Source organism: Anaerovibrio lipolyticus DSM 3074 (assembly GCF_900141865.1).
Lineage (GTDB): Bacteria > Bacillota > Negativicutes > Selenomonadales > Selenomonadaceae > Anaerovibrio > Anaerovibrio lipolyticus.
In genome coordinates, this window is record NZ_FQYW01000005.1 from 115,343 (window position 1) to 173,013 (window position 57,671).

A 57,671-nucleotide genomic window follows, 5' to 3' on the forward strand; every position below is an offset into this window, starting at 1 on the left:
AACAGGCAAATCATCAGCTGGCGCATATCACCATTCTCCCTTCTATGAATAATCAAAATTCATCTAAGAATGACCATTCAGCCTCCAAGGTCATATCACCGTCTGTTACCTCATAACCAATGGCAATCATCTTGCCAGGATCACGGGGATCCTTAATCACCGGTTCAATTATGTCACCCAGCCGTCTGGTAAACATACCCCGGCTGATATTTAATTCAGTGCCATCAGCCAGCTTCCAGCCCACCTCGCCATTTTCAAAGGTATGCTTCTCCGCTCCCTCAGGCGCCAAAAATCTGATTTCTGCCAGACTATCCCGTTCACCATAAGGAATCATGCTGAAATACCCGGTTTCCCCCCCCTGAAAATTATAGCTGCCCATATAGCTGTTTTTTATGGACGGAGACGCCATATCAGGGAATTTTTCAATATCCAACTCCTTTACTACACGGGCTGGATTTCCTACTACCACACTATAATCCGGTACATCCCGGGTAACCACTGAACCAGCTCCCACAATAGCATACTTGCCAACCGTCACGCCTGGTAATATGGTAGCACCGGCTCCAATCCATGCTCTCTGCTTTATACGAACTGGCTTACAGGTCAAAAGCATCCGCTCATAAGGATCGTGATTATTTGAAAGTACAGAAACATTGCCTGCAATCTGCACATTATCCTCAATAGTTATGCCCCCACGGGCCATGGCCAGAAAATTGCTGTTAATATATACATTCTTTCCAATAACAATATTATGAGCACAAACCGCCGACAGAGGTGCAACTATATAACTGCCTTCACCAAACCGCTCACCAAAAATATCCTTGATAGCCGTCATGTATTCCTCGGTCCGAGGCATGGTATGATTCAGCTTAAATAGCTTTTTTTCCAGTTCAATTGCTTCATTTCTATCTTCATCACTAATTTTGCGTAAATCCACGACGATTTCTTTCATGATAATATCCCCAAACTCTCTTTTTAATTAAAATACTATGTAAATTTTACACCAAGATACAAAAAAATGTAAACCTCAAAGAAAAAACAAAGTCCCTGCTATCAGAAAATACAATCCAATAACAGGGACCTGAATTAATGCTTTAATTAATTAAATTATTTCACACCCAAAGTGATATTCTCACCATTGATATTCCATTCCTTGATGAAGCCATCGGTGGTGCCATAGGTGATACCATCACAGAGAACAATGCTCTTTACCATGTCCTCGTTGCGGGACAGGATATCGGTGAGCTTGTCGTTCCCAGCCGCAAACACTTTAATGCGATCAGTAACCTCAAAGCCATTCTCCTTACGCATGGTCTGGAGCTTGGAGATAATCTCGCGAACAAAGCCCTCCTCAACGAGCTCAGGAGTCAAGGTAGTTTCAAGGGCAATAGTAACCTTGCCATAGCGCTGGGTTGCAAAGCCTTCAGTCTGGGACATGGTAATATCAATATCCTCAGGAATTAGCTCTACCTCACCGCTCTTTAAGGACAGCTTCAGCTTGCCGGTCTTATCCAGCTCTTCCTTGGCAGCTGCACCATCCAAAGTTGCCAGAGCAGCCTTAACCTCGCCAATCTGCTTGCCTACCTTAGGGCCAAGTACCTTGAACTGTGGCTTCAGGGTATAGGAGAGATATTCCTCCATATCATCCTTGAACTCAACATGCTTCACATTCAGCTCACCAGCCACGATTTCCTTAAAGAAATCATCCAGCTGGCTATCAGCCTTAACAAAGATATTGCCAATAGGCTGACGATTCTTGATATTGGAAGCATTACGGGCAGCACGGCCAAGAACTACAACCTCCAGTACCAGCTCCATGTTCTTCTCCAGCTCAGCATCAATAAACGCCTCATTTGCCACTGGGAAGTCGGTAAGATGTACGGAAATAGGAGCTTTGTCGTCAACACTGCAAACCAAATTGCGGTAAATGCTCTCAGTAATAAATGGAACCATTGGAGCAGACAGCTTAATAACAGTAACCAATGCAGTGTACAGAGTCATATAAGCATTAATTTTATCCTGGTTCATTTCCTTGCCCCAGAAACGCTCACGACTGCGACGTACATACCAGTTGGACAGCTCATCCACAAATTCCTGCAGAGCCTTGGCAGTCTCTGTAACCTTATAATTAGCCAGATTGTTGTCTACGGTCTTGATAAGGGTATTGAGACGGGACAGAACCCACTTGTCCATTACGGACAGCTTGTCATAATCCAGCTCATGCTTGGTAGCATCAAAATTATCAATATTGGCATAAAGCACATAGAATGCATAGGTGTTCCACAGGGTACCCATGAACTTGCGCTGCCCCTCCTGCACTGCATCATCGTGGAAACGGTTTGGCAACCAAGGAGCACTGTTTTCGTAAAAGTACCAACGAATAGCATCAGCACCATGCTTATTAAGGGCATCCATAGGATCAACGGCATTGCCCTTGGACTTACTCATCTTCTTGCCGTCCTTGTCCTGAACGTGACCCAGAACGATTACGTTCTTATAAGATGAATTATCAAAGAGCAATGTGGAAATTGCCAGCAGAGAATAGAACCAGCCACGGGTCTGGTCTACTGCCTCAGAAATGAAGTCAGCTGGATAGCGTTCCTCAAAAAGTTCCTTGTTTTCAAATGGATAATGCCACTGGGCAAATGGCATAGAACCAGAATCGAACCAGCAGTCAATTACCTCTGGCACACGATGCATTTCCTTGCCGCAATCCGGACACTTAATAGTAACATCATCAATATATGGACGATGGAGCTCGATATCATCTGGGCAATTATCAGACATGGACTTCAGCTCCTCAATGGAACCGATGGAATGCTGACAGCCACAGGAGCACTCCCAAATATTCAGCGGAGTTCCCCAATAACGGTTACGGCTAATACCCCAATCCTGAAGGTGCTCCAGCCACTCACCAAAACGACCGGTACCGATAGTATCAGGCATCCAGTTAATAGTCTTATTGTTGGCGATGAGCTTTTCCTTCACGTCCGTCATCTTAATGAACCAGGATTCACGGGCATAGTAGATAAGTGGAGTATCGCAACGCCAGCAATGTGGATAGCTATGCTCGAACTTAGGAGCCTTAAAGAGGGCACCAGAAGCCTTCAAATCATCCAGAATTAATGGGTCTGCATCCTTAACGAATACGCCAGGCCACTTGGTATCTGCGGTCATACCACCCTTGGAATCAACGAACTGAACGAAGTCCATATCATACTTGCGGCAAACCCGGGCATCATCCTCACCAAAGGCTGGTGCAGTATGAACGATACCAGTACCATCAGAAGTGGTTACATAATCATCACACATTACATAGAAGCACTGCTTCTTGATCTTGCCCTCTGCAAAGTTGTAAAGAGGTTCATATTCTTTGCGCTCCAGGGTTTTGCCCTTGAAACGCTCAACGATTTCTACCTTGGCAGCTTCCTCTGGATTATCCTTGGACTTAACACCGGAGAATACGCTTTCTACCAAAGCCTCAGCCAAAATCAGGTACTCACCGTTGCACTTTACCTTTACATAATCCACATCTGCATTTACTACCAAGCCCAGGTTGGAAGGCAAGGTCCAAGGAGTGGTGGTCCAAGCCAGGAAAGAGGTATTTTCCTCACCCTTCACCTTAAAGCGAACAATGGCAGAACGCTCCTTGATATCCTTATAGCCCTGAGCTACCTCGTGAGAAGAAAGAGGGGTACCACAGCGAGGGCAATATGGAACTACCTTATGTCCCTTATAGAGAAGGCCCTTCTTCCAAATTTCATTAAGTGCCCACCAAACAGACTCAATGTAGTTATTTTCGTAAGTAATATACGGATCGTCCATATCTGCCCAGAAGCCAACGACATCGGAGAATTCTTCCCACATCCCCTTGTACTTCCATACAGACTCACGACATTCCTTGATAAATGGCTCAATGCCGTATTTTTCAATCTGCTCCTTACCGTCCAGGCCCAGCTTTTTCTCTACCTCCAGTTCTACTGGGAGGCCATGGGTATCCCAACCAGCCTTACGAAGAATCTTTTTGCCCTTCATTGACTGATAACGTGGCAGCATATCCTTGATTACACGGGTCAATACGTGACCGATATGAGGCTTGCCGTTGGCAGTTGGCGGACCATCATAGAATGTAAAGGTATCGCAGCCCTCACGGATATCAATACACTTCTTGGCAATGTCATTTTCCTTCCAAAACTTCAGAATTTCTCTTTCGCGCTGAACGAAATTCAGGTTTGTGTCAACCTTGTTGTACAAAATGATTACCTCCTGTTTTTGCTGTACTGGCAGCCATCATAATATAAAACTCCCGCCCAAAATAGGACGGGAGCTACAATGTAAAATAAAAGACTTCACCCCAAAACAGGATGAAGCCTAGCTTCACTATACCACCTATTTCGTATACCAGCATATACTATCTCTGTAACGGGAGATCCCGGCTCAGCCTACTCTGCAACAAGCATATCACATTTTGACCTGCTACTCCGAAGTGATTTTCATCTGTCGCTACTACTACAGGGCTTTCACCGCTTCCCTGCTCGCTAAGAGGTTCACCAACAGATTACTTTCTTCATCATTGTCTTTCATTTCTTAAACTGTTTGAAATTGTACCATATATTGTATTTTTCTGCAATAAAAATGTATGATTATCTATCCTCAGATGGCAAACTTCTTTACTACAGCAGGCTCCTCATTCAGTGAAAACAGCTCAGAGGAAGGATCAACAACATTAAGCTGTCTGTCCGCATTATCTCCACAAATCTTCTGTAAAATAAAATCAAACTGTCTTGCCACATCCATAAATGAAGCAATCTCCTGATCGCTGTCGTCCCAATTAATGTCATCGAAGAAAATAGTGATTGTCTTATCAGTTTCCTTGTATTCAGTCAAACGGGCCAACATATTTCTTACATTGGTAATAACCTTCTTTGGGTTAATTCCGTTCAAATAATCCTCAATGGAAAAAGTTATGGCTACATCACTGGTCTTGCTCATTTCTTGCTTCATACCCTTTCTTAAATATATGTAATGCCGTCTTTCTAGTAATAAAATGATTACTTATTCAGATGGAGTTTTAAACTCCACCTGAATTTAGTTGAATTTTACCCAGGGCTTTTATGGGTGCTTAACCCCTACCTTAAAGGAAGGAGTCTTACGCCCGTTAGCATCGGATAAATATACACATTAATATACTAAAAACACGGAGATATACTATCATAGATATACTAATTTGTAAATATTATCAATTAGTTAATTAGTACTATTAAAAGGAGAATAACGGCATACATCCCTTATTCATAATAAGCCCCAGCTGTTCATACACCTGCTGATTCATGCGGCAGTCATTTAAAGCCCTGTGGGCACCCTCGGTGGAAATACCATAATATTCTGCCAACAGGGTAAGGCTGTGCCGCTTTAGCTGAGGCAAATATTTTCTGGCCAATCTTAGAGTATCCACATAATTATTTCCAGGTATACCGCCGTAAAACTTTTCACTATCACGATAGATAAATTTTAAATCAAAGCTATGAATATTGTGACCTACCAAGGTCATGCCTTCGGTGAAATCAATAAACTTCATCAGTACATCGTTGAACAAAGGCGCATCCGCCACCATGGCATCCGTAATACCATTTACCCTGGAAACCTCATAAGGAATACTCCTATGGGGATTAACCAGACTGGAAAATTCATTCTCCACCCGTCCCCCAATAACCTTCACCGCAGAAATCTCCACCACACTATCCTTATAACAGTTAATTCCCGTGGTTTCCAAATCGAATACTACATAGTCCGGCACGTATTCCAATAACTGCTTCCCCTTGTTTTTTCCTAACTCACCTAACATAAATCCTCTTTCTACAAAAAGTACATCCAACCTGCCAAATAATAAATGTGTTTATTTTTCGATTTTTTTATTTCAGCTCCAACCCTACTGGGCAATGGTCGCTGCCGAAGATTTCGTTATAAATGGTAGCGGACTCAATTTTATCATCCAAGCGATTAGAAATCAGGAAGTAGTCAATGCGCCATCCGGCATTATTAGCTCTGGCCTTTCTAAGATAAGACCACCAGGTGTATGCCCCGGTTACATCTGGATACACCTTTCTAAAGGTATCAGTAAAACCAGCCTGCAAAAGCTCCGTAAATTTCTGGCGCTCATCGTCAGTAAAGCCGGCGTTCTTATGATTTGTCTTTGGATTTTTTAAGTCGATTTCCTTATGGGCAACATTAAGATCACCGCAGATAATAACCGGTTTCTTCTTATCCAGACCGCAAACATAATCCTTAAAGGCTTCTTCCCAGGTCATACGATAAGCCAGACGGGCCAGCTCCTTTTGGGAATTTGGGGTGTACACCGTCACCAGATAGTAGTCCTCAAACTCCATAGTGATGACACGGCCCTCATGGTCATGCTCCTCAATACCAATACCATAGGTTACATCTACAGGCTCCACCCTTGTGAAAATAGCAGTGCCGGAATATCCCTTCTTTTCCGCGCTGTTCCAGAACTGCTTGTAACCTGGCAAATCAAGGATAGCCTGTCCCTCCTGCATCTTGGTTTCCTGAAGGCAGAAAACATCCGCATCCATATCCCTGAAGGATTCCATGAATCCCTTTGTCAGACAGGCCCGAAGGCCATTAACATTCCATGATACAAAACGCATATTCTATCCCCCTATTATCCCTGAGTTGGGTCACCAACCATCAGGAGATACGCAATTACAATAATGCCCAGAACTATACGGTAGTAGCCAAATGGCTTGAAATCATTATTTTTAATATATCTGAGCAGGAACTTAATGGAAATAACAGATACAACGAAGGCAGTAGCCATACCGATCACCAGAATAAGCATTTCCGCACCAGAGAAATGTATACCAAACTTAACGATTTTCAAAAGGCTGGCACCAAACATAACCGGTATTGCCAAAAAGAAGGTAAACTCAGCTGCCACATAGCGGGAAGCACCGAAAAGGATACCGCCCAAAATCGTAGAGCCGGAACGGGAGGTGCCCGGAACCAAAGAAAGTACCTGGAAAAGGCCGATGATAAAAGCTGTCTTATAGCTCAGCTTGTTCAAATCAGTAACTGCCGGAGTGCGGTTCTTGTTATAATTCTCCACCACAATAAACATAATACCGTAGAAAATCAGGGTAAAGGCCACCACTGGAGCCGTCATGAAGTGCTCCTCCATGTACTTGTTGAACATAAGGCCAATAATCGCCGCCGGGAGGCAGGCAAATATTACCTTGTACCACAGCTGATAGGTTTCCTTCTTTTCAATGCTGGATTTGTGACTGGAAAATGGGTTCAGCCTATCAAAATTCAACACCACAACTGCCAGAATAGCTCCCAGCTGAATAACTACGAGGAACATATCCATAAATGATTTGGAAACATCCAGCTTGATAAACTCGTCCACCAAAATCATGTGGCCGGTGCTGCTGATAGGAAGCCACTCCGTAAGGCCCTCCACTATACCTAATATGACAGTCTTAACAAGTTCCATAAAGCTTAAATCCATATTTTATCTCTCTCCTAATCAAATTCAATCTAACTGCCATATTATACCCCTAATTATTATTTTTTTCCACAAGAAAAATATACAAAAAAACAAGCGGGACACGAGGCCGCATCCCGCAAAATTTGTTATTTATCTCTATAGCAGACTATACTAATAGCTGCCACTGCCACCGCCATTGCTGCTACTGCTTCCTCCGGAGCTGGAGCTGCTGTCATCACTCTTGGACCGTTTGGTTACAGTTCTGGTGGTATGCAGGAATGTATCAGACTGCTCAGTTATGTTGACTGAATTTCTGTCCAGATATTCATCCGCTTCACCAACAAAGCTAACGTTACTCATTTTACCACGCAAATATTCTTCAAAGAGATAACCTATCCCCACAGACAGTAACAGGGCTATTACAAATCCCCCTATGCTAAAAGCATTCGCTGGATCCCATGGCTCTCCCTCCTTCTCATAGTAGTTCAACAGCTCATCTACCTTGTCAGCATAATCATTGAAGGCACCTACATAATTATTATCCTTCAGATTATCCATAAAGCTGTCCCGAATTGCCGGATAACCGTTTTCATCAGTAATACGTTGACGCATATTGTTATCCGTGGTAACAGCCCATTTTCTCACGCTTGGACACACCACCATCATAATACAGCCATTATTGTGGGCCTCATCACGATAATACTTGTTCAATGTATCATCGGCAAAGGCCTTGATATCCTTGCCCTTTAAATCTGTCACCGTCATTACCACAACACGAACATTGTGCTTCTGTTCAATGCGGTTTAGCTTATCCAGCAACTTATCAGCTTCCTGATCGCTAATTATAAGATCTGCCATATCATATATGCTGAAGTCTGCAAGATTATTAGGCAAAGTCGCATTACTTTCCGGCTGTTTGGCCGTCTGGGTTACAGTATTTGTTACTTTTTTTACTTTAGTAGTCTCTGCCATAACTGGCATGGTAAAAGCCAACAGAAGCAACAGGGACATAAAAACTGTAAATATCCGTTTCATTTTTCTGCCCCCTGTCTCAATCTTCCATTATAAGCAGCCATAGCCACTTACAAATAAAATACATAATTGGCAGAACTATTACAGTGGCAGCAGCCCAATACATTTTGGCTTTGGTCTCATCCACCGGAAGCTCACCCACAAATTTTCCCGTCTGACCATTCATAATGAAGGTATATGGTTTGTCCTGATATTTAGTTGTCAAAATCCATACCGGAGCCATGGCATATTGCTGCTTCCCTGCAGTCTGCACCACATTCAGAGAATCCCTGCTGCAGGAATCATATCCTTCCACTGTACTCTGAAGTACCCCATCAGCTGACTGATATACCCGTTCCTCTGCATCAGGATAGGCCTTTTCAGCATCCACATCATATTTATCCGCCAAGAAGCCAGCCATATAGGTGGTGTTAAATGGTACCATCTGGGTATAATCAAATGGCTCTATACTTTCCATCCAGGCATCGTCCATCTTCTCACTGCCATCCACCGGCACATTGTAAAAGCTCATGGTGCCTGCACGGGTAACCCTGTAATGGTCTGTTTCCGTTACGTCATAATCTCCGTCTGTATAACAACGGGTTTTTGTAGCTGAAAACACTCCATGGGCCTCTATAGTCTCATCAAATAGCCAATAAGGCACATACATGCCCTGAATGGCTTCAATACGGGCGCTGTTGGCAAAATTGCTTGGAAGTAACCACTTTCCTTTATGATATTCTGCAAAAGCCCTTTTGGCATCTTCCTTGTTCTTCTGGAACGGTATCACCATGTCCGGGCGAAGCTGCTTTTCATAACGGCCCGGTACCATGGTAGTATTACCGCAATATACACATTCCGTGGCCATTGTATTGTTATCGCAGACTATTTCCGCCCCACAGGAGGAACAAGTCATAGCCTTTAAAATTGCAATTTCTTCTGCATCCCAGGCGCCACCTGCCGCCTCCATCTCAACCTGTTTTTTCTCTATTTTTTCATCCTTGGCTCTATTGGCCTGGGCAGCAGCAGCTTCCTGCTCTGCGTACAGCTTTTCCAGCTCCTCTACTGTATATTCCGCCTCGCAGTATTCGCATTTTATTTTGCTGCCACTGCCAGGAGTATACGCAAGAGGCGCACTACAGCTGGGACACTTATAGTTTACCGAGGTATCTGCCATATCCATCCCCCTCAATATGTTATTTCAACTAAACTTCATCAGCCATCCTTACTGGATGTCGTTTTCATCAAATGCATCACCACATTCAGGGCAGAATTTAGGTGGATTATGTGGATCCTCTGGCTGCCAGCCGCACTTATCACACTTGTAAAGAGGAGCATCTGCTGGCTTCTTGGCACCACAGTTAGGGCAGAACTTACCCTGATTTACACTGCCACAGCTGCAGGTCCAGCCTTGAGGCTCTGGCTTCTTTGCACCGCACTGAGTACAGAACTTGCCAGTATTTTCATTACCACAAGAGCACTTCCAGCTATTTCCAGCTGGAGCCGCTGCAGCTGGTGGTGGAGTCTGAGGTGGCTGAGGCTGTTGAGCCTGTTGTGCTTGCTGCTGTTGCATTGCTCCCATCTGCATCATCTGGGCAGCATTATTGCCCCCCATATTACCGGCCATACCCATGCCCATGAATGCCCCCATAGCGCCCATACCACCGGACTCGTTGGAGGCTGCCATCTTCATGCTGTCAGCAGTGGCACCAGCCATCTGAAGACCAGCCATGTGTGCATTGCCCATGCTGGCATAACGCTGGAAGTCCTTAATCTTTTCTTCGTCCTCATCACTGGCCTTTACGCTGCTCACACCGAAGGAAACGATTTCAATTCCTCGCAGATCACGCCATTTCTGGCTTAGGAGATCATTAAGAGTATCTGCCAGCTCATCCACATGACCTGGAATACTGGTATATTTAATTTCCTTCTCGGACAGCTTGGACAAAGCCGACTGCAGCTTAGTCATCAACTCAGATTTAAGCTGGCTGTCAATGGATTCTCTGGAATAAGAATCCGTTATATTGCCACTAAGATTAGTGTAAAACAGAACAGGATTGGTTATCCTGTAGCTGTATTCACCGAAGCACCTCAGTGAAACCGTCATACTGAGGCCACTACGAGGATCAAAGGTTTCAAATGGCACGGGGCTTGGAGTACCATATTTGTTGCCGATGATTTCCTTGGTATTAACAAAATATACCCGCTGATCCTTCCCCGGATCTCCGCCAAAGGTAAAGCGCTTGCCTATTTCACCAAAAATTGCCTTTACATTGTCTGCCAAACCGCCAGTAAATACAGATGGCTGGAGGGAAGTGTCATATCTGTACTCACCTGGCTCAGAGCAAATATCTACCACCTTGCCCTGCTCCACGATAATCATACACTGTCCCGTATTAACAGCCACCACAGACCCGTTGGAAATAACGTTATCCTCAGCACTGGTATTGGAGCTGCGTCCTTGACTGCTGGTTCTCTTTTGCCCCTTCACAATAAGCAAATCAGCCGGAATACTGTCACAATAAATAAATTCCTTCCACTGATCCGCCAAAGTACCGCCAACGGCTCCCATAGCTGCTTTAATAAGACCCATAGAATATACCTCCCATACAAAGAATTAAACCCTTAACAATCGTTATTCAAATCAACAATACTACAATTATTTATTCTATATTTATTATAAAAAACCTTTTATTATCCAAATAAATATGACTTTTGCTCCATAAGCGGAAAAAATAAATACTGCTTCTCATATAAAAAGAGACACCTTCCGTGTATTGCCTAAGCAATATCGTGAAAAGTGTCTCATACTTCTTTATACTCTATAAAATTTTATTTAAGCAACTCATCCATGCGGGAAAGTGGCTTGCTGACATCCATGTGTCCCTTCAGTGTCTCCACGTTACGGCCATCAATGGTTATCTGCACCTTCTTAATCTCCGGGAATTCCGTAAGTGTATTAACAACGGAACCTACCAAGAACTCCTCACCAGTAGATCCGCCATTGAAGTGCTTTATAAGCCCCTTGTCAAAATCCACCTTGGCTGTATCGCCGTTGACGGTTACCCCCAACAGCTTGGCCTGCTTTGGTATTACTGTAGTGAGTTTACTGTCGTCAGTGCCTTCCATAAGCGCATCCATAGCAGCCTTATACTTGGTGGTACCAGCAACCTTCACAGTCTTGTCAACAGCCACCAGCTTAGTGGCATCGCTATTTGGGAAGTACACCTTAATCTTGATTTTTTCTTCTGCTGGTTTTTCAGTCTTGTTCTCCACCACAGTATTGGTGCTCTTATTAGACTGCTGGTTATTATCCTTATCGCAGCCAGCCACCACGAGGGTCATAAGTACAAGCATCATTGCTGCAATAATCTTTGTTATTTTCATTATGGATAATCCTCCTTATTTTCCAATATTTTGGAAGTAATTGCTTATACCCTTGCAAATAGCCAAGGCCATGGTATGCTGAACCTCTGCACTGGCCAACATATTTTCCTCATAAGGATTTGATATAAATGCTGTTTCAACCAAGGTTGCCGGAATCCATGAATTTCTCAGCACGTAGAAATTTGCACTGTGAATCCCCCGGTCATGAAGTCCTGTTGCAGCAACCATTTCATCTTGAATGAGCTGAGCCAACAGGGAATCCCTGGAGCTGTGGCCATAATAATATGTGCCGGTACCATGGGCTGATGAATTGGTAAAGGCATTACAGTGAATGCTGACAAATATATCCGCCTCAGGATGACGACGACTCACGTTGACACGGGCCTGCAGCTCCTGTTTATCAGTAGCATCAGGTCCATATACATCCACATCGGTGGTACGGGTCATTACCACGTTGACACCATTGCTTTCCAGAATACGTGCCACATCCAAGGAAATATTAAGGGTTACATTTTTTTCTTTAACATAGCTTGGACCAATAGCACCCGAGTCACTACCGCCATGACCAGGGTCAATAACCACTGTACGTCCCTCTACACCATACAGCTTTTCATCGCCTATGGCCTTATTAGAGGACCCCTTATCTGCTGCAATCTCGACTACAAGGCGATAAGGCTTTTTGGCCTTTTTATCAGCTTCGGCGGTATAAACCTTGTATTCATGGTCCTCCAAAGAATCTGTCACCGCAATTGTGGCCACCATATCCCTATTTTCATTTTTCAAGGTCATATATCTGGCAATTTTGCGGTCAAGACCAATATTTTTCTTTACATCTCCCCGATTGGTGTTATTCATCTTTATAATCAGCTGAAATGGCTTATCGGGGTTCTGGCTAACCTCGTATTCAAGGTCACCCTTGTTCATGCCCATTTCGATGCGGACCCAGCTTCTTCCGTCATCGTCTTTAAAGTTATTGTATCGGAAATAATTTAATGTGTGATTTACAGCCGCCTGAGCTGTTAAACTGCCTGTCCCCATTATTCCCAGAACACAGCAAATCACAATGAGCAACCTACACCATATTTTCTTCAATGACATTCGCTCCTTATTAGTCTTCCATAAGCTCCATGGCTTCTTTCAAAGCCGCCTGGGTTGATTTTTTATCTTTTTTAATATCCAGCTTTATGTAATTACCTTCATTGATATCATCTGGTAACAGCTTACAGGGAATCTCAATCTGATACTCCTCATCCCCCAGCAGTATAATAGCCAAACCTTCTTCAATTCTGTCAACATATCCTGAAATCATTTTACCGCTCTCCTTTTACAGAATAGGTATTACCATCAGTTGTAACAGTTACTGTACCGTCCTTGTCAGTTTCCAAGACATTAATATTCAGCTTTTTAAAGGTCTGCATGGTTTCCTTGTGAGGATGCCCATATTTGTTATTAGAGCCACAGGAAATAATGGCGTATTCCGGCTGTACAGCCTTCACGTAATTAAAAGAGGAAGAAGTGTGGCTGCCATGATGCGGTGCCTTATACACCTTACACTTTAGGCTATTGCCATAAGCTGCCAGCAAATCCTTCTCCACTTCCTTTTCGGCATCACCGGTAAGAAGCATGGAAAAATCTCCTAAGGACAATATCCCCACTATAGATTCATTGTTAACATTGACCTTCTTGTCTGCCTGTAAATCCCGCGTATCATTTTCAATTATCTGAGATGTTGGATTTAACACCTTGAAGGAAACACCATTTCCAAAATCCAGTACATCCCCAGCCTTGACCTTTATCTGCTTTGTGCCCTGGGCCTTTGCCGCTTTTAAGGCATTGCGAAAAGCTCCGCTGGCAGACGGGATTCCATTATGAATTAATTCCGTAACCCCATACTGCTTTATTACCTTGGCCGCTTTACCAATGTGATCCGCATGGGCATGGGTCATAATCAGCTTGTCAATATGGGTAATGCCCTCCTTGTCCAGAGCTGCAAAAAGCTGATTGTTATCCTCATTCTTGCGATTATCCTCCCGATATTTGTCATCACCGGTATCTATGAGAATAACCTGTTCTCCGGTATTAATGAGAATTGCATCTCCCTGCCCCACATCAAGCACCTTTACTGTAAGCTGCCCCTTGGACTGTGTTTCCGCAGCAGCTGTAGTGCCAGTATTATCCGTAGCTCCATTATCAGAAACAGCCCCCTGTCCACAGCCTGATACCAGCATAGCCAAGGTAAAAACCATAACCACAAGATATCTATACATATTCTTTGTCATTTTAGCACCAACCTTATCGTTTATTGCGCACATTGACTACATAAAGTCTGATACCCAACATAATAAGCCATGCAACAACACTGACTATAAGCACATAATCAATGGTCTGCAGGTCATTAAAGTTGGTCAGAAACAGGACTACTACAATAAGCACCAGCATAAGCCAGTCAGACTTATTCATTCCTTCTATCTTCATGAGAACCTCCTCATTTTAAACGCTAATCCGGTACGAACTTACATACTGCTTTATTATACATCAGTTGTTCTTTTTTTCCATCGACAATAGATGAATTTCAGTAACTCCATAGCTACAGGCATACGCCACTAACAACTAAAAACGCCCCCACCTATGGCAGGAGCGTTCTTGCTATTAATTTGATTATGGTTTCACAGTAACCTGTTTATTTGTCTTGTCATCTACAACTGCGCTCTCCAAATCCATAATTCCATGAGCCTGCTGCAGCTGCATTTCCACCTGGCTATAGGAGGTTCCACCGTAGGAGTTACGATTCTTCACGCAGGTCTCCGGACTGATGGCATCGTAAATGTCTTCATCAAAGAGATCGGACAGGTCCTTAAACTCCGTCATGGACATATCGGCCAGCCACTTGTTTTCCTCAATGCAGTGATGAACTGCCTTTCCGGATACGGCATGGGCCTGTCTGAACGGCATGCCCTTCTTTACCAGATAATCCGCCAAATCCGTAGCATTGGAGAAATCCTCTGCCACAGCCCTGCGCATAACCTCTGGGCGAACCTTCATACCCCGCAAAATTCTGGCATACACTGCCAGACTGAATTTAATGGTATCAATGGTATCGAAGATACCCTCCTTATCCTCCTGAAGGTCCTTATTATATGCCAAAGGCAGCCCCTTTACAGTGCTGAGCATAGCCATAAGATGACCAACCACACGGCCAGTCTTACCGCGTACCAGCTCAGATACATCAGGATTCTTTTTCTGTGGCATCATGGATGAACCAGTACAATGGGCGTCATCCAGTTCTATAAAGAAGAACTCTCTGGAACACCAAAGGATCGTTTCCTCGCTGAGTCTTGACAGATGAACCATCAAAATTGAAGCAGCTGATAAAAATTCCATAATATAGTCTCGGTCAGAAACCGCATCCAGGCTATTGGAATAGATATTCTCAAAATTTAACTGTTCTGCTACATATTTCCTGTCAATAGGGAAGGTAGTACCAGCCAAAGCTCCGGCGCCCAGTGGCATAATATCACAGCGCTCATATACTCCTACAAAGCGATCAAAATCCCTTTTCAGCATGGAGAAATAAGCCATCATATGATGTGAGAACAGAACTGGCTGAGCCCGCTGGAGATGAGTATAACCCGGCATAATAACATCACTGTATTTTTCTGCCGTCTCCACCAGAGCCTTCTGCATATCCAAAAGCAGCTTCTGTACCTCCACCACCTGGCGACGAATGAACATGTGGGTATCCAAAGCCACCTGATCGTTGCGGCTGCGGGCGGTATGAAGTCTGCCACCAGCATCACCAATGGCATCAGTAAGGCGCTTTTCAATATTCATATGAATATCTTCCAAAGCCACCTCAAAGGAGAAGGTGCCTTCCTCTATTTTCTTATATATGTCCTTCAACCCAGCGATAATGGCATCCCGATCCGCCTCGGAAATAATACCAACCTTGGCCAGCATGGTGGCATGGGCAATAGAGCCAGCAATATCCTCGGCATACATCCGCTTATCAAAATCAATTGAAGCCTGAAAATCATTTATCATCTCGTCAGTGGACTTGGAAAAACGTCCGCCCCAGAGCTGTTCAGCCATATTATTTACCTGCCTTTTCCTGCATAAGTGCACGAACCTTTAATGGAAGACCGAAGAGGTTGATGAAGCCCTCAGCATCTGCCTGATTATATACATGATCCTCCTCGAAGGTTACGAATTCCTGATTATAGAGAGAATATGGAGACTTGGCGCCAGCACTCATAATATTACCCTTATAGAGCTTGAGCTTAACGGTACCAGTAACACTCTCCTGAGTGCTGTCTACGAATGCAGACAGTGCCTCACGAAGCTGACAGAACCACATACCATCATATACCAGCTCACCAAAGCGAATAGCCACGCCCTCCTTGAAGTGATAGGTCGCGCGATCAAGGCACAAATACTCCAGTTCACGATGGGCATAGTAGAGAATTGCTCCGCCTGGGTTCTCATAAACGCCACGGGACTTCATGCCAACGAGACGATTCTCACAAATATCCACGATACCTACGCCGTTGCGGGCACCGATTTCATTGAGCTTATTTAAGAGCTCCACAGCTCCCATGCGCTCACCATTTACAGCTACCGGAACACCCTTTTCGAAGCAAACAGTAAGCTCCTCCGGCTTATCCGGAGCATCCTCCGGTGCCTTGGAAACCAGGAACATCTCATTATTTGGAGCATTCCAAGGATCCTCCAAATCAGAGCCCTCATGGGAAAGATGCCAAATATTCTTATCCATGGAATACTTCTTGTTATCAGTTGGGATATCAATATTATGAGCCTTGGCATACTCAATCTCCTGGGTACGGGAAAGAAGCTCCCACTCACGCCATGGAGCAATAATAGCCATATTAGGAGCCAATGCCTTTACAGTCAGCTCAAAACGAACCTGGTCATTACCCTTACCAGTAGCACCGTGTGCAATGGCGTCAGCACCTTCCTGCTTGGCAATCTCCACCAGCTTCTTGGCAATCAAAGGACGGGCAAAGGAGGTACCAAGGAGATATTTTCCCTCATATACGGCACCAGCCTTAAGGGTAGGCCATACATAATCAGTAAGGAATTCCTCAGTGAGATCAGCGATGTAGCACTTGGAAGCACCAGAACGCAGTGCCTTGTCGTGAATAGCCTGCATATCGTCCCCCTGTCCGATATCAGCGCAGCATGCGATAACCTCGCAACCGCCATAGTTTTCCTTCAACCAAGGAATAATTACTGAGGTGTCCAAGCCACCGGAATATGCCAATACAACCTTCTTAAACTCTGCCATAATCATTATCTCCTTTATATATGTTCTTCATTCGACAGAAAATGTTTCCTGTCTAAAATTACAATAATACAATACTTAATCAGTCACCCATAAGAAGTGCCATAATAGCCTTCTGGGTGTGAAGTCTGTTTTCTGCCTCATCAAATATTACGTCGGCATAGGCCTCCATAATTTCATCGGTGATTTCCTCTCCCCGATACGCTGGTAAGCAATGCATTACGATAACACGCTTGTCTGCTTCCTTAAGGAGCTCGGCATTGACCTGATAATCCTTGAAGATTTTCTTGCGCTCATCGTGCTCTGCCTCTTGGCCCATGCTGGCCCAGGTGTCGGTAACCACAATGTCTGCCCCCTTGGCAGCCTCAAATGGATCTGTTACCAGTTTAATGGATGCGCCAGTTTCCTTGGCATCCTCAATGGCGTTTTTCATCACCTGCTCATCTGGCTCGAAGCCCTTTGGGGTAGCCGCCACGAATTCCATTCCCGCCTTGGCACAACCGTACATATATGAATTGGTCATGTTATTGCCATCACCAACATATGCCATTTTCAGCCCCTTAAGGTTTTTGCCCTTGTGCTCCTGAATGGTGAGAAGGTCAGTAAGAACCTGACATGGATGTAATAGATCAGTCAAGGCGTTAATAACCGGTACATCAGACCATTGAGCGAATTCCTCTACCCTGTCATGGCCGTAGGTACGAATCATAATGCCGTCCAGATAACGGGACATAACCCTTGCGGTATCCTTAATAGGCTCTCCCCGCCCAAGCTGCAAATCACGGTTAGACAGGAACAGGGCCTGACCGCCCAGCTGATATATACCAGTCTCAAAGGACAAACGGGTACGGGTCGAAGACTTCTCAAAAATCATACCCAAGGTCTTGCCTTTCAACAGGTGGTGTTCAATACCCGCCTTCTGTTTGGCCTTCAGCTCATGGCCCAAAGCCAATATTTCATTTACCTCATCCACGGACAAATCATGGATTGAGAGTAAATCCTTGCCTTTTAACATCTATCTAACCTCCCAACCGTTGAAATACTTTTGTACGCCAACGGTATATATTATACTACAGTTTTCGGATATTTTCATCTGATTATGTGGAATAGGACGGCGAATGATTACCTTGAAGTCGTCGTATTCTACTTCTATTAGCAGCATTTTGTATATTTGCATACTCTTAAGCTGGGAATGTTACCTTTCACGACGACTTCGTCGCTAAAACCATTTTTTTCGTTATTGGAATAGCAGGAAAAATCATAACTCGCTTCGCTCAAACAAATGATTTTTTCAGCTAATGCAGGTGTGAAAAAAATAGTTTCCTAACGCTCCTCAGTCTAAGTGTTCAAGGTAATCATTCCCAGCCTTTATCTATTCATTTAAAATCAGGCAAAACAGACTCTAATATATCGCATACCTCATCAATGTGTTCCTTGGTAACAATCAAAGGTGGCACAAATCTCAACACATTACCAGCGGTACAGTTAATGATAGCACCCTTTTCCAGACAGGAGTTTACAATATCCCTTCCTGGCTTGGTAAGCTCCATACCCAAAATAAGCCCCATGCCCCGCACCTCTTTTACAAGGTCTGGGAATTTGTTCTGGATTTTCTCCAGACGGGATTTCATATAATCACCCATAGCCTCTACGTTATCGAGGAACTTATCATCCCCTACCAAATCAAGCACCACATTGGCTGCAGCACAAGCTAGAGGATTGCCACCGAAGGTGGAACCGTGATCTCCTGCATGGAATACGGCTGCCACCTTATCAGAGGCAATAAAGGCACCAATTGGTACCCCGCCGGCCAATCCCTTGGCCAAGGTTACAATATCCGGCTTAACGCCAAATTTATCATAAGTGAAGAATTTACCGCTGCGACCGATACCTGTCTGGATTTCATCAAATATCAGCAGGGCGTTGTGCTTATTGCAAAGCTCACGGACCTTGGTTAAATAAGCACCATCTGGAACATGCACGCCGCCTTCGCCTTGAATAGGCTCCAGCATAACTGCTGCGGTTTTATCACTCATTATCTTTTCCAGGGCTTCTATATCATTATATGGAACATAATCAAAGCCCTCAGGAAGTGGGCCGAAGCCCTCCTGATACTTTGGCTGACCAGTTGCCGTCAAAGTGGCAATGGTGCGGCCATGGAAGCTGTGAACAGCTGTGATAATCTGGGATTTATCTGCATCAATGCTATGGGCATACTTACGGGCCAATTTAATGGCTCCCTCATTGGCCTCCGCTCCGGAATTTCCAAAGAACACCTTATTAAGTCCGCTTAATTTGGTGAGCTTTTCCGCCGCATCAGCCTGTACTTGTGTGTAATAGAGATTGGAACAGTGAATCATTTTCCCCGCCTGTTCGGCCACTGCCTTTACCAGCTGAGGATGATTGTGCCCCAAGACATTTACAGCAATGCCTCCCAGAAAATCGATGTATTTCTTCCCATGGGTGTCATAAACATAGACCCCGTCGCCATGGTCCAATACGATTTTGTATCGGGCAAAGACCGGAAGATAGTCTCTGGCGTCCTTTTCATAAATCTGTTCATCAGTCATATATGTACACCCTTTCATTATCAATCATTTAATAACCTGAGTACCAATACCACTGGAGGTCAGCAACTCCAATATTATGGAATGGGGCTGGCGACCATCTATAATGTGAACCTTGTTGGTACCACTTTCAATGGATTTAAGACAGGCTTCGATTTTTGGAATCATGCCTCCGTAAATTATTCCAGTTTTAATATAGTCCTTGGCCTCCGCCACTGTAAGAGTAGAGATAAAGGTATCCTTGTCCTCAAAATCCTTATAAACTCCTTCAGTATCTGTAAGCAACAGCAGTTTTTCTGCCTTTAGGGCGCCAGCTATTTCCGCTGCCACATAATCAGCATTGATATTGTAGCTTTCGCCGTCATCGCCTACACCGATGGGGGCGATAACTGGAATATAGCCGTTATCCAACAGAGTATCCAAAATGGACGTGTCAATGGCGGCCACCTGGCCTACATAGCCGATATCCACATTGGCCTGCTTTCCTGCTTCATCATATACAGTAGCCAGCTTCTTGGAGGCTCTAATAAGTCCCGCATCCTTGCCGCTAAGGCCCACTGCCTTTACACCGCGGCAATTAAGCATATTTACAATATCGGAGTTTACCTTGCCGTCAAGGACCATCTCCGCTATTTCCACTGTTTCCTCATCGGTTACCCTAAGACCACTGACAAAGGCAGACTGTTTACCCACCTTCTTTAAAAATTGGGTGATGTCCGGGCCACCGCCATGTACGATTACCGGCCGCATCCCCACATATTTCAGCAGGCTCACATCCTCCATAACCTTCTGCTTTAGTTCTTCGTTTATCATAGCATTGCCACCGTATTTTATAACGATGGTTTTGCCGTAAAATTCTTGAATGTATGGCAAGGCCTCAATAAGGGTGCCTGCCTTTTTTTCTGCATGCTCCATTATAGCCATGTAAATCACCTCATCAGGTGTGATACTCACCGTTAATCTTTACATACTCATAGGAGAAATCACAGCTCCACACTGTGGCAGTGGCATCTCCCATGCCCATTTCCACATTGATTTCAATATCATGCTCTGCCATTACCTTGGAAAGCTCATCCATATCAAATTCTGCTCCTAAGCCATTGGCATAAACAGTAATATCACCAAATTTAATTACAGTCTTTTCAGGCATCATTGGAACCCCGGCATAGCCCACAGCACAGATTACCCGGCCCCAGTTAGGGTCTTCACCGAAGAAAGCGGTTTTAACCAATGGAGACTTGGCAATGCTCATGGCCACAGTCTTGGCATCCTCAAAGGTCTTTGTACCATGTACGTTAATGGTAAGGAACTTGGTAGCCCCTTCCCCATCTGCAGCAATACGCTTGGACAGCTCCTGACAGATAGTTTTTAGGGAATCATAGAACACCTTATAGTCCTCAGTCCCCTCCTTGATTTCCGCATTGCCGGCCTCACCATTGGCCAAAACCAGTACGGTGTCATTGGTACTCATATCACCATCCACGGAAATCATATTGAAGGAAACCTCCACGATGTCAGACAAGGTCTTTTGCAGGAGAGGTGCAGCTATGTTGGCATCCGTGGAAATATAGCAAAGCATGGTAGCCATATTTGGCTGAATCATGCCAGAGCCCTTGGCAATAGCACCAAAGCGAACCTCCTTGCCTCCGATCTGTACGGAGAAGGAGCATGCCTTGGAATAAGTATCTGTAGTAATAATGGCGTTTCCGGCATTCACACTGCCATCCTCAGAAAGTTCAGCTGCAGCCGCCTTAATACCAGCTGCCATCTTATCCATAGGCAGATTAACACCAATAATGCCAGTGGAACCAACAAATACATCATAAGGATCACATCCCAGCTCAGCAGCTGCCAGCTTGGCCATTTCATGGGCATTCTTCAGCCCCACTTCGCCGGTGCAGGCATTGGCACAGCCGGCATTTGCCACAATAGCATGAGCCTTGCCGTTCTTAAGATGTTCCTTATCCACAATAACCGGAGCCGCAGCCACGGCATTCTTGGTAAATACCCCAGCAACAGCTGCTTCCTTTTCAGTATATATCAATGCTAAATCCAGATTGCCGCTCTTTTTTATACCAGCCTTGACACCAGCAGCCTTAAATCCCTTAGGGAAGGTTACGCCGGCCTTTGCATTTTTCTCAGAAAACATTTTTTATTCCTCCTATATAACTGTAACGCCTTCACCAAGATGGGGAAGGTAATAATTTCTATATTAATTAAGGGTACATTGGCACAACATCCAGCCCCAGCTTTTCGTCAAAGCCACAGGCAATGTTGAAATTTTGAACGGCCTGGCCAGCCGCCCCCTTCACCAAATTATCAATGGCAGAAAGGACAATTACCCTGTTGGTTCTTGGATCAATGTGCCAACCCAGTTCACAATAATTGGAGCCCCGTACATTCTTGGTGGCTGGATAACCATTTCTACCGAGAAGTCTAATAAAGAACTCCTTGCCATACATTTCCTCATAGGCTTTGTCAACCTGCTCCGGCTTCACTCCGTCCATGAGCTTTGCATAGCATGTGCTCAAAATTCCTCTGGACATTGGTACCAGATGAGGTGTGAAATTAAGCACTGTTTTTTCCCCGGACAGCTCTGTCAACGCCTGTTCAATTTCCGGTGTATGACGATGGTTAGCTACGCCATAGGCTTTGAAGCTATCATATAGCTCCGGAAAATGATTTGGCAGCTTTGCTCCCCTGCCTGCTCCGGAAACTCCTGACTTGGCATCAATTACAATAGTATCCATATCGATAAGCTTTCCCTTAGCCAATGGTGCCAGAGCCAAAATGCTGGCAGTGGTATAACAGCCTGCATTGCCGATTATCTTGGCATCCTTTATCTGAGCTCTGTAAAGCTCTGCCAGTCCATACACTCTAGGGGCATCCTTGTGGATATGCTCCACCTTGTACCAGGCCTCGTACACCTCAGTATCATCAAAGCGGTAATCCGCACCCAAGTCAATAATACGGGTTGGCTTATCCTCCAACGCCTTCCCCACCTTCATGGCATGGCCATGAGGCAAGCCTATGAAAACAAAATCACTGTCATTACCTATTTGTTCCATCTCACTCATACTGATGAGCTGTTTATCGTAAATTCCTCGCAAATGAGGGTATATATCAGAAATATTCTCACCTGCATGGCTTTCAGAGGTAATATGCACCACCTGAGCCTCAGGATGATTATGTAATATTCTCAACAATTCGGCACCGGCATAGCCAGTTGCACCAATAACGCTTACCTTCTTCATGGTCGATTCCTCCTTGTCAATGAGTAGAGTATACACCTTTTATTCATAAAATGCAAGATTTTAGTAATAATTATGCACTGTTATACATAATATTTATTACTTTTTAGCTTGGAAATGGAAAATTACGAACAACTGTGTTAAAATTAATTGCGTTACCAATTATGATTCATTAAAGAAGGAAAATATATAGCATGATGTTCTTAATTAGATTACTTAAACGGCTTATAATACTGGCCATTCTGTTTGCTGTTATGTTCTGTGGGGCCTATTATTTTTCTGGTGGCACCATTTTCTTTGAACCGGCCACTGCCCTGCGAATTAATCGTATTATTTTTCTTGAGCGGGAAGTTAACAACTCCTTGGACCGTGACAATTACGTTTCCATTGATGAAATGCCGGAATCCCTGACCCAGGCAGTGGTGGCCGTGGAGGATAACCGTTTCTACACACATCATGGCTTTGACCCGGAGGGAATTGGCAGAGCTGCCTTGGTAAATCTCCAATATGGCGAAGTAAAGGAGGGAGCCAGCACCATCACCCAGCAGCTGGTAAAAAATATGTTTCTGTCCCAGGACCAGACCTACGGCCGAAAGGCGGAGGAATTACTGCTGGCCCTTGATATGGAGCTACACTACTCCAAGGAACAGATTCTGGAAATGTATCTGAATACCATTTACTTTGGCTCCGGCTTTTACGGACTAAAGGATGCCTGCAAGGGCTATTTTGACAAAACTCCTGACCAGCTTGCGTTGCCTGAGGCCGCCATGCTGGCTGGTATTCCCAACGCTCCTTCTGTTTATTCCCCTTATGAAAACTTTAAGCTGGCCAAGCAACGCCAGTTTATTGTTCTCGATGCCATGGTACGGGCAGGCTACCTTAGAGAAAACATTGCCGAGGATGCCAAAATAAAACCGTTGTATCTTGCCCATCAATAATCTATCCAGATGATAAATACCAACCCAAGGAAAAGTTCATAGGCACAGCAATACTTTTCTGCAAAATTGAACAATTAATAATCTGCATATAAAAAAGAAGCCTTTACGAAATGAAAACATTTCATAAAAGCTTCTTTTAATTTTAAATATTATTCTTTGCCCCAGCCACGACCTACTCTGTGGTCAGGTCTCAGATATCTGTCCAAATCATTTTCAACGATTTCCTGAGCCTTCTGCTTAGCCAGCTTTTCCTTCTTGTACTTCTCGTAGTTTTCCTTACCCATCTTCAGGATAAGCTCATCCTCTTCCTTCTTCTCCCTTGCTACAACCTTGATTCTATTGCTGTAGGCATTGAAGAAATCACGGCAAATTTCTTCATAGAGCTTTGTGTCACGAGGGGTACCCTTTGGAGCGAGCTTTCTGTAGGAATACAGTACCTCATGGGACTTGGAATCCACAACATCAAAGAATACATTAAGACGGGTATCATTGGATACAGTGCAAACGATATACGCATCACCATAATCCTTAACTCTTTCCTTAAAGAGCTCCAGTGCCTTATGACGACCCAGACGATAGATATCGATATGTTCCTTATTGTTTACGGTTCTACAAAAATCCTGATAGGACATATAAGAGAACTGATTCTTCTTGTTGTTCTTTACAGCCTGATCGTAAATCATCTTGGTAAGCTCTTCAACAGTTGGCTCCTCATCCTGTGGAGAGAACTGCGGATTACCAATTACGAAGGACTTTGCATCCAGCATACCATAGCTGTATACGGTTTCCTTTGAAGTACCCACTTCCCAGGCAAATGCAAACTGGGTGCCAAAAACCATAATGCACATCACAGTCAGCAGCTGTATAATCTTCTTCATTAAAATTACCTCCATAAAAGTCTAGTTTTAATCCCTAGTAAAGTTTAATATAAACAGTCATATTTGTCCATTAAAACATGATTAAACTATCTATGATAAAATTCAAAGGATTAACCTTAGCCAAAGACTCGCTTGGAGATTTCTTTACCCGTCTTGGTAAGCGCCAATCCTCCCTCAGCAGTTTCCTTAACGGTACGAGGCAGGCTCCGTCCAATACGGTCCATAGCATCAATTACCTCATCCACTGGAATAACGGATTCCACTCCAGCCAAAGCCATATCCGCTGCCACCATGGAATGGACAGCCACAAAGCCATTTCTTTTGACACAAGGCACCTCCACCAGTCCTGCTACCGGATCACAGGCAAGGCCCAAAAGATTTTTTATAGCCAAAGCTACAGCATGTCCCACCTGGTCAGGAGTACCTCCCGCAAGCTGTACCATAGCACCGGCAGCCATACCAGCTGCCGTGCCGCACTCCGCCTGGCAGCCACCATAAGCACCTGCAATGGAGGCATTGGCCTCTATTACCAAGCCGATACCAGCTGCAGTAAACAATGCATCCACTATTTCTTCTTCCGTATTATTATTCTTTTCCGCTGCTGTTTTAATTGCCGCTGGAACAATACCACAGGACCCTGCTGTTGGGCATGCTACAATACGGCCCATTACCGCATTAACCTCACTGACGCCCACAGCACTGGCCGCAGCTGTCATAACCGTTTTCCCTGTATAGCTATTATCCCTATGGGCATAAATTTTTATGGCATCTCCCCCTGTGAGACCACTAAGGGACTTATCCTTGTTTGATACTCCACGCTCAATGGATTCCTGCATTACCCGCCAGTTATCCTCCATGGATTTCAGCATATGCTCCTCACTGTCAAAGGAATGCTCCTGTTCATATTCCATGGTGATTTTACCAATGGAAGTGTTTCTCTCTTTTGCCAGCTCAATGAGCTCTTTTATGGAATTAAAATTTACCATGGTACCCTCTCCTATATAGCTGGTACTGCAAAGGCATTTTCGATAACGCCGGTGCTGCGGCAATCCTGAATAATATCCTCTGTCAGTTCCTCATCTGTCTCAATTATCATCATAGCCTGCTGACCCCGGTTACGCCGGAACACCCGCATAAAAGCAATATTTACACGATGCTTTGCCAGTACATCGGAAATATCCCGAATAACCCCTGGCTTGTCCGTATGAATGATAATCAAGGATGGATATTGACCAGTGAGAGCTATCTGGAAGCTATCAATGTTCCTCACCTCAATATTGCCACCGCCTACAGAGGCACCGCCAACAGTAATTTTGCGTCCATTAATGCCGGTAAGGATAAACACCGCCGTATTAGGATGAGCATCCCCTAAATCCACTGGTGCAAATGAATAATCCAGTCCGCGTTCCTTGGCAATATCCAAGGCATCGCGAATTCGTTCATCCTCAGGGGAAAAGCCCAACAAGCCACCTATTAAGGCCTTGTCGGTACCATGTCCCCGATAGGTTCTGGCAAAGGAACCATGCAATAAAATCTCCGCTTTTGCCACCGGTTCCCCTAAAATTTTCCCTGCCATAAGCCCTAATCTGGCCGCACCAGCCGTATGGGAGCTGGATGGTCCAATCATAATGGGCCCAACAATGTCGAAAACTCCTCTCATAATAACCTCCTAAATATCCCCTGGCATAGCCTTCCCCTCAAAAGCTATCCCCATAAAAAAGAGCTGCAACCTATGCAGTTGCAGCCCTCGACATCAATCCTTCGACAATCCTACAACCGTTTTAGGATTGTATATTAAGAAGTATTACAGGAGCTTGTGTGCTTCCAAACACTTCTTCAGTAACGCCTCATGCTCTGGCTCCATCTCCGTTAATGGCAAGCGCAATGGACCAGCATTATATCCCTTCATACGCATAGCAACCTTAACAGGAATAGGATTTACCTCACAGAAAAGAGCACCAATCAAATCGATGAAATCAATCTGCAGCTGGGCAGCCTCCTTCACCTTGCCGTCAAAGAACAGCTGGCAAATGTCATGGGTCTCCTTTGGGGCCACATTGGACAATACGGAAATAACCCCCTGTCCCCCCAAAGAAAGAATAGGAACGATCTGATCATCATTGCCGGAATAAACTGCCAGATCATCACCACACTCATGGCGGATCTTGGCTATCTGGGACAGATCTCCGCTGGCTTCCTTAACAGCCACGATTCGTGGGTGCTTGGAAAGCTCCTTATAAGTGGAGAGCTGAATATTCACACCGGTGCGTGAAGGCACATTGTACATGATTATTGGAATATTAACAGAATCTGCAATAGCAGTATAATGCTTAACCAAGCCCTTCTGGGTACATTTATTATAGTATGGAGTAACCACCAGCAGTGCATCTGCCCCCACCTTCTCAGCATACTGGGAAAGCTGAATGGCATAGGCTGTCTCGTTGGAGCCGGTACCTGCAACCACAGGAATACGGCCAGCAACCTTCTCCACTGCATATTTAATAGCGGCTTTATGTTCTTCATCAGACATTGTAGCGGACTCGCCCGTAGTACCAGTAATTACAATGGCATCTGTGCCACCAGCAATCTGATCCTCAATAATACGGCCCAGCTCCTCGAAATTGATTCCATCTTCGGTAAATGGTGTAATAATGGCTACGCCAGCACCTCTAAAAACAACATCCTTCACAAAAAAACCTCCAAACATTGTCATGTTACATAACCAAGTTAATTTGCATAACCAACATAATTATTGCATGGTGACCAAACAAAGTCAATGAAAGTCCTTATTAAACATAACATATCTTAGTCCATTACCCGTGTCATTATGTCAAATACAGCCTTATTTTCTTCCAAAACAGTTTCGTTGCCAAAAATACATATATTATCAGCCTTCATGGCAGCCTCAATTGCCGGAGCAAGCTTTCTTATATCCTCTGGAGTGGTGGAAAGAATCTCATCCCTTACCTTTTGGCGCTGCTCCTGGCTGTATTTTCTGAAATACAGGCTCTGGGCAAAGCTACCCATCATTTTTGGAGTCAATGGCATATCAGCATTGCTGATGGTACCAATAATATACTTGGTCATTTCCCGTTCATCCGCATCAAAATTCTTCAGGAAATCAGCGGTTTCATCAAAGACCTGCAGTGTTTCCTTCAGCTTTGGATCTCTGTAGGACAGGAACATCACATTACCATTGCTGTTAATGCTGGTCATGGCACCATAGGCACCGCCCTGAACCCTTATTTTTATCCAGAAGTATTCGTATTTTAACATTACCTCCATTACACGGAGATACCCCGGCACATCATAACCCAGCTTAATAAGGTTGGCACCCTTGCCCACATACTGCACCTGACTGGATGATAAGAGAGCCTCCTGATGGTTCTCTACCGGTAAATCATAAGAACAGCTAGCAGCACGGTCAGCCTCCTTGTTTGCCTTCAAGGCCTCAATAAGCACCTTGATTTCCTTTTCGAACATACCATAATCAGCCTTAGGCATAGTAACGCCAATGGTAAGTCGCTTGGAGCTAAACAGCAATTTCTTTATCTGCTGGAGCTTGGACTTAAAATCCTCGAAACGCTCATCAAAATTATCTGCCAAATCCTTCAATATCGGATAAAGTGACAGCTCACCCATTTCCTCAAATACACCATCCTTGGAGATAAAGGATGCCAGACGGCTACGGGCGACAGATACGGAAGAATTCAGCATCTCCATTTCCATGCCCACCTTGGATTGGACAATCAGCTCCTTGAGGCGTGTATCATTCTCAAAGATGGTTTCATTAATGACCTCATTCATCAGTTCCACTGCAATAGGCAAATTGCGATAGAACACCTTGGAGGTAAGTCTGAACATAGGACGGAACTCATCAGGCTTGCCAGAAATAGGGAATACATCAATATCTCCCCCCATACCTCCAGTGTAGAAGGTCATCTTCTTGCTGAGCTCCACATAGTCATTGGATTTGGTATCCACCCGTCCCATAAGGTCATTAAACAGGAAGGCATAAGGCACCAGCTCCTGTGGAATAACATCCATATCGAAATATACGGAATAATATACAATTCCCTTGGTGTCCACATCGGAGAAAAGCACCTTAACGCCGTCAATTTCCTTCTCCTCCAGCGGGAACACCCTGGCCTTAGGATTAATATCAGAAATTTTAAGCAATGGGATAGTTGCCAGTGCCTCTGGGCTGTCAGGAGTCTGCTGACGTTTTTTCAGCTTTGCAGCAGCATCTATAAGGCCCTGAATTTCCTCTGGGGTCATGCCTGACTTCACCTTGGCCAGCTGCTCCTCCATCTTTTTTGTATTTTCAGCCGCCATAGTAACACTTGGCTTTAATACCACCAATGCACCAAATTTATTGTCCAGCAGCTTAGTCTGAATAAGGTCCTCATAATATCTGGTGGACAGCTTCTCGCGAAGGGACACCAATAAATCCTCATAGCGCAGCATGATAAGTGGATCCCTATCATAAAGCCAGCTGTTCATAAGGGTCAAATTGTAGATAAGTCCCTTTGGGGCAGTACCAAAATCAGATTCACGAAGACGAAACTCCATACGGTTCAAAGTACCCTCCAAAAGATTGCGGTCAATGCCCTCTTTAACAAGCTTAGCCAGGGTAGTACGGATTATATCCACAAACTTGTCCGCATGCTGTGGCTCAGAACCGTTCATCTCAATACTAAAGAATGGCTGGAGCATTGCACCTTCAAAGCTGGAGGACACATCCTGACCAATACCAGATTCAATAAGGGCCATTCGCAAAGGTGAAGCGTGATTCTTTAAAAGAGCCTCCTCTAAAAGGGACATAGCCAGCAGATCTTCCACCTCATCAGTATCTCCTGCAACTACGGAATAGGACAGGAAAGTCTTGGCCTCGGTGGTTTCCGCCTCACCAATTGGATAATCAGCCACCACTCGCTTAATTTCGTTGAAAGCCTTCTGCTCCTCAATGGTGGAATCCACATCCACAATGTCAAAGTTGCTAAGGTATTCCTCATCAATAAACTTCAGCTGCTCCTCAATATCCATATCGCCATAGAGATATATGTAGCTGTTGGCTGGGGAATAATACTTTCTATGGAACTCCTTAAACTGCTCATAGGTGAGGCTCGGAATGGCCGCCGGATTACCACCGGACTCTTTGGAATAGGTAGTATCAGGGTAAAGGGCACGCATTATTTCATTTGCAAGCAAATCCTCAGGAGAGGACAGGGCCCCCTTCATTTCGTTATAAACCACACCACTGTACTTTAATGGCTCATCCTGCTTTTCGATTTCATAATGCCAGCCCTCCTGCATAAGGATTTCAGGATTTTCCAGCATTACAGGATAAAATACCGCATCGAGGTAAACATCCATAAGATTGTGGAAATCCTTGTCGTTGCAGCTGGCCACAGGATATATGGTCTTGTCCGGATATGTCATGGCATTGAGGAAGGTGTTAAGGGACCCCTTCACCAGTTCTACAAATGGCTCCTTTAATGGAAATTTTCGTGAACCGCAGAGAGTAGAATGCTCAATAATATGGGGTACACCAGTATCATCCGTTGGAGGGGTGCGAAAGGCAATGGAAAATACCTTATTATCATCCTTATTCTTTAAATATAAAAGACGGGCACCGCTCTTAACATGTCTAAATTCAAATGTGTCAGAAGCCACCTCTGGCACATGGTCGGTTTTTATCAGCTTAAAGCCATGAATAATGTCATTTACTTTCATAAAAAATGACCTCCTTAAGTACTCACTAATGTAATAAGTATAGCATAAAATACCCTGTATATAAAAACGGACACAATAAAACTGCCCCATGAAAAACACAGGGCAGTCTAAAATACAACTATCAGTTTGCGTCCTTGGAAATGGTCTGCTCGCTCTTTCCCAGCACCCATCCCAAAACCTTAAGTTCTGCGTATACCATAACCTTCTGCTCACGAAACTCAGCCTTGGCAGCCTTAAGCTCCTTATACTTCTTGCAGGAAAGATTATATCTGGCAGTAATTTCTGCTGAGCTTCTCATTTTTTCAGGCCTATTGACAGCATGGTCCTTCACCAATTTATTAACATTCGCATTAACATTTTCATTAACGACCATTGAGCTCACTCCGTTCATTAGATTATGCTTCAAGTATACAGCAGTTTTATCACTTCTTCAAGCGTTCCAAAGCCCAATGGGCAATATCATGGCGGAAGTGGGCAGCCTTGAAGTGAATCTTGTCCACAGAGGCGTAGGCAGAATCCACTGCTTCCTTGATACCATCAGCCTTGGCAACCACACCAAGTACACGTCCGCCATTGGTGTAGATATGGCCGTCCTTTTCGGAGGTACCGGCATGGAACACAATGTTGCCACCAGCCTCAGCCTCCTTAAGACCAGTTATCTCATCACCCTTATTGTAGCTCTTAGGATAGCCACCGGCAGCCATAACAACACATACAGCCGCCCCCTTGCTCCACTTCACCTCAGTTTCAGCAAGAGTGCCATCAATGCAGGAGAGCATAACATCCACCAAATCACTTTCCAGAAGTGGCAGAACCACCTGGGTTTCAGGGTCACCAAAGCGGGCATTAAATTCCACAACTCTTGGTTTTCCGTCAGTCACCATAAGACCTGCATAAAGGCAACCCTTATAAAGACGACCTTCCTTTTCCATAGCCTTAATGGTTGGTTCGAGAATCAGCTTCTGGGTTTCAGCCAACAGCTCAGGAGTACCTACTGGAGCAGGGGCATAGGCACCCATACCACCAGTATTTGGTCCCTGGTCATTATCGTTTACACGCTTATGATCCTGGGAAGGAACCATTGGAATAATGGTCTTACCGTCGGTGAAGCAAAGTACAGAAACCTCCTCACCATCCATAAATTCTTCAACCACCACACGACTCCCAGCATTGCCGAAGGCACCGTCACCCATGATTTCATCAATGGCCCCCAGTGCTTCATCCAGAGTCATAGCCACAATTACACCCTTGCCTGCAGCAAGTCCGTCGGCCTTAATAACAATAGGAGCGCCCTCAGCTTTAATATATTCCTTGGCTGCTGCCGCATCAGTAAAAACCTCGTATTTGGCAGTAGGGATATTGTATTTCTTCATAAGGCCCTTGGAAAAGGCCTTGGAGCCTTCGATTTCAGCCGCAGCCTGTACTGGTCCAAAGGCCTTGATACCAGCAGCATTAAAGGCATCTACCGCACCATTGGTAAGGGGTACCTCCGGACCAACTACTGCCAGCTCCACATTATTTTCCTTGGCAAATTTCACCATGGAATCGTTATCGGTAATGGAAATCTCAGGAACGCACTCTGCCAAAGAGGCCATACCAGGATTGCCAGGTATCGCGTAGATTTTGTCAGCCTTGGCACTCTGGCTCAGCTTCCATACCAAAGTGTGCTCCCTTGCGCCACTGCCGATTACTAAAATATTCATTACTTGTTCACCTGCTCCATAAGATAATTCTGAATGCAATCATCATACTCAGAAGTATGCTTGAAGGCCTCCTGAGCCAGCTCCATACGAAGCATACCGCTTACGCAGCCGTTCTTGGCAATCTCATCAGCCACCTGGTCATAACGGCTTGGATTAGTGATAACGGTAACGTACTTAAAGTTCTTGGCGGCTGCACGAATCATGGCAGGGCCACCAATATCAATATTCTCAATAGCCTCAGCCAAAGCAACCTCCGGCTTGGAAATGGTTTCCTTGAACGGATAGAGATTTACTACGACCATGTCAATAGCGGTAATCTTGTGCTCCTTCATGGCCTGAACGTGATTTGGATTGTCACGGACAGCCAGGATACCACCATGAATCATAGGATTCAGTGTCTTTACACGGCCATCCATAATCTCCGGAAAACCGGTAACATCACTAACATAGATTACCGGAATACCAGCATCCTTAATAGCCTTCATAGTGCCACCGGTGGATACGATTTCCACTCCTGCAGCGTGAAGCTTCTTTGCCAGCTCAACCACACCAGTTTTGTCAGATACACTGATTAATGCGCGTTTGATTTTCATAGTAAAGTCTCCTTTATTATTAAAAATTAATTTTTTATCCGAACATGACGTTCGCCCACGAGCTCCAGCTTTCCGTCAACATAAAGCTCAATGGCCCTTGGATAAAGGATATGCTCCTTTTCCAGCACTCTGGCTGCCAGAGTCTCCTCTGTATCATTCTCCAAAACAGGCACAGTATCCTGCAAAATAATTGGACCATGATCCATACCCTCATCCACGAAATGAATAGTGCAGCCCGATACCTTGGTACCGTACGCCAGCACATCCCGGTGGGCGTGGGCACCTCCAAAGGATGGCAACAGAGACGGATGAATATTTAAAATCTGATGTCTGTATTCCCCTACAAAATACGGACTCAAAATCCGCATAAACCCGGCCAATACCACAAGAGTAACACCAGCATTTCTAAGCTCAGCCACCAGCTGCTCCTCAAAATCCTGCTGATCCTTGCATTCCTTGCGGTTAATGCAAATACTCTTGATGCCATTTTCTCTGGCCACGGCGAGGGCCCTGGCTTCAGGCTTATCAGTAAGCACTATTCCTACCTCAGCCTTAATCTGGCCGGATTTAATAGCAGCCAAAATAGACTGCATATTGGATCCCCGACCAGAGCATAGAATACCTAATATATGCTTACTCATTGAACACGCCGCCTTTGGTAATAACCTCGTGATTGCCAGTAGTTACATGGCCAATCTCATATACAGGCTCATTCTTTGCCTTAAGATCGGCCTTGATAGCCTCAGCATCCTCACGGGAAACGATAAGGACCATACCAATACCCATATTAAAGGTACGATACATTTCCTTCCAATCCACATTACCCCACTTTTGCAGGAGCTTGAAGATGGCAGGAACCTCCCAGGCAGTAGTATCCACTACACAGCCCATATTATCAGGAAGGGCACGAGGAATATTCTCGTAGAAGCCGCCACCAGTAATATGAACCATGCCGTGAATATCGTATTTCTCTATGAGTGGTAAACAGGTCTTAGGGTAAAGTCTGGTAGGAGTAAGAAGCTCCTCACCAATGGTCTTCCCAAGCTCATCAATGAACTCATTTCCCTTGTAGCCCATCTTTTCAAAAACTATCTTACGAACCAAGGAATATCCATTGGAATGAACACCGGAGGATGGCAAAGCCAGCAGCACATCATCCCCCTTTACCTTTTCAGAGGTAATAATCCTTGACTTATCCACCACGCCAACTGCAAAGCCAGCAATATCGTATTCACCCACAGGATAAAAGCCGCTCATTTCAGCGGTCTCACCACCAACGAGGGCACATCCGGATTCTTTGCAGGCGTTGGCAACGCCCTTTACCACAGCAGCCACCTGCTCAGGGTCCAGCTTACCAACTGCCAGATAATCCAAGAAGTAAAGTGGCTCAGCCCCCTGTACCAGAATATCATTAACGCACATGGCCACAGCATCCTGTCCAATGGTATCGTGCTTGTCCAGCATAAATGCCAAACGCAGCTTGGTACCAACACCATCAGTACCAGAAACCAATACTGGCTCCTTATACTTGCCGGTATTTAGGGCAAAGAGACCGCCAAAGCCTCCCAAATCCCCCAAAACCTCAGGGCGATAGGTGGCCTTAACACTATCCTTGATAAGCTTTACAGAGTAATTACCAGCATCAATATCAACACCGGCGTCACGGTAAGTCAGCTTTTCTTCCATTTATATCCCCCATTAACAATTTGTCTTTTTCTTTCTAGTCTCAAAAATATACTTATCTGCCTCAGCCGGAGACTGGGTCTTCTGCTGAATAGGATAACCTCCATTAAAGCAGGCAAAACACATATTTTTAGGATTAAGCTCCGGCACGCAGCTCTTCAGCCCATCCAATGAAAGGAAGTGCAGGGAGTCAGCTCCTATGTATTCCCTGATTTCCTCCACGGTCTTGGTAGCTGCAATGAGCTCCTTACGAGCCGAAGTATCAATACCATAAAAGCATGGGAATCCGATAGGCGGCGAGCTGATAACCATGTGAACCTCTTTAGCTCCCGCATCCCGTAGCATTTTCACTATTTTGCCGGAAGTGGTACCACGAACAATGGAATCATCAATTACGATGACAGATTTGCCCTTTACCACAGACTTCACAGGATTCAGCTTCAGCTTAACGGCAGTATCTCTCTGCTTCTGACTAGGCTGGATGAAGGTTCTGCCAATGTAACGGTTCTTAATAAGACCACTGACATAAGGAAGTCCAGCCTCGTAGGCATAGCCGGAGGCCGCCACATTACCTGAATCCGGAACGGAAATCACAATATCGCCCTTGCATTTTGCCTCTTTTGCCAGTATACGTCCCATTTCAAAACGGGACTCATGGACACTCTGACCATCAATAATAGAGTCAGGACGGGCAAAATAAATAAACTCAAAAATGCACATGGATGGCTTTGCCTTGGCAAATCGATGGGATTCCAGACCATTTTCGTCAATAACCACCATTTCACCTGGCTCCACATCACGGACAAATTCTGCTCCCACCACATCAAGGCCGCAGCTTTCAGAGCTAAGAACATAGCCCCCATCCTCCAATCTGCCAATGCAAAGAGGTCGGAAGCCCTGAGGGTCCCTGGCTCCAATCAGCTTATCCTCAGTCATAATTGTGAGACAGTAAGCACCCTTGATTTTCTTTAGGCTATCGATGATTTTTTCTTCAACAGTAACCTTCCGGGAACGGGCAATAAGATTTACGAAAACCTCTGAATCAATGGTAGTCTGAAAGATAGTACCACTTTCCTCCAGCTTGCGGCGAATCTCACCGGCATTGGTCAGATTACCATTATGAGCCAGAGCGATCTTGCCACCGGAATAGGACACCATCAAGGGCTGGGTATTTGCCAACAGGCTGGAACCTGTAGTGGAGTACCGCACATGGCCAATGGCAATGTACTGATTTTCCATCTGAGGAATCTGATGGCGGAACACCTCCCGCACAAGGCCCATTCCCCGGCTCACATCCATCCAGGCACCGTCAGTTACGGCGATGCCTGTGCTCTCCTGGCCCCGGTGCTGCAAAGCAATAAGACCATAATAAGTCAATTCGGAGACATTGAATTCCCGGGAGTAGACGCCAAAGACGCCGCACTCCTCCTTCATCTTGTCTTCTTCTAAATCAATCACTTTAAACCTTCCAATCTAAATCAATATGCAATTTTTATCTATTAGCGAACTTCACCGGTGAGACGCTTCAGAATCTCCTTGTATGCATCCTCAACATTACCAAGGTCACGACGGAAGCGGTCCTTGTCCAGCTTCTCCTTGGTTACGGAATCCCAGAAGCGGCAATTATCAGGAGAAATCTCATCAGCCAGGATAATCTTACCATCCTTATCACGGCCAAATTCCAGCTTAAAGTCAATGAGGTCAATGTTCTTGGTCTTAAGGTAATCAACCATAATCTTGTTAATCTTCAATGCCTGGGCCTCAATCTCGTCCAGCTCCTCTGCAGAAGCCAGCTTGCAGGCCAGTACATGATAACGATTAACCATTGGGTCACCTAAATCATCATTCTTATAGCAAAGCTCAATAACAGGCATGGACATAGGAGTACCCTCCTCCAGGCCAAGACGCTTAGCCAGGCTGCCAGCAGCCACATTACGGATAATAACCTCCAGTGGAACGATATCCAGCTTCTTAATCAATACGTTACGGTCATCCATAACCTCAATAACGTGATTGCTGATACCCTCTTTTGCTAACAAATCAAAGAAGAACATGGTAATCTTGTTGTTCATGATACCCTTATCCACAATTGTACCCTTCTTTGCACCATTACCGGCTGTAGCATCATCCTTGTAGTAGCAAATCAGCTGGTCTGGATTCTCAGTTGCGTACAAAATCTTTGCTTTGCCTTCGTAGATTGCGTTCTTCTTTTCCATTGTTTAAATAACCTCCAATTAAATAAACCTAAAAAATAATTCTATATGTAAAGTAAAGGATTAGTCCTTGTTAAGCTGCTGCTCAACACGCTTTGCCTTTGCTTCAACATCGGAAACCATTTTTTCCCTGTACTTTATCAGCTTTTCCTTAATGTCCTTATCGGAGAGAGCGAAAATTTCTGCAATAAAAATGGCGGCGTTCTTTGCTCCGTTAATTGACATAGTAGCTACAGGTATGCCAGAAGGCATCTGAACTGTACTAAGCAATGCATCCATGCCGTTTAATGAAGTAGCATTTATAGGTACTCCAATAACTGGCAGGGTGGTATAACTCGCAATAACGCCACCTAAATGGGCTGCAGCACCAGCTGCTGATATGAATGCTCCTACACCTCGCTCAGGTGCAGTAGTCACTATTTCTTTAACCTTTGCCGGGGTACGGTGGGCTGACGCCACGACAACCTCTGCCTCAATGCCAAACTGCTTCAAAAGGTCATATCCCGGCTTTAAAACTGGCCAATCTGAATCGCTCCCCATAATAATGGATGCTTTCATTTAGTTCTCAACTCCTCTGTTAAAATAAATATGACAGACGATAACTTACTCATACAATATATCATCAAAAATAAAACACTGTCAACGAAAAGGGAGCCTTTATCCCCCCTGTTAACAGTGTTTGAATTAATTCAAATTGATTGGTATTAACAAGCCGCTTTTATAAGTGTCTTTTCGGACACAATTGTGCTTAAATAATAATCGGTTACATGATATTCACGTTCATGACTACCAGCAGAAATAGTTCTTGCTGCCTTAAAATCGTTCAGGTCAGGAACTACGTTATGACCCTCGGCATTATAGATGGCAATAACGGTATCATGAACCATATCCATGAATACGACCCTGTCTGCTCCCAGGCCGCTACGAAAAGCTGCCAGCTTACAAACAGTATCACCGTTCATCAGGGATTCATTGTAGTCCAGTACCAAGTATTTCAGGTTATTTATATCTAAGCCATATACAATCTGCATGGTCATTACCTCCTTACCTTTGATGGTTTTATTATAACAGGCACATTTTACATAAAATATGAAATTATTGCTATTTATATTGCAAAAAGTGCTATAATATAATAAAGCAATACTATCAAACTATGAGGTACTATTATGAATACTTATAAAAAAAAGGGCTTCTTGCACCAGCATTTTCGTATCTTTCACCTAAAAGATACCGCCATGAAGGAGATCCCCTTTCATTATCACGATTTTCATAAAATCATCATTTTTATAGACGGCGAAGGCCAATATATAATCGAGGGGAAAAACTATCCCTTGGAGCCCAGGGACATACTCTTTGTCAGTGCCGGCGAAATCCACCGCCCCGTTACCTATCCCGGCAAGCTATATGAACGTATTGTTATCTACGTTTCCCAGGACTTTCTCACCCACTGGCAAAATGAGCAATGGAATGAGGGAGAAGTTGATCTTTCCAGCTGCTTTCTGCGAGCCAAGGAAAGCTCCAGTGTAATGCACATGCCAAAGGGCACCGAGCATGATTTGCTTTTTCACATGAAAAAAATTGAAAAGGTGGACAAGGGACAGGGCTTTGCCAATGAGCTGTACACAGAAATTCTTTTTATTGAATTTATGATATTGCTGAACCGTGCCCTTATGACAAATCAACTGGAAAAGCTCCATGAGGCCACCTACGACCCCAAGGTCCAGCTGGTGCTGGAATACATCAATTCCCATCTGGAGGAGGACCTTACTGTAGACTTACTTTCTGATACTGTCTTTGTCAGTAAGTATCATCTGATGCGAAAATTCAAGGCCGAAACTGGCTACAGCGTCCACCAGTATATCTCCAGCAAGCGGCTTCTTTTAGCCAAGGAGCTTCTAAGCACCACCTCCGCCCCCATTACTGATATATGTTTTCAATGCGGATTCAAGGACTATTCCACCTTCTCACGGGAATTCAAAAAGCAATTCAAGGTATCCGCCAGAGAATACCGAAAGAACTAAAATAAGTATCATAAAAAAGTCCTATGACTCATGCAGCTGCTCCTGCATTTATCATAGGACTTTTTTGATTAAAATGGATAATTATTTATTCAATCTGAAATTGCTGACTGCCTCCCGCAGGCTCTCGGCAATAGTCGACTGCTGCTGACTTATACCACTTACATCTCTTACAGAATCGGATACTTCATCCACCGCATCGGTAATCTGTACGGTAAGAGCGGCTGTTGACTGGGCCGAATTAGCAATCTGGGCTATAGCCTTATTGACCTGCTCCATGGTATCATTGACATTTCCACTGGTTTCAGCAATCTTTTGGGAAACGGCACGGAAGGTTTCCGCATCAGTTCCATATTGCTTAGCCACCTTGGTAAACTCAATATATTGAGGTGCTACAGTTTCGTTAAGGAAGGTCAAAATATCTCCGGCATCACTGGAAAGGGTTGCAACGGCACTCTGAACTGCACTTATATTCTGCTGAATCTCCTCTACAGTATCAGCCGTCTCCTTGGCCAGCTTACCAATTTCCATCGCAACTACCGTAAATCCACGTCCGGACTCGCCTGCACTGGCTGCCTCAATAGATGCATTCAAAGAAAGAAGATTTATCTGCTTTGCTATACCGGAAATAGTAGCCGCCATTGATCCGACCTGCTCCACAGTTCTTGACTGCTCGATTGATTCTGCCAGCTTGGTGCTAAATTCCTTGGCCAGCTTTTCAGCTGACAGACTGGCCTCTGTTGAGTTTTTCTCCACTTCCTTTGCTCTGGTACGAATTTCCTCAGCCTGTTTCAGGCTATTGGTTGCCTCACCAAGCAATACATGAGCCGCCTGACTTACGCTGTCTACCGAAGCATTGACCTCCTCTGTTGCCGAGCTGGCACTCATCATGGCCTCATTTATGGATGTCATTTTATTCTGAATTGTATCCATACGCTCTGTCAGCATTTCAGCGGATGCTCCCAGCGTGCGGCTGGACTCATTCATACTGCCGGAATGCTCAGAAATGGTATTAATGACCTTCTTGGTCTGACGGTACATTCGATTGATGGCATTTCCCAAATGCCCAATTTCATCATTAGCTTTTGCGATAACCTCAGGGCGAGCATAATCTCCATCGGCCAAATCCTCAGCAAATTTCTTGTCTACACCAATTCTCGTCGCATAACCAGAAACAGTACGATAGGCCGCAAGCATAAGCAATACCAGCACTACTACTGCAATCCCTGCCAAAGTAAATAACAGTTTATATGCTTCGGAATACAAATCACTCTTGGAAATAACCACACCAAGATGCCAGTTAATATCTGGTATAGTCTGATAATAAACGATCATGGTATCACCATTTTCGTTTTCAAACTGGGTATTGCCATCCTGCGTTGCAGAAACCATCTGCTTCATGGCGGCAGCCATGGAAGCATTTGACTCCTCGGTAGCTTTTGTCTCCCCGTTCAGCTTTGCTTCATCAACACCGGCAATATAAGTACCATCATCCGAGGTCAGTATCGCATATCCCTTGCCGTTAATATGTATTCCCTTAACCATCTCAGAAATGGAGGCCAGAGAAATATCAAGAGTTACGTTACCAACATATTTACCTGCATCTCCCTCGGAATACATAGGTGAGGAGTAAGTCACCATCATAATTTTGGCCGCTGAATCATAATACGGCTCAGTAAGGGCCGCATCACCATGCTTGGCAGCCTTGCCCAGCTTATACCAATCCGTTGGAATGTAGTCTCCACTTTCCTTGACATAATCATAGGAAACCTTTAAATTGCCATTCTCCCGGAAAACAAACGGACATACATACATATCCGATGGGCGATAAGCAAATGGTTCAAACCATACACCGCCACCATTGGCCAGTTCCTCATCCTTCAGAGTATTTACCAAATCATTGGCCATTTCCTCCTGGGATTCCTTTAAATAATCGAATTCCATGGAAGCAGCCATATTCTCACTAATAAGCTTCATGCGACTGAGCCTTGACTGAATATCAATGGCATTGGCCTTAATAGTCTGGTGCGTACTTTGTTCTGTCAATTCAGAAATATTGCCATAGGAATTATATCCCGCCAAGGCTGTAATGATGATAAGTCCTATTACAATAGGCGGAAGCAATGAAAGGCACATTTTCAACTTAACACTACGGTATTTACCGGAATATTCATCTTGCATAATACCACCCCTTTTTATATAGTTCTAAATTATCTATTCGACAATAATTACTTTTTTCCTACCCTATCGCTAAGTTTTTTTATTTTAGTTTTCTTTCCCAGCCTAAAAGATAAATGGGCGAACTAAAACCTCATCACACTAAAAAATCCCATGACCAATAATAATTTTATGGTCACGGGATTTTCACCTGAACTAAATTATTGAATTATACACGAGGTTGATGACATACTAATCATCATTATTTTGCCATCAATTCAGCAATCTTATTGGCAAAGTCCACTGGGTTCTCTGGCATTATGCCCTCAATGATAAGGGCCTGAGTGTACAGCAGATCACAGTAATCCTTGAAGTCCTGACTATCCTTGCCGGCAGAGTGCAGCCCCTGCAGACGGGTAAACAGAGCATGATGCGGATTAATCTCCAAAATACGCTTAGCCTTGAACATATGGTTATCCATAGCCGCAAAGGTATGCTCCATGGACAGGGATGGTCCCTGGGCATCTGCCACAAGACATACGGCACTGGATTTCAGACGGGCAGAGATTTTAACCTCAGCCACCTTGTCAGCCAGAGCCTCCTTGATATCCTTAATAAGGTCATCATTGGTCTTGGCCAGCTCCTCAGTTTCCTTCTTAACCTCCTGGGACTCAGCATCATCCAAATCCAAGTCACCACGGCTGATGGACTGGAATTCCTTATCAGCATAGGTACGAATAGCCTCAATAGCGAATTCATCCACTGGATCAAGGAGATAGAGAACCTCAAGTCCCTTTTCCTTCAAAAGCTCCATCTGAGGCAGCTTTTCAATGGTTGCCTGATCGGTACCAGTAGCATAATAAATCTTCTTCTGGCTTTCTGGCATACGCTCAACATATTCCTTCAGGGAAACATTCTTGCCATCCTTTGAGGATACAAAGAGCAGCAGCTCCTTCAGCTTATTGATTATATCATTGCCGGTAAACATGCTGTTATAGATACCAATCTTTAAGGACTTGCCAAACTCAGCCCAGAACTTCTCGTAGCCCTCACGGTCCTTGCTGAGCTTTCTTTCCAGCGACTTCAAAATAGTCTTTTCCATGTTCTTGCCGATGGTCTTAAGCTCACGGCTCTGCTGCAAAAGCTCACGGGAAATATTCAAAGATAAATCAGGAGAATCCACCAAGCCCTTTACAAAGCCAAGATAATCCGGCAATAAGTCCTTGCATTTATCCATGATGAATACGTGACGGGAATAAAGCTGAATGCCTGGCTCATAGTCAGTGTGATACAGGTTAAATGGTGCCTTGGCTGGAATATACAGGAGAGAAGTATACTCAACAGTTCCCTCGGCCTTATTATGGAATACCTCCATTGGCTCCTCCCACTCATGGAATTGGGTCTTCAGGAACTTGCTGTATTCTTCCTTGGAGATATCAGACTTGTTCTTGGTCCACAGTGGCTGCATGGAATTAAGAGTACGAACCTCGGTCTTCTTAATCTTCTCAGCACCTTCAATTTCCTTGCCCTCTTCATCACGAGGAGTTTCCTCTGTTTCAAAGTTCATCTTGATAGGATAACGGACATAATCGGAATACTTCTTTACCAAATTCTGAATATTCCAGTTGTCAGTGAAGTTTTCCTCAGCACTATCGCCATAGAAATCCTTGCCCAAGGTAATTGTAATGGTGGTACCGCGGGTTTCCTTTTCGCATTCCTCCATGGTGTAAGAACCATCACCTGTGGATTCCCAACGAACAGCCTCCTTCTCCCCGGCCTTGCGGGTCACTACAGTAACCTTCTCTGCCACCATAAATGCGGAATAGAAGCCAACACCAAACTGGCCAATGAGATTATCACTGATATCAGCATTGCCGGCATTTTCCTTTTCCTTCTTAAGCTGCTCCAAAAAGGCCTTGGTGCCGGATTTTGCAATAGTACCAAGGTTCTCCACAATTTCTTCCTTGTTCATGCCAATACCATTATCAGAGATGGTAAGAGTATGGCTGTCCTTGTCAGGGATAAGGAAAATCTCATAATCTTCATTGCCCTCAAGAATGCTCTTATCGGTAAGGGAAGCAAAGTGCAGCTTATCGATGGCATCAGAGGCATTGGAAATCAGCTCACGAAGGAATATTTCGTGATTTGTATAGATGCTGTGAATCATCAGATTAAGCAGCTGTTTTGTTTCCGCTTGAAATTCATGGGTTTCTTTTGCCATTATAAAGACTCCTTTATGTAAATATAATAATTGATAATTTTTAGCACTCCCAATGTGTGAGTGCTAACTCACAACTGATATAATACATCAAAAAGTCAATAATGTCAAAAATATACTTCACACATAAAAAAAGAACCTGCACTTCATCAGTACAGGCTCTGTCATTTAGACTAAAATTAGTTTTTCTTTTTCTTTGGCAGCTTGGACAGCTCAAGGAACTGCTGATACTCAGAGGTTGGCCACTGCTTGAAGGTGGTGAGGGCCGCATTGTAGGTTGCCACACCTGGCATGGTAATCTCAGGGTTATCAATCAAAGAAATCATGAAATGACCGCCAAACTCACCAGGCATATAGGTCTTTACCATCTGGCTCTCAGCCTTTATGGTTTCAAGGTTACCGTCGCCCTTGGCATCCACCTTCAGCTCTTTAGGAGTATAACCATAGATACCAAAGGTATTTTCAGCCACCTCTACCACACGGGTATTTACGAGAATGTATTTATCGGAAAATTTATCCAGAATAGCCTTACGCTCTGCATCACTGGCAGTACCGGCATTTGCAGGAATATCAGCGTCCTCGTAGGCATTGATAAGAACTACCCATGCCTTTTTAATATCATTGATGTCACCTTCAAAAATCAGTACATCTCCCTTGGCCTCCTCATCAAAGAAGCTGGCTGGGACCACATTAGGCGTGGTTGGACACATAATAGTGTAACCGAAACGGGTGCTGGTATACTTGTATGGAAGACTTACCTGAACCACGTTGTCACCATTGGCCTCTGTTGCAGCTGTCTGACCTGCCGGTGCAGCAGCATTCTCCGCAGAAACGGAAGACATAGCTGGTACCATGAGGAAGGCACCCATAACAGCAGCCATAAATCCCTTAATTAACGCATTTTTTATTTTCATTATTATTCCCCCACAATTCAATAATATTTGAATTTCACTATGGCTATTCTAATGGACTTTTTTGAAAAAATAGTGAAAACCATATTAAATAACCATTAAAATCATCTAATATATTTTATCAGCATTGTCAAGGCTTTGTCAGTAGTTTGTTTTTTTATCTCGCTGCGACTGCCCTTAAAGAGGTTTTTGGTTACGATTACACCCTTGGGTCCGGCAATGGAAATATACACCAGCCCCACCGGTTTCTCCACGCTGCCTCCACCAGGACCTGCAATTCCGGTAATTCCCACACCGATATCAGCACCGATTCTCCCCCTGACACCACCAGACATTTCTTTGGCTGTCTGCTCACTTACTGCCCCAAACTGTTTCAAGGTTTCTTCCTTCACGCCCAGATGAGACATTTTAACCTCGTTTGTATAGGAAACAATGGAGCCCAAGACATAGGCTGAACTTCCAGCCACGTCTGTCAGGCGACTGGTTAATAATCCACCAGTACATGATTCAGCACAGGCTATAGTCTGACTGGAATCCAGCAACAGCTTGCCCGCTTCCTCTTCCAATAACATGATTATCGCCTCACTCTGCCAGTTCGCCCACCAGATCCTCAGTAAAGCCCTGGAGAATACGAACCTTAACTATGTCCCCCACTTTGCTGGTGGTATCATCTTCAATATACACCAGGTCATCCACATCATCTGCCTGGCGATAGGAACGACCATAGGAGGTACCATCTTCAGTATGACCTTCAACAATTACCTCCAGCACCTGATCCACCAGAGATTCATTTATCTCTTGGGAAATAAGGCTCTGAATGGCCTTTATCTCATGATAACGATCCTGCATAACATCGTCATCCACCTGTCCATCCATATTTGCTGCCGGAGTATCCTCTTCCTTCGAGTAGGTGAAGAAGCCAGCATGATCAAAGCGCTGCTCCTGAATAAAGTCCTTAAGCTCCTGGAACTGCTCCTCAGTTTCCCCAGGAAATCCCACAATAAATGTGGAGCGAATAACTACCCCTGGCACCCTTTCACGAAGCTTTTTCAAGAGAGCTGTAATCTGCTCCTTTGTGTCAGGGCGACGCATTCTTCTAAGCACTTCATTGCTGGCATGCTGCAATGGAATATCCACATATTTTACAATTTTTTCCTCAGTGGCCATGACCTCAATAAGCTCATCATTAAGGAATCGTGGATAATTATAAAGGGTTCTGATCCACTTAATACCTTCTACTTTGCACAATTCCCGCAAAAGCTGTGCCAGGCGTGGCTCACCATAAATATCATGGCCATAATTTGTGGTATCCTGTGCAATAAGAACAATTTCCCGAACGCCCTTATCAACCAAATTCCTTACCTCTGCCACAATATCCTCCAGCTTACGGCTGCGGTATTTGCCACGAATCAGTGGAATGGCACAGAAGGCACAACGATTATTGCAGCCCTCGGCGATTTTGACATAGGCAGTATGCTTTGGTGTGGTTGGAATACGTGGCACCGATGCATCATAGATAGTTTCGTCACCCTTAATCACCAAGCGATTGCCCTTTAATGTCTCATCTATTACCTCAGTAACGCGGCCCCAAGCTTCAGTACCAATAATACCGTCTGCCTCAGGCAGCTCATCCAACAGCTCCTGACCATATCTCTGGCCAAGACAGCCTGCAATAATCAGACTCTTGCAGTGGCCCTTCTCTGGCTGCTTGTATTCTGCCATATTTAAAATTGTATTTATTGATTCCTCTTTTGCTGACTGAATAAAAGCACATGTATTCACAATTAGTATATCAGCATCAGATGGGTCATTTACAAGTTCAATCTCCCGTTCCTTAATGAGTCCCAGCATCACCTCTGTATCTACCAGATTCTTGGAACAGCCAAGACTTACAAATCCTGCTTTCAAGCTTTACCTCCTAAATATTATCTAAGTATCTAAAATTATCTGCCAAATCTTACTTCTTTAAGCCAGCGGTCTAACAGCTGTCGGCGTTCCTTTTCAGGATAATCTGCCAACTGGTCATATAAAACGACATTTTTACCCGCAAATTGCTTGGCTGCCATAAGTGAACCATTGGCCGGCATAAAATAAAAACCATTATTCATCATGGCCAACTGAGGCTCATCCGTCAGCATCCAATTAATGAACTCTTTGGCATTGTCACCATTTGGACAATTTATAAGAAGCCCAATTCCCGTAAGAGTGTAGGCCGTACCCTCATCAGGATAAATAATCTTTAAAGGATATCCATCACCAATATATCGCAGGGCTTCACTTTGAACCACCACGGAAATATCTGCCTCTCCCATACCGGTCATTCGGGCAGGAGTTGATAAATACTTAGCGTATTGCACCACATGGGGATGGAGCTGCTTCATGTAATTAAGAGCACTATCCTCACCATTCTGGGCTACCATAAACATGTAAATGTTTGCTGCATTGTCAGCCGCCATAAAATCCGTTATACCCAGCCGATAATTCTGCAATTGATCTAATTCCTTCCAAGATGCAGGAATATGAGGCAGACGTTGCATATAATCCGTATTTACACAGAAAACCACCGGGTCATACCAAAGACCTGTCCAAAATCCCCTATCATCCTTAAAGCGATCGCTGACCGAGTCACCATACTCAGAAATATAAGGCTGAAGCCAGCCATCGGCAGCATTTCTGCGCAACACACGGCTATCAGTCAGTATAAGATCAGCCTTACCAGTTTCCTTTATTCTGTCTTTAAGGTCACTTTCCGTCATAGGAACAAAGGTAACCCTAATCTTATGGCTTTTTTCATAAGCCTCGGCCACAGGGGCAACGTTCTCCGCCGGCAGGGTAGTATAAACAACAATGTTCCCCCGAAGACGACTGTCATCGTGGCTGCTGCCATTGGTAAAATACAAGGCACAGAATATGGAGGCAACAATCATTAGAAACGAGGTAATCAGCAACATTGAATATCTTTTCATATACTATACACCATCGATTCAGAAACAGAAAAATTAATTTGATTCACTAAGATTTCATAGTAAACTCCGTGCAAAATGATATTTTGCACTACGCCCTTACACGAAATCTAAAGCTCATCTGCATCCTTCGGATTTGATTCACTAAGATTTCATAGTAAAAATCCTGCAAGGAAATGAAACTCCCTGCAGGACTCGCAGTTTGAACTAAATTATTTGTTTGAGCGCATCCATACTGGAATATCAATTCCATTGGCCTTGTAGAAATCCTGCTTTGGAACGCCAATATTAGCTGCATTGGCACCCTGATTGCCAAACACCGGAACTCTCATGCCACTTGGTGGAGTCTGCTGTGGTGCCTGCTGATTTGCATTAGGCATTGTCGTATTCTGACGCCCCTGTTCAGACTCGAAGTCAGTAGCCACGACAGTAACACGAATGGAGTCACCCATGGTATCATCCACAGAAACACCCCAAATAATATTCGCATCTGGATGAGCCTCAGCAGTGATACTCTGGCTGGCCTCGTTAAGCTCCATCATATTGAGGTGAGAAGACTCACCAACAAAGTTGATGATTACACCCCTTGCACCACTTACGGATACCTCCAGGAGTGGGGAATTAACAGCCTCACGAAGAGCGTTCATAGGTGCATTATCACCAGAGGCTTCACCTATACCCATCAGTGCAGGACCAGCATTGCTCATAACAGCCTCAACATCGGCGAAATCCAGATTTACATAACCGGATTCGTTGATAAGATCGGAAATACTCTGTACACCCTGACGAAGGATGTCATCCACTTCTCTAAATGCATCAATAAATGAAGTGTTACGATCAATAATATTCAAAACCTTCTCGTTTGGAATTGTAATGATAGTATCAACACGCTGACGCAAAGCCGCAATACCAGCTTCAGCACGCTTCGTGCGCATACGGCCCTCATAAGAGAATGGACGGGTTACGACACCAACAGTAAGAGCACCAACCTGCTTGGCACACTCTGCCACAACCGGAGCTGCACCAGTACCGGTACCACCGCCCATACCTGCTGCGATAAATACCATATCAGCACCCTGAAGGGCTGCCATAATTTCCTCGCGATTTTCCTCAGCTGCCTTGGCACCAACCTCTGGACGGGCACCAGCACCCAATCCACGGGTTGCCTTACCGCCAATCTGAATACGAGTGGAAGCCAAAGACTGGTCCAATGCCTGAGAATCAGTGTTTACAGCGATAAACTCAACGCCCTTCACGCCGGCATTAACCATACAATTCACCGCGTTGCTGCCGCCACCGCCGACACCAACAACTTTAATCACGGCCTTGTCATCAAAATCTCCATAACTATCAAAATCTATTGGCACTCAAAAAACCCCCACATATATACTTTAATCCGAAAATAATATCAATACACTCATACATCAAATATTATAACATTAATTAATTTCAAAATCTATAGCTAGCGAATCTGAAATTAGTGCTTTTTAAGCAAATGCTGACGAATAAAGCCAAGGTTATTAAAAATTCTTAGGCCGAAGGCTAACAGAGCAACATAATATAAATCTATTCCCAGTCTGTCACCCACATAAACCAAGAAAGCTGCCATCAAAGAATTTGTAAAAAAACCGGAAATAAAAATCTTATCATCAAATGTGCCACTGCAAGCTGCCTTAATACCGCCAAAAACTGAGTCCATACAAGCCATAAGCGCAACTGAAAAGAGACTGGAGTATCCCGCAGGAATTCCAAAAGGTACCAAAAAGCCCAAAGTACCTCCAACGAGGAGACCAACTACTGCATAAATCATTTTGTCTCCTCCTCTTTGCTCGATGTGGTTGCCAGCTTATACTTGGTCGTTGCTTTATAGGCCGGAATCCACACATTATCCAATGGCTGTATGGTCAGATTTATACCCCAAACCTTCAGGGAATCCGCCACACCGCCACGCATATTGATAGAATTTACAAGATTATCCTTGTCTCCTATTGCACGAATCTCAAAGGGAGGAGCGGAACGAACATTGTTTACGGAAATAGTCGGCCCAGCACAGCGTATTTCTGAATTTGCGGTCAAGCGCTGACCGTTGATGGAAAGCGCCTCTGCACCAGCAGCCCTCAGTTCATTTACAACTTTAAGAATATCCTCATCATGCACCAGATAGAGATTTGGATCATTTTCCATTTTGGCCTTTTTGGCACTATCATCAATGGTAATAATGACCCCAGGCCCCTCCAAAGGTGTCATTCCGGAAATCATCATTATATCATCTGTTATTTTTTCCGATTTAGCATCCCCGGACATTCCCCTCAAATCGCGAATTTCAGCTTCCAGCTCCTTATTCTCAGCCTCAGCCTGATGGAGACGGGCAGCCAATTCCTCCACGCGCTGACTTGGCTGGGAAGCACGTATATCCTCTGTACTTTTAAACTGGATAACCAGCATAAAACCTAGAACCATGCAAACGCAGGCAATAGACAATCGCCCTTTTTCTAACTGCATTTTTCTCCTCCTATACCGACTATTCCTTTAGCTTAATGGAATATGAACCATCAAATCTGGCATCAACATAATCTATCGGATGCTTTGCCTGCTTAACCTCACGATTGACACTCTCAGTAATCTCCAGCTTATTCTGAAGACTATCCAAAGCTCCCATCTTAAGCTGAACAGAATGATTCATGTAAACCATTACATTATTAGGGTCCGAAATATTAATTTCGGCAATACTTGTTGCTGTATCCCGATTAAGCTTATCCAGAAAATCAAGTACCTGAGAAAGCTGCTGGTTTTCTGCAGTATCTCCTACAAAAAGATCCGATACCTCCACTCCGCTGACAATGGGCACAGGAATTTGGGACAGATTTCTGTGTGCATCCAATACGATTCCACCACGTCCCACCTCCAAATAACCATAATCACATTTTATGATAGCCAGTGGTATACGCTCCACCACTTGAATATCCAAAGAATTAGGGAAATTTCTCCTTACAATGGCCTGATCAATACGGATGTCCTTACCCATAGCCTGCATAATTTCATCCGTGGCCAGCTGGAAGAGATTCTCTCCCAAATTTACGCCGGAAATACGAATTATTTCCTCATCGGAAAGATAGGTATTGCCATGGACATTAACATGCTTCAGTACAAATACAGGGGAAAGGGCAATGGCAATAAAGGCCATAAAGGCTGCCAGCACCCCCAGGACCCGTAGTATGCCACTACGGGTAATAATCTTACGCTTAGGTTTTTCGTGAGCTGCCCCACTGACGGATTTGCCCACATTTCCCCTAATCACCGTATCATCAATGGATTCAGAGTTAATTGCATCCATAGTCCCCAGTGGCTTATATTCCATTGTGTTATCGATTATTTCCTTATTGTCGATATCTTCACCATTCATCATAATCAGTCCTCAAAACCAGCCATATACAGTATTTTCTGGCAAAGCTCAGGGAATTCAATGCCGGCAGCTCTGCCCGCATCAGGAACCAAAGATGTCTCTGTCATTCCCGGAACAGTATTCACCTCAATGGCATAAGGCTTATTGTCCTCGCTGAGCATGAAATCTACACGGGCTACACCGCAGCAGCCACATACGGCAAATGCGCGCTTAGCGATGTTCTGAATCTCCTTTGTAAGCTCGTCACTGATTGGAGCAGGAATGATATGCTGTGAAGCCCCTACCTTGTATTTGTTTACATAGTCGTACCATCCCTCAGAGGTGGTAATCTCAATAATTGGCAGGACCTCCTGCTTTTCCTCATTGCCATAAACAGCCACAGTCAGTTCACGGCCCTTGATATATTCCTCCACCAGAACTGCATTATCATATTTAAATGCCTCGTTAAGTGCAGCCTTCAAATCCTTAGTGTCCTTAACAATAACCACACCGATACTGGATCCCTGGGCAGCAGCTTTGACTACTACTGGAATTGAAAATTCTTTCTGAATCTCCTCGGCCAGATCACGCTGCTTATGCTCAAAACAAAAATATGTGTGAGACCGCGGGGTAGGTACATCACCAGCCTGAAAAAAACGCTTGGTGGCCACCTTGTCCATAGTAACAGCAGCCGCACAAACCCCGGAGCTGGTATATGGTATACCCAGCATTTCCAAAGTACCCTGAATAATGCCATCCTCACCGAATTTGCCATGAAGAGCATTAAAAACAAAATCCGCCTTCATTTCCCGAATCTCATCCACAAAGGTCTCTGGAACCAATTCCAAACCTACTGCATTATAATTCTTGGATTTTAAGGCATTTAAAATAGCAGTACCACTACGACGGGATACCTCCCCCTCGCTGGATGGTCCACCCATTACTACAACAATTTTTTTACTCATTTTAATTAAAAGCTCCCACTCATTCTATCTTAATATAATTATTTTAAAAGCTCTACCAGCTCTTCGCCGCACTTCACAATATCCCCGGCACCCATGGTCATAATGAGGTCACCCTCCTGGGCAATAGACTTAAGATACGCCGCTATTTCCTTCTTATCCTTGATGTAAACAGTCTTCTGGCCAGTCTGCTCAGCCACTTCCTTTACGAGGAGCTCACCATCAACCCCTGGAATTGGGTCCTCTCCGGCGGAATATACGTCAGTAAGCACCAAGAGATCGGCATCCTTAAAGCAGCTGCCATATTCCTTCTGCAAAAGCTGGGTACGGCTGTAGCGATGTGGCTGAAAAGCACACACCAGGCGCTTAGGCTGGGTCTGGCGGGCAGCCTTCAGTGTAGTTGCAATCTCTGTAGGATGATGGGCATAATCATCAACCACCCATACCCCCTGAGCTTTTCCCTTGGTCTGGAAGCGCCTTTTGGCACCATTAAACATGGTAAGCCCTTCAGCCATTTGGGCCACAGACTGGCCCAGGGTTATACCAGTAACCACACAGGCCATGGCATTAAGTACATTATGACGGCCAGGAACATTCAGCTTAACTGTACCCAAATTTTCTCCCTTATGAATAACGTCAAAGGAAGTTCCGCTGGCATCTGCCTTGATGTTGGCAGCCACATAATCCGCCTCATGGTCAATAGCATAGGATACAATCTTGCGGTTAACATTCTTAATGATATTTCTGATATTTTCATTATCAAAGCACACAACACCCCAGCCATCTTCACGAATCTGATTCAGGAACTGGGTAAAGGCCTTGATAATGTTTTCCATGGTTCCATAATGGTCCATGTGGTCATTTTCCACATTGGTAACAATACCAATATATGGATAATATTTCAGGAAAGTTCCATCACTTTCATCAGCCTCGGATACCAGATAATCACTTTTGCCTAGCTTGGCGTTACTACCAAGGTAATCCACCTCTCCACCGATGATGATGCTTGGAGATACCCCTTCGTAGTCCAATGACACTCCCAGCATGGAGGTGGTAGTGGTCTTGCCATGAGCACCAGCTACAGCAATACCCTTGGAATTATTGATTAAAAATGCATTTACATCTGAACGATGAAGACGCTTTAAACCAAGCCGCTTTGCCTCAACTACCTCAGGATTATTCTCACGGATGGCACTGGAAACAACGACTGCCTCTGTATCCTGAACATTCTCAGCACGCTGACCGATGAATACCTTGGCCCCCAAATCCCGAAGAATACCTGTCATAACAGATTCCTTAACATCGGAGCCAGAAACATTATATCCCTTTTCAACGAGAATCTTGGCCAATGCACTCATTCCAGCACCGCCAATACCTACAAAATGAACCTTTTTAATGCCTGTAAGCACTGTAATACATCCCTTCAAAAATTATTTCTGTTTATTACGGGCTAACTCTATAATCATTTCCGCAATAGTAGCTGCAGCCTCCGGATGACCAATACTATGGCTTCTTTCAGCCATTTCCTGCAAATGACGGTCATCAGCCAGCAGCTCCTCAATGGTGGAAATCAATATTTCTGCACTAATATCCTTATTGAGAATAACCTTCGCTGCACCAGCCTTTTCTATGGCACGGGCATTAAATTCCTGATGGTTTTCCGCAGCATACGGATATGGTATCAGCACTGCTGGAATCCCCTTGGCGGTGAGCTCCGCAAGGCCAGTGGCACCAGCACGGAAAACAGCCAAATCCGCCACAGCCATTGCTTGGGGCATATTATAAAGATATGGATAAACCTTAAGATTGGAGAACTTATCCAGATCTACCCCAGCCTCGGCGATACGCCTTAATATATCCTCATGCTCAGCCTTGCCGGTGGCATGGAGAATCTGAACCCGCTTACTGCCAGCAAAGTGCTTTAACACGCCTACCATGGCGCGGTTTATGCTGCGGGCACCACGGCTTCCCCCGGATACCAGCACAGTTTTCTTGGCTGGATCCAATTCAAAGGCACTGTATCCCGGCTCCCGCTGGGTATTAACCACCTCATCACGAATAGGATTACCAGTAAATATTACCTTATCCTGCGGAAAGTGCTTGTTTGCTTCAATAGCACCAGTAGCAATTCTGGAAACAAAATTGGATAAAATCTTGTTGGTAATACCAGGAACCACATTCTGTTCCTGAATCAGCGTAGGGATTCCCATAAGACTTGCGGCCATCAGCACTGGCCCACAAACATATCCTCCAGTGCCAATAACCACATCTGGTTTAAAATCACGAACAATCCCCGCAGCCTTGATTACACCCTTTATGGCCTTAAATGCCCGAAGGAAATTGGCAGGGCTCAAGCTTCTTTTAAAGCCCTGTAAATCTACTGTTTTAAATGGAAATCCTTCCTTTGGGACAATATCAGCCTCCAGGCCTTTACTGGTTCCCACATAAAGAACCTCCAGAGCATCTACTTTTTTCTGCAATGCCCGTATGATGGTGACGGCGGGATAAATATGACCGCCTGTACCACCGCCTGATACGATTATTTTCATTTAAGTAATTCCTTTACCAAACCCTTGAATACACGACCACGTTCTTCAAATCCAGTGAACATATCAAAGGATGCACAAGCCGGCGAAAGGAGCACCGTCTGAGGAATCCCAGCAATTTTATGGGCGATCTCCACAGCCTTTTCCATAGAATACCCTGCCTCATGGATATGCTCAGGACTATAGCCAGCTGCAATAGCACATTCCTTGAAACGGGCAGCTGCATCCCCCACAAGGATTAATTCATCTACACGTTCCTTCACCAGCTCCATAAACTCACTTAAATCCGTGTGCTTATCATCACCACCGGCAATGAGAATAAGATGCCCATCAAAGCTCTGCAATGCCTTTATGGCAGAATCAGTGTTTGTAGCTTTGGAATCATTGAAGTATGGAACTCCGTTTACAGTAGCTACTGGCTCAATGCGATGCTCTACTGGCTCAAATGCCTTAAGGCTCTCACCTATTTTAGGAAGACGGACACCGCCTAAATATGCTGCTGCAGCAGCCGCCAAAGCATTTTCAATATTGTGACCGCCCTTAATCTTCAATTCATCTGTACGGCACAGCTTACAGGTCTGACCGTTCCAGGAAATGGTAAGCCACCCATTATTAACAAAGGCACCCTCCTTAAGGATTTCCTTACGGCTGAAGAAGAAAACCTTGCCCTTGGCACGATTGGCCATATCACGGGTCTTTGCATCATCATAGTTAAGCACCAGAAAATCATCTGGTCCCTGATTGGCGAACATCTTCTCCTTCATTGCCTGATATACCTCAAGACTGCCATGGCGGACCACATGGTCAGGAGTCACATTCAATACTACGGCCACATGGGGATTGAAGGTGTTGGATGCCTCCATCTGATAGCTGGAAATCTCTGCCACAATACAGCTTCCCTCTCCAGCCTTAAGAGCCTCCTCACAAAGAGGTATACCAATGTTGCCACCCACTCCTGCATTAGGATATCTGGTACGCATAAGCTGCCCAAGAAGACTTACAGTGGTCGTCTTGCCATTTGTACCAGTTACGGCCAAAATTGGGGATTTAGCCAGATTATAAGCTACCTCCACCTCTGTGGTAACTGGAATATTACGCTTATACGCCTCCTGCACCACAGGAATACGAACTGGCACAGCCGGGGAAAGGATAAGCATATCCACACCATCAAGAAGGCTTGGCTCCTGCTTGCCAAATACCAGCTTAATGCCAGCATCACGAAGCTCCTGCATATTATAGCTGATATCCGCCTCAGCCTTGGAATCACTAAGAGTAACATCTGCTCCCATGTTCTTGGCAATCTTGGCAACAGCATTTCCACTGATACCAGCGCCGATCACCAACACTTTTTTTCCCATGAACTCCATTACTTACATCTCCTATTATTACCAAAAAAACTGGTTTACATACCAAATATACACAAAGCCAGCCCCAGAGCACCAGCAATGACTCCCACGGCCCAGAAGGTCCATACAACACGAACCTCACTCCATCCCTTCAGCTCAAAATGATGATGGATAGGACTCATGAGAAAGACTCTTTTTCCTGTGGTCTTAAATGAAGTGACCTGAATCATAACAGACAGGGCCTCGCAAACAAATACAAAGCCAATAACTGCCAGCAAAATTTCAGTATGAGTCAAAATGCCAAGGGCTGCCATAACACCACCCAAGGCCAAGGAGCCTGTGTCTCCCATGAAAATCTTAGCTGGATGGTAGTTGAATTTCAAAAAGCCAAGGCAGGCGCCAATGGTGGACGCACACATAATTGCCAAGTCTGTTTTTCCCATGGCACAGCATACCAGCATATAAAAGAAAGCTGCTACAGCCACAGTTCCGGAGGCCAGGCCATCAAGACCGTCAGTAAGATTTACCGCATTTGTGGCCCCCACCATAACGAAAAACAGCAGAGCGTAAAATCCATATCCCAGGTCAATGCTACCGGCAAATGGCACCCAAAGATCCGTAGGCAAGCCACCAAACACAGCTACCAGTGCAGCCATGATAATCTGTCCCAACAATTTCTGACGCGGTTTTAGTCCTTCGTTGTGCTTTCTGACAACCTTAATGTAGTCATCCAGAAATCCCAAGGCAAAATGACCTAAAACCACAAACACAGCCAGCATAATCTCTACAGTATGGTTGGCAAATACCAGTGTGGAAAGCACCAGCCCCAAAATAATCATCATACCGCCCATAGTTGGTGTTCCGCTCTTGGCCTGATGACTCTGAGGACCTTCCTCGCGGATAGCCTGGCCAAATTTCAGCTTATGAAGCTGAGGAATAAGCCAAGGTCCTATAGCTATCACTACAATGAAGCTCAATGCCAAAGCATAGGCTGTATTTATATTTATTTCCAACATGATTGTATTAAAGCCTCCAAAAATCAAATAAGGTCTATTATAGCTTCCATTTTCATACCACGGGATCCCTTAAAGAGTACCGTATCCTCTGGTTCAAGCAGCTCCTTCAGCTTTGTCGCTGCTGCCTCGTGGCTGTCCACATGGAAGACATTTTCCATACCAGCATCACTGGCACCCTTGGCAATTTCCCTGCCCATTGGGCCAAAAGCTACCAGAGCCACAGCACCACTTTCTGCCACCTGTCGTCCCACCTTCTGATGAGCAGCAACAGAAACATCACCCAGCTCCAGCATATCGCCCAACACAGCAATACGACGGCCCTTTGTTATTTCAGCCAAAGTATTTATGGCCGCCTCCATGGACATTGGGCTGGCATTATAAGCGTCATTTATAACATTGTACTGACCAACTCGTTTAGCCTCAAAGCGCATACCAGTCATTTCCAGACTATCGAGCCCCTGTTGAATAGAAGAAGCATCCAGCCCCAAAGCATAGCCTGCCGCAATGGCTGCCAAGGCATTGGAAACATTATGACGGCCTACCATTGGAAGGGTAAAGTCACCTACCTGGCCATTTGTACCCAAGCGACACTTGAAGGTTGTGCTGCTCAGACCGCCATTCAAATCAAAGGCCTTTATATCAGCCTCATTATCAATACCAAAAGTAATAACCTTAACACCGCTATTGCACTTATCTTTCATAGCAGCGGTATAAACATTGTCATTATTCAAAATAACAGTTCCACCGGATGGAATAGCCTCCACCAGCTCGGCCTTGGCCTTGGCGATGTTTTCCATGGAACCCAAAAGCTCCATGTGAGTTTCTCCAACGTTAGTAACGATACCAATGGTAGGAGTCGCTATTGGAGCCAGAGCCTTAATCTGACCAAGGCCACGCATACCGATTTCCACCACTGCTGCCCTATGAGTCTCATTCATATTGAGAAGAGTCATTGGCAGGCCAATTTCATTATTATAATTTGCCTGGGTCTTTAAAACCGGGAACCTGGCAGAAAGTACAGAGGCCGTCAAATCCTTGGTGGTGGTTTTACCATTGGAGCCAGTAATACATACCACCGGAATATCAAACCTCATGCGCCAAAAATGAGCCAATTCCTGGTAGGCTCTCTGGGTATCAGTGGAAGCCTTAATGATAGTTCCACCCAGCTCAGTCTTTGGCAGCTCATATTCATTGCTTACAAGCACACCATTAGCCCCCAGCTTCAGAGCCTCCTCGGCAAAGGTCTCACCATTAAAACGCTCCCCCTTCAGAGCTACAAACAAACAGCCAGGAATAATTTTGCGGGTATCGGTAACAATATCAGAAAAATGATTCTTGCCAATTTCCAGCACTTCCGCACCAGTTAAGGCACTCTCCACATCTTTTAAT

Annotated in this window: 53 protein-coding genes and 1 pseudogene (1 of these 54 cut by a window edge); 2 read left to right on the forward strand and 52 right to left on the reverse strand. The window is 44.6% G+C overall.

The window, feature by feature from the left end; genetic code table 11:
• Nucleotides 1-436 precede the first annotated feature (436 nt).
• The 22 genes and pseudogenes from B6K08_RS14295 to argC form a co-directional block, all read right to left on the reverse strand.
• Nucleotides 437-613: pseudogene (locus B6K08_RS14295) on the reverse strand (DapH/DapD/GlmU-related protein); the annotation flags it as partial.
• Between the two features lie 494 nt (nt 614-1,107).
• Nucleotides 1,108-4,254 (reverse strand): isoleucine--tRNA ligase, encoded by a 3,147-nt coding sequence (gene ileS / locus B6K08_RS02750; protein WP_080325307.1) that lies wholly within the window; start codon nt 4,252-4,254, stop codon nt 1,108-1,110.
• A 399-nt stretch (nt 4,255-4,653) separates the two neighbouring features.
• Nucleotides 4,654-5,004: a hypothetical protein gene (locus B6K08_RS02755; protein WP_143254816.1), complete on the reverse strand. Its 351-nt coding sequence runs from the start codon at nt 5,002-5,004 to the stop codon at nt 4,654-4,656.
• 256 nt (nt 5,005-5,260) lie between these two features.
• Nucleotides 5,261-5,845 carry a 3'-5' exonuclease gene (locus tag B6K08_RS02760; protein ID WP_080325308.1) on the reverse strand — a complete coding sequence of 195 codons (585 nt, stop codon included), beginning with the start codon at nt 5,843-5,845 and terminating at the stop codon, nt 5,261-5,263.
• A 67-nt stretch (nt 5,846-5,912) separates the two neighbouring features.
• Nucleotides 5,913-6,665, reverse strand: coding sequence for an exodeoxyribonuclease III (locus tag B6K08_RS02765; protein ID WP_080325309.1), 753 nt, complete (start codon nt 6,663-6,665; stop codon nt 5,913-5,915).
• 14 nt (nt 6,666-6,679) lie between these two features.
• Nucleotides 6,680-7,525 carry an undecaprenyl-diphosphate phosphatase gene (locus B6K08_RS02770; protein WP_200810377.1) on the reverse strand — a complete coding sequence of 282 codons (846 nt, stop codon included), beginning with the start codon at nt 7,523-7,525 and terminating at the stop codon, nt 6,680-6,682.
• Nucleotides 7,526-7,675: 150 nt separating this feature from the next.
• Entirely contained in the window at nt 7,676-8,539 is an 864-nt protein-coding gene (locus B6K08_RS02775) for a TPM domain-containing protein (protein ID WP_080325310.1), read from the reverse strand.
• 16 nt (nt 8,540-8,555) lie between these two features.
• Nucleotides 8,556-9,692, reverse strand: a complete 1,137-nt coding sequence (locus tag B6K08_RS02780) for a TFIIB-type zinc ribbon-containing protein (protein WP_080325311.1) — start codon at nt 9,690-9,692, stop codon at nt 8,556-8,558.
• 48 nt (nt 9,693-9,740) lie between these two features.
• Nucleotides 9,741-11,108 (reverse strand): SPFH domain-containing protein, encoded by a 1,368-nt coding sequence (locus B6K08_RS02785; protein ID WP_080325312.1) that lies wholly within the window; start codon nt 11,106-11,108, stop codon nt 9,741-9,743.
• 239 nt (nt 11,109-11,347) lie between these two features.
• Nucleotides 11,348-11,902 carry a GerMN domain-containing protein gene (locus B6K08_RS02790; protein ID WP_080325313.1) on the reverse strand — a complete coding sequence of 185 codons (555 nt, stop codon included), beginning with the start codon at nt 11,900-11,902 and terminating at the stop codon, nt 11,348-11,350.
• 15 nt (nt 11,903-11,917) lie between these two features.
• Complete coding sequence (locus B6K08_RS02795) at nt 11,918-12,994, reverse strand: N-acetylmuramoyl-L-alanine amidase family protein (protein WP_159446671.1); 1,077 nt, start codon at nt 12,992-12,994, stop codon at nt 11,918-11,920.
• A 16-nt stretch (nt 12,995-13,010) separates the two neighbouring features.
• Nucleotides 13,011-13,211: a DUF3006 domain-containing protein gene (locus B6K08_RS02800; RefSeq protein WP_080325315.1), complete on the reverse strand. Its 201-nt coding sequence runs from the start codon at nt 13,209-13,211 to the stop codon at nt 13,011-13,013.
• A 1-nt stretch (nt 13,212) separates the two neighbouring features.
• Nucleotides 13,213-14,181, reverse strand: coding sequence for a ComEC/Rec2 family competence protein (locus B6K08_RS02805; RefSeq protein ID WP_234985177.1), 969 nt, complete (start codon nt 14,179-14,181; stop codon nt 13,213-13,215).
• Nucleotides 14,182-14,194: 13 nt separating this feature from the next.
• Nucleotides 14,195-14,377: a hypothetical protein gene (locus B6K08_RS02810; protein WP_027396322.1), complete on the reverse strand. Its 183-nt coding sequence runs from the start codon at nt 14,375-14,377 to the stop codon at nt 14,195-14,197.
• A 183-nt stretch (nt 14,378-14,560) separates the two neighbouring features.
• Complete coding sequence (gene argH / locus B6K08_RS02815) at nt 14,561-15,991, reverse strand: argininosuccinate lyase (protein WP_080325316.1); 1,431 nt, start codon at nt 15,989-15,991, stop codon at nt 14,561-14,563.
• Nucleotide 15,992: 1 nt separating this feature from the next.
• On the reverse strand, nt 15,993-17,204 hold the full coding sequence (locus tag B6K08_RS02820; protein ID WP_027396320.1) for an argininosuccinate synthase: 1,212 nt from the start codon (nt 17,202-17,204) through the stop codon (nt 15,993-15,995).
• 79 nt (nt 17,205-17,283) lie between these two features.
• A complete protein-coding gene (gene argF, locus B6K08_RS02825) occupies nt 17,284-18,216 on the reverse strand; it encodes an ornithine carbamoyltransferase (protein WP_039205914.1) in 933 nt (310 codons plus the stop codon).
• Nucleotides 18,217-18,378 carry a hypothetical protein gene (locus tag B6K08_RS13670; RefSeq protein WP_159446672.1) on the reverse strand — a complete coding sequence of 54 codons (162 nt, stop codon included), beginning with the start codon at nt 18,376-18,378 and terminating at the stop codon, nt 18,217-18,219. It abuts the gene before it with no gap.
• Nucleotides 18,379-18,577: 199 nt separating this feature from the next.
• Nucleotides 18,578-19,771 (reverse strand): acetylornithine transaminase, encoded by a 1,194-nt coding sequence (locus B6K08_RS02830; RefSeq protein ID WP_052211715.1) that lies wholly within the window; start codon nt 19,769-19,771, stop codon nt 18,578-18,580.
• Nucleotides 19,772-19,795: 24 nt separating this feature from the next.
• Nucleotides 19,796-20,683 carry an acetylglutamate kinase gene (argB, locus tag B6K08_RS02835; protein WP_039205942.1) on the reverse strand — a complete coding sequence of 296 codons (888 nt, stop codon included), beginning with the start codon at nt 20,681-20,683 and terminating at the stop codon, nt 19,796-19,798.
• A gap of 22 nt (nt 20,684-20,705) precedes the next feature.
• Nucleotides 20,706-21,917, reverse strand: coding sequence for a bifunctional glutamate N-acetyltransferase/amino-acid acetyltransferase ArgJ (argJ, locus tag B6K08_RS02840; protein ID WP_039205913.1), 1,212 nt, complete (start codon nt 21,915-21,917; stop codon nt 20,706-20,708).
• 67 nt (nt 21,918-21,984) lie between these two features.
• Nucleotides 21,985-23,022: an N-acetyl-gamma-glutamyl-phosphate reductase gene (argC, locus tag B6K08_RS02845; protein WP_080325317.1), complete on the reverse strand. Its 1,038-nt coding sequence runs from the start codon at nt 23,020-23,022 to the stop codon at nt 21,985-21,987.
• Between the two features lie 191 nt (nt 23,023-23,213).
• Here argC and B6K08_RS02850 point away from each other — a divergent pair, with 191 nt between their 5' ends.
• On the forward strand, nt 23,214-23,957 hold the full coding sequence (locus tag B6K08_RS02850) for a transglycosylase domain-containing protein (protein WP_143254818.1): 744 nt from the start codon (nt 23,214-23,216) through the stop codon (nt 23,955-23,957).
• A 149-nt stretch (nt 23,958-24,106) separates the two neighbouring features.
• On the opposite strand, the gene B6K08_RS02855 is transcribed toward B6K08_RS02850, so the two are convergent.
• From B6K08_RS02855 to B6K08_RS02920, 14 genes are all read right to left on the reverse strand, one after another.
• The gene (locus tag B6K08_RS02855) at nt 24,107-24,835 is read right to left on the reverse strand and encodes a hypothetical protein (RefSeq protein ID WP_080325318.1); all 729 of its coding nucleotides are present in this window, start codon (nt 24,833-24,835) and stop codon (nt 24,107-24,109) included.
• 116 nt (nt 24,836-24,951) lie between these two features.
• Nucleotides 24,952-25,821 (reverse strand): L-serine ammonia-lyase, iron-sulfur-dependent, subunit alpha, encoded by an 870-nt coding sequence (gene sdaAA, locus B6K08_RS02860; RefSeq protein ID WP_080325319.1) that lies wholly within the window; start codon nt 25,819-25,821, stop codon nt 24,952-24,954.
• An 11-nt stretch (nt 25,822-25,832) separates the two neighbouring features.
• Complete coding sequence (gene sdaAB, locus B6K08_RS02865) at nt 25,833-26,495, reverse strand: L-serine ammonia-lyase, iron-sulfur-dependent subunit beta (protein WP_080325320.1); 663 nt, start codon at nt 26,493-26,495, stop codon at nt 25,833-25,835.
• Nucleotides 26,496-26,639: 144 nt separating this feature from the next.
• Nucleotides 26,640-27,524, reverse strand: coding sequence for a 4-hydroxy-tetrahydrodipicolinate synthase (gene dapA / locus B6K08_RS02870; protein WP_080325321.1), 885 nt, complete (start codon nt 27,522-27,524; stop codon nt 26,640-26,642).
• 116 nt (nt 27,525-27,640) lie between these two features.
• Nucleotides 27,641-30,571 (reverse strand): insulinase family protein, encoded by a 2,931-nt coding sequence (locus B6K08_RS02875; protein WP_080325322.1) that lies wholly within the window; start codon nt 30,569-30,571, stop codon nt 27,641-27,643.
• Nucleotides 30,572-30,692: 121 nt separating this feature from the next.
• Entirely contained in the window at nt 30,693-30,944 is a 252-nt protein-coding gene (locus B6K08_RS02880) for a hypothetical protein (protein WP_052211724.1), read from the reverse strand.
• A gap of 49 nt (nt 30,945-30,993) precedes the next feature.
• Nucleotides 30,994-32,274, reverse strand: a complete 1,281-nt coding sequence (purD, locus tag B6K08_RS02885; RefSeq protein ID WP_039205952.1) for a phosphoribosylamine--glycine ligase — start codon at nt 32,272-32,274, stop codon at nt 30,994-30,996.
• On the reverse strand, nt 32,274-32,867 hold the full coding sequence (locus B6K08_RS02890) for a hypothetical protein (RefSeq protein WP_027396307.1): 594 nt from the start codon (nt 32,865-32,867) through the stop codon (nt 32,274-32,276). Before B6K08_RS02890 ends, purD begins: the two co-directional genes overlap by 1 nt.
• A gap of 26 nt (nt 32,868-32,893) precedes the next feature.
• Entirely contained in the window at nt 32,894-33,508 is a 615-nt protein-coding gene (gene purN, locus B6K08_RS02895) for a phosphoribosylglycinamide formyltransferase (RefSeq protein WP_039205953.1), read from the reverse strand.
• On the reverse strand, nt 33,501-34,553 hold the full coding sequence (purM, locus tag B6K08_RS02900) for a phosphoribosylformylglycinamidine cyclo-ligase (protein WP_080325323.1): 1,053 nt from the start codon (nt 34,551-34,553) through the stop codon (nt 33,501-33,503). The genes purN and purM overlap by 8 nt, the downstream gene beginning before the upstream one ends.
• Before the next feature lie 12 nt (nt 34,554-34,565).
• Entirely contained in the window at nt 34,566-35,984 is a 1,419-nt protein-coding gene (purF, locus tag B6K08_RS02905; RefSeq protein ID WP_039206105.1) for an amidophosphoribosyltransferase, read from the reverse strand.
• Nucleotides 35,985-36,049: 65 nt separating this feature from the next.
• Nucleotides 36,050-36,766, reverse strand: a complete 717-nt coding sequence (gene purC / locus B6K08_RS02910; protein WP_027396303.1) for a phosphoribosylaminoimidazolesuccinocarboxamide synthase — start codon at nt 36,764-36,766, stop codon at nt 36,050-36,052.
• Nucleotides 36,767-36,826: 60 nt separating this feature from the next.
• Complete coding sequence (gene purE / locus B6K08_RS02915; RefSeq protein ID WP_039206102.1) at nt 36,827-37,321, reverse strand: 5-(carboxyamino)imidazole ribonucleotide mutase; 495 nt, start codon at nt 37,319-37,321, stop codon at nt 36,827-36,829.
• A gap of 146 nt (nt 37,322-37,467) precedes the next feature.
• Entirely contained in the window at nt 37,468-37,794 is a 327-nt protein-coding gene (locus tag B6K08_RS02920) for a hypothetical protein (RefSeq protein WP_039206103.1), read from the reverse strand.
• 135 nt (nt 37,795-37,929) lie between these two features.
• On the opposite strand from B6K08_RS02920, the gene B6K08_RS02925 reads away from it, so the two are divergent.
• Complete coding sequence (locus B6K08_RS02925) at nt 37,930-38,784, forward strand: AraC family transcriptional regulator (protein ID WP_039206104.1); 855 nt, start codon at nt 37,930-37,932, stop codon at nt 38,782-38,784.
• 81 nt (nt 38,785-38,865) lie between these two features.
• On the opposite strand, the gene B6K08_RS13675 is transcribed toward B6K08_RS02925, so the two are convergent.
• The 16 genes from B6K08_RS13675 to B6K08_RS03005 all read right to left on the reverse strand — a co-directional run.
• On the reverse strand, nt 38,866-40,962 hold the full coding sequence (locus B6K08_RS13675; protein WP_080325324.1) for a methyl-accepting chemotaxis protein: 2,097 nt from the start codon (nt 40,960-40,962) through the stop codon (nt 38,866-38,868).
• Between the two features lie 238 nt (nt 40,963-41,200).
• Nucleotides 41,201-43,159 (reverse strand): molecular chaperone HtpG, encoded by a 1,959-nt coding sequence (gene htpG, locus B6K08_RS02935; protein WP_039210139.1) that lies wholly within the window; start codon nt 43,157-43,159, stop codon nt 41,201-41,203.
• A 176-nt stretch (nt 43,160-43,335) separates the two neighbouring features.
• On the reverse strand, nt 43,336-44,070 hold the full coding sequence (locus B6K08_RS02940; protein WP_039210142.1) for a hypothetical protein: 735 nt from the start codon (nt 44,068-44,070) through the stop codon (nt 43,336-43,338).
• 101 nt (nt 44,071-44,171) lie between these two features.
• Nucleotides 44,172-44,639 (reverse strand): CinA family protein, encoded by a 468-nt coding sequence (locus B6K08_RS02945; protein ID WP_039210145.1) that lies wholly within the window; start codon nt 44,637-44,639, stop codon nt 44,172-44,174.
• Nucleotides 44,640-44,649: 10 nt separating this feature from the next.
• The gene (gene rimO, locus B6K08_RS02950; RefSeq protein ID WP_039210149.1) at nt 44,650-45,975 is read right to left on the reverse strand and encodes a 30S ribosomal protein S12 methylthiotransferase RimO; all 1,326 of its coding nucleotides are present in this window, start codon (nt 45,973-45,975) and stop codon (nt 44,650-44,652) included.
• A gap of 35 nt (nt 45,976-46,010) precedes the next feature.
• Nucleotides 46,011-47,033 (reverse strand): ABC transporter substrate-binding protein, encoded by a 1,023-nt coding sequence (locus B6K08_RS02955; RefSeq protein ID WP_039210153.1) that lies wholly within the window; start codon nt 47,031-47,033, stop codon nt 46,011-46,013.
• 209 nt (nt 47,034-47,242) lie between these two features.
• Nucleotides 47,243-48,397, reverse strand: coding sequence for a cell division protein FtsZ (ftsZ, locus tag B6K08_RS02960; RefSeq protein ID WP_027396293.1), 1,155 nt, complete (start codon nt 48,395-48,397; stop codon nt 47,243-47,245).
• 110 nt (nt 48,398-48,507) lie between these two features.
• On the reverse strand, nt 48,508-48,840 hold the full coding sequence (locus tag B6K08_RS02965) for a small basic family protein (RefSeq protein ID WP_039210157.1): 333 nt from the start codon (nt 48,838-48,840) through the stop codon (nt 48,508-48,510).
• Nucleotides 48,837-49,532: a DUF881 domain-containing protein gene (locus tag B6K08_RS02970; RefSeq protein WP_027396291.1), complete on the reverse strand. Its 696-nt coding sequence runs from the start codon at nt 49,530-49,532 to the stop codon at nt 48,837-48,839. Before B6K08_RS02970 ends, B6K08_RS02965 begins: the two co-directional genes overlap by 4 nt.
• Before the next feature lie 19 nt (nt 49,533-49,551).
• Nucleotides 49,552-50,436 (reverse strand): cell division protein FtsQ/DivIB, encoded by an 885-nt coding sequence (locus B6K08_RS02975; RefSeq protein WP_039210160.1) that lies wholly within the window; start codon nt 50,434-50,436, stop codon nt 49,552-49,554.
• A gap of 2 nt (nt 50,437-50,438) precedes the next feature.
• Nucleotides 50,439-51,377 (reverse strand): D-alanine--D-alanine ligase family protein, encoded by a 939-nt coding sequence (locus B6K08_RS02980; protein WP_039210163.1) that lies wholly within the window; start codon nt 51,375-51,377, stop codon nt 50,439-50,441.
• Nucleotides 51,378-51,415: 38 nt separating this feature from the next.
• A complete protein-coding gene (murC, locus tag B6K08_RS02985) occupies nt 51,416-52,783 on the reverse strand; it encodes a UDP-N-acetylmuramate--L-alanine ligase (RefSeq protein ID WP_039210165.1) in 1,368 nt (455 codons plus the stop codon).
• Between the two features lie 21 nt (nt 52,784-52,804).
• A complete protein-coding gene (murG, locus tag B6K08_RS02990) occupies nt 52,805-53,923 on the reverse strand; it encodes an undecaprenyldiphospho-muramoylpentapeptide beta-N-acetylglucosaminyltransferase (protein WP_039210169.1) in 1,119 nt (372 codons plus the stop codon).
• Nucleotides 53,920-55,287 carry a UDP-N-acetylmuramoyl-L-alanine--D-glutamate ligase gene (gene murD, locus B6K08_RS02995; RefSeq protein WP_039210172.1) on the reverse strand — a complete coding sequence of 456 codons (1,368 nt, stop codon included), beginning with the start codon at nt 55,285-55,287 and terminating at the stop codon, nt 53,920-53,922. The genes murG and murD overlap by 4 nt, the downstream gene beginning before the upstream one ends.
• Before the next feature lie 35 nt (nt 55,288-55,322).
• A complete protein-coding gene (mraY, locus tag B6K08_RS03000) occupies nt 55,323-56,282 on the reverse strand; it encodes a phospho-N-acetylmuramoyl-pentapeptide-transferase (RefSeq protein ID WP_039210176.1) in 960 nt (319 codons plus the stop codon).
• Nucleotides 56,283-56,305: 23 nt separating this feature from the next.
• On the reverse strand, nt 56,306-57,671 hold the 3' portion of the coding sequence (locus B6K08_RS03005; protein ID WP_039210179.1) for a UDP-N-acetylmuramoyl-tripeptide--D-alanyl-D-alanine ligase. It continues 14 nt past the right edge of the window; only the last 1,366 of its 1,380 coding nucleotides appear in the window; its start codon lies off the right edge, out of view; it ends in the stop codon at nt 56,306-56,308.

What these genes read in the sequence shown, in the direction of transcription:
- B6K08_RS02755 (WP_143254816.1), bottom strand. Translation starts at nt 5,004, where the DNA reads ATGAAGCAAGAAATGAGCAAGACCAGTGATGTAGCCATAACTTTTTCC.
- B6K08_RS02760 (WP_080325308.1), bottom strand. Translation starts at nt 5,845, where the DNA reads ATGTTAGGTGAGTTAGGAAAAAACAAGGGGAAGCAGTTATTGGAATAC.
- B6K08_RS02765 (WP_080325309.1), bottom strand. Translation starts at nt 6,665, where the DNA reads ATGCGTTTTGTATCATGGAATGTTAATGGCCTTCGGGCCTGTCTGACA.
- B6K08_RS02770 (WP_200810377.1), bottom strand. Translation starts at nt 7,525, where the DNA reads ATGGATTTAAGCTTTATGGAACTTGTTAAGACTGTCATATTAGGTATA.
- B6K08_RS02775 (WP_080325310.1), bottom strand. Translation starts at nt 8,539, where the DNA reads ATGAAACGGATATTTACAGTTTTTATGTCCCTGTTGCTTCTGTTGGCT.
- B6K08_RS02780 (WP_080325311.1), bottom strand. Translation starts at nt 9,692, where the DNA reads ATGGCAGATACCTCGGTAAACTATAAGTGTCCCAGCTGTAGTGCGCCT.
- B6K08_RS02785 (WP_080325312.1), bottom strand. Translation starts at nt 11,108, where the DNA reads ATGGGTCTTATTAAAGCAGCTATGGGAGCCGTTGGCGGTACTTTGGCG.
- B6K08_RS02790 (WP_080325313.1), bottom strand. Translation starts at nt 11,902, where the DNA reads ATGAAAATAACAAAGATTATTGCAGCAATGATGCTTGTACTTATGACC.
- B6K08_RS02800 (WP_080325315.1), bottom strand. Translation starts at nt 13,211, where the DNA reads ATGATTTCAGGATATGTTGACAGAATTGAAGAAGGTTTGGCTATTATA.
- B6K08_RS02805 (WP_234985177.1), bottom strand. Translation starts at nt 14,181, where the DNA reads ATGACAAAGAATATGTATAGATATCTTGTGGTTATGGTTTTTACCTTG.
- B6K08_RS02810 (WP_027396322.1), bottom strand. Translation starts at nt 14,377, where the DNA reads ATGAAGATAGAAGGAATGAATAAGTCTGACTGGCTTATGCTGGTGCTT.
- argH (WP_080325316.1), bottom strand. Translation starts at nt 15,991, where the DNA reads ATGGCTGAACAGCTCTGGGGCGGACGTTTTTCCAAGTCCACTGACGAG.
- B6K08_RS02820 (WP_027396320.1), bottom strand. Translation starts at nt 17,204, where the DNA reads ATGGCAGAGTTTAAGAAGGTTGTATTGGCATATTCCGGTGGCTTGGAC.
- argF (WP_039205914.1), bottom strand. Translation starts at nt 18,216, where the DNA reads ATGTTAAAAGGCAAGGATTTACTCTCAATCCATGATTTGTCCGTGGAT.
- B6K08_RS13670 (WP_159446672.1), bottom strand. Translation starts at nt 18,378, where the DNA reads ATGCAAATATACAAAATGCTGCTAATAGAAGTAGAATACGACGACTTC.
- B6K08_RS02830 (WP_052211715.1), bottom strand. Translation starts at nt 19,771, where the DNA reads ATGACTGATGAACAGATTTATGAAAAGGACGCCAGAGACTATCTTCCG.
- argB (WP_039205942.1), bottom strand. Translation starts at nt 20,683, where the DNA reads ATGGAGCATGCAGAAAAAAAGGCAGGCACCCTTATTGAGGCCTTGCCA.
- argJ (WP_039205913.1), bottom strand. Translation starts at nt 21,917, where the DNA reads ATGTTTTCTGAGAAAAATGCAAAGGCCGGCGTAACCTTCCCTAAGGGA.
- argC (WP_080325317.1), bottom strand. Translation starts at nt 23,022, where the DNA reads ATGAAGAAGGTAAGCGTTATTGGTGCAACTGGCTATGCCGGTGCCGAA.
- B6K08_RS02850 (WP_143254818.1), top strand. Translation starts at nt 23,214, where the DNA reads ATGATGTTCTTAATTAGATTACTTAAACGGCTTATAATACTGGCCATT.
- B6K08_RS02855 (WP_080325318.1), bottom strand. Translation starts at nt 24,835, where the DNA reads ATGAAGAAGATTATACAGCTGCTGACTGTGATGTGCATTATGGTTTTT.
- sdaAA (WP_080325319.1), bottom strand. Translation starts at nt 25,821, where the DNA reads ATGGTAAATTTTAATTCCATAAAAGAGCTCATTGAGCTGGCAAAAGAG.
- sdaAB (WP_080325320.1), bottom strand. Translation starts at nt 26,495, where the DNA reads ATGAGAGGAGTTTTCGACATTGTTGGGCCCATTATGATTGGACCATCC.
- B6K08_RS02875 (WP_080325322.1), bottom strand. Translation starts at nt 30,571, where the DNA reads ATGAAAGTAAATGACATTATTCATGGCTTTAAGCTGATAAAAACCGAC.
- B6K08_RS02880 (WP_052211724.1), bottom strand. Translation starts at nt 30,944, where the DNA reads ATGGTCGTTAATGAAAATGTTAATGCGAATGTTAATAAATTGGTGAAG.
- purD (WP_039205952.1), bottom strand. Translation starts at nt 32,274, where the DNA reads ATGAATATTTTAGTAATCGGCAGTGGCGCAAGGGAGCACACTTTGGTA.
- B6K08_RS02890 (WP_027396307.1), bottom strand. Translation starts at nt 32,867, where the DNA reads ATGAAAATCAAACGCGCATTAATCAGTGTATCTGACAAAACTGGTGTG.
- purN (WP_039205953.1), bottom strand. Translation starts at nt 33,508, where the DNA reads ATGAGTAAGCATATATTAGGTATTCTATGCTCTGGTCGGGGATCCAAT.
- purM (WP_080325323.1), bottom strand. Translation starts at nt 34,553, where the DNA reads ATGGAAGAAAAGCTGACTTACCGTGACGCCGGTGTTGATATTGATGCT.
- purF (WP_039206105.1), bottom strand. Translation starts at nt 35,984, where the DNA reads ATGAAGGAGGAGTGCGGCGTCTTTGGCGTCTACTCCCGGGAATTCAAT.
- purC (WP_027396303.1), bottom strand. Translation starts at nt 36,766, where the DNA reads ATGGAAAAGAAGAACGCAATCTACGAAGGCAAAGCAAAGATTTTGTAC.
- purE (WP_039206102.1), bottom strand. Translation starts at nt 37,321, where the DNA reads ATGAAAGCATCCATTATTATGGGGAGCGATTCAGATTGGCCAGTTTTA.
- B6K08_RS02920 (WP_039206103.1), bottom strand. Translation starts at nt 37,794, where the DNA reads ATGCAGATTGTATATGGCTTAGATATAAATAACCTGAAATACTTGGTA.
- B6K08_RS02925 (WP_039206104.1), top strand. Translation starts at nt 37,930, where the DNA reads ATGAATACTTATAAAAAAAAGGGCTTCTTGCACCAGCATTTTCGTATC.
- B6K08_RS13675 (WP_080325324.1), bottom strand. Translation starts at nt 40,962, where the DNA reads ATGCAAGATGAATATTCCGGTAAATACCGTAGTGTTAAGTTGAAAATG.
- htpG (WP_039210139.1), bottom strand. Translation starts at nt 43,159, where the DNA reads ATGGCAAAAGAAACCCATGAATTTCAAGCGGAAACAAAACAGCTGCTT.
- B6K08_RS02940 (WP_039210142.1), bottom strand. Translation starts at nt 44,070, where the DNA reads ATGAAAATAAAAAATGCGTTAATTAAGGGATTTATGGCTGCTGTTATG.
- B6K08_RS02945 (WP_039210145.1), bottom strand. Translation starts at nt 44,639, where the DNA reads ATGTTATTGGAAGAGGAAGCGGGCAAGCTGTTGCTGGATTCCAGTCAG.
- B6K08_RS02955 (WP_039210153.1), bottom strand. Translation starts at nt 47,033, where the DNA reads ATGAAAAGATATTCAATGTTGCTGATTACCTCGTTTCTAATGATTGTT.
- B6K08_RS02965 (WP_039210157.1), bottom strand. Translation starts at nt 48,840, where the DNA reads ATGATTTATGCAGTAGTTGGTCTCCTCGTTGGAGGTACTTTGGGCTTT.
- B6K08_RS02970 (WP_027396291.1), bottom strand. Translation starts at nt 49,532, where the DNA reads ATGCAGTTAGAAAAAGGGCGATTGTCTATTGCCTGCGTTTGCATGGTT.
- B6K08_RS02975 (WP_039210160.1), bottom strand. Translation starts at nt 50,436, where the DNA reads ATGATGAATGGTGAAGATATCGACAATAAGGAAATAATCGATAACACA.
- B6K08_RS02980 (WP_039210163.1), bottom strand. Translation starts at nt 51,377, where the DNA reads ATGAGTAAAAAAATTGTTGTAGTAATGGGTGGACCATCCAGCGAGGGG.
- murG (WP_039210169.1), bottom strand. Translation starts at nt 53,923, where the DNA reads ATGAAAATAATCGTATCAGGCGGTGGTACAGGCGGTCATATTTATCCC.
- murD (WP_039210172.1), bottom strand. Translation starts at nt 55,287, where the DNA reads ATGGAGTTCATGGGAAAAAAAGTGTTGGTGATCGGCGCTGGTATCAGT.
- mraY (WP_039210176.1), bottom strand. Translation starts at nt 56,282, where the DNA reads ATGTTGGAAATAAATATAAATACAGCCTATGCTTTGGCATTGAGCTTC.